Genomic DNA, 56,705 nt, shown 5'->3' with positions numbered 1-56,705 from the left:
GGCGTGGCGCAGCAAGGGGTGAGGGCACGCCCGGGCCGCGGGCGGGTGGCGGGGGCGGCCGGGCCTCGCGTGGGAGGCGTCGTACGGGCCGGGCGGCGCGCGACGCAACGGAGTCGGCGGGGCGGGCGCGTTACGGGCGGCGGGGCGGAAGCGATACGGAGTCGGCGGGGCCGGGAGCGTACGGGGCGGCGGGGCGGGCCGTGGAAGCGCTCGGCCCGTGCCAACGGAGCAGGGCGTGGCGGCGCCGCAGGGCGTGGTGGACGTCGCACGATATTCGGTTGCCCGTGTTCGCCGGGCGGCGGACGATGACCTCTCGTGACGCCCCCCGAACAGCCCGATGTGGCAGCTTCCGACACCCCGCCCATCGCGCCCGCCAGCGGGGACGCCACCGACGTTCCGCCCGGGCCGGGCAAGGCGGCTGCCGGGGCGGCCGGCGAGCCGTCCGACGGTCCGGTCGGCGGGGCTGCCGGGGCGGCGGAGGCCGCGGCCGGGGGCCGGGTGCGGAGGTTGTTGCCCGACCTGTCGCCGTGGCGTTCCTCCCGTGACTTCCGGCTGCTGTGGATGTCCGGCGCCGTGACCGCGTTCGGCAGCTTCCTGACCATGGTGGCGCTGCCGTTGCAGATCAAGGAGCTGACCGGTTCGGCCTTCGCGGTCGGTGCCATCGGCGCGGTCCAGCTCGTACCGCTGATCGTCTTCGGCCTCTACGGCGGCGCGCTCGCCGATGCCATGGACCGGCGCAAACTGATCCTGCTCACCGAGCTCGGGCTCGCCACCCTGACGGCGCTGCTGCTGGTCAACAGCGTTCTGCCGGACCCGATGCTGTGGCCGCTGTATGTGGTGGCGGGGCTGACCAGTGCGCTGGCCGGGCTCCAGCAGCCGGCGATCGACGCGCTGACGGCCCGCATCGTGCCGCACGACCAGCTCACCGCAGCCGCCGCGCTGAACTCGATCCGCTGGCAGCTCTCGGCGATCGTCGGGCCCTCGCTGGCGGGGCTGATCGTGGCGTTCGCCGGGCTGCCCGTCGCCTACGGGCTCGACCTGCTGACGTTCGCCGTCTCCGCCTCGCTGGCGCTGCGGCTGGCCTCCGCGCCGCCCGCGCACGACGCGGAACGCCCCTCGCTGGCCGGCATCGTGGCCGGCGCCCGCTACGCCTGGCGGCGCAAGGAACTCCTCGGCACGTACGCGGTCGACATGGTCGCCATGTTCTTCGCCTTCCCCAACGCGATCTTCCCGTTCCTCGCCGACGACCTGGACGCACCGTGGGCGCTCGGCCTGATGTACGCGGCGGGCTCGGTCGGCTCCGTCCTGGTCAGCCTGACCAGCGGCTGGACCTCGCGGGTGCACCGGCACGGCCGCATGGTGGTGTTCGGGGCCGCGCTGTGGGGGCTCGCGATGGCGGCGGCCGGGGCGCTGCCGAACATCTGGTTGGTGCTGCTGTGCCTGGCGGTGGCCGGCGCCGCGGACATGATCAGTGGCCTGTTCCGGTCCACGCTGTGGAACCAGACCATCCCGGACGGGCTGCGCGGCCGGCTCGCGGGCATCGAGCTGCTGTCGTACATGACCGGCCCGCAACTCGGCCAGGTGCGGGCCGGCACGATGGCCGCGATGACCAGCGTCCGGGCCTCGGTCTGGTCGGGCGGCGTCGCCTGTGTCGTGGGCGTCGGGCTGCTGGCGGCGACGCTGCCCAAGCTGATGGCGTACGACGCGCGGACCAACCCGCACGCCCTGAAGATGCGCGCGGAACGCGCCGCCCGCGAGCCGGGTGCGGAGGCCGTGGCGTCCTGAGCGTGCCCCGGGGCGGGTGGCCGCTGCCGGGGCGGCTCGCGGCGGCGGGGCTTCGGCGCCGCGAGCGCGGTGCTCCCCCGCCCGGGCGCCCGCGCGTACGGGCACCTGGGCGTACGGGCACCTGGGCGTACGGGCGGGCACCGGGCGGACGGGGCCCGGGCCCCGGCTACGCCCCCGCGGCCCCGGCCTCCGCTTCCGGCTCCGCCTCGATGACCTGGATGATCGGCTTGCCGGGGGCCGTGCGCGGCGCGGTGTAGGCGTGGGGGGCCTCGTCCAGCGGGTGGACGGTGCTCACCAGCGGGCGGAGCCGGCCTTCGTGGACCCGGTGGGCCAGGTCGGCCAGCCGGTGCCGGTCGGGCTCGACGATGAAGAAGAGCGCACGGCCGCCCTCGGGGCTGACGGTGGGCGGCGCGGCGATCGTGACCAGCGTGCCGCCGGGCCTGACCTGGGCCGCGGAGGCGGCAAGCACCTCGCCGCCGATGACGTCGAGCACCAGGTCCACCTGGCCCGCGGCGGCCAGCTGGTCCGCGTCGAGGTCGAGGAAGGCGTGCGCGCCGAGTTCGGTGGCGATCGCCCGGTCCCGGGCCCGGCCGGTGGCGATGACGTACGCCCCGGCCTGGTGGGCGAGTTGGATGGCGAGTGAGCCGACCCCGCCGCCCGCCCCGTGGATCAGGACCCGCTGTCCCACCGCGAGCCGCCCGTGGTCGAAGAGGCCCTGCCAGGCGGTGAGCCCGGAGATCGGCAGCGCGGCGGCGCTCAGGTGGCTGACCGTCGCCGGCAGCGGGGCGAGGTTGCGCGCCTCCACCGCCACGTACTCGGCGAGCGTGCCGTCCCGGGTCCAGTCGGTGAGCCCGAAGACCCGCTGGCCCACGGTGAGCCCGGTGGTGCCGTAGCCGAGTTCGGCCACCACACCGGAGACCTCGTGCCCGAGGGTGCTGGGTGCGCGGTCCCGGCCCGCGCGGTCGGTCCAGGTGCCGGGCCAGTTCAGCTCGCCGGGGGTGAAGCCGGCCGCGTGCACCCGTACGATCACGTCGTTCTCGCCGGCGTGCGGGTAGGGCGCATCGGTCACCACCAGGCCCGCCGCTCCCGCCGCCCGCTCTCCCGTCCTGACTGCCCGCATCGCGCGCTCCCCCTCGGCCGCCGCCTGCCCTGTGCCTGCGTTCATGGCTTCGACGCTATAAGGCGGATTGGCCGGCCCGCTGGTCCAAATCTGCACCGAATTCGTGGGTCAAGAGTGCCCGGCCGCGGCCCGGAGAACCGCCGTCGACCTGCGGGAACTCCGGGATCATCGCGCCTCGGGGCGGGCTGGCCGGCGGCCTGGGCGCCGCCCGTCCGGGCGGCGGGCGGCTCGGCCGTTCCGGGGCACCCATGCGCTGCCGCGGCTCGGCCATGGCGGGGTCCCTGCGCCGCCGCGGGCCGGCCGCGGTCAGCCGGGCCACGACCGGCCGGCACGGCCCAGCCGCGGCCCACGGCCCGGCCCACACCACGGTCCGCGCCCCCTCCCCGGTTCAGTCGTTCCAGCGCGGGTCGCCCTGCCAGTCGCGTTCGCGGTCCGCCGCGTGCTCCATGGCGTGGGACGCCTCCTCACGGGTGGCGTACGGGCCCATCCGGTCGGCCGCCCGGCACTCCGGGCCCTCCTCCACGCGCTGGTGGCGCAGGCAGTAGTACCACTCGCCCGGCTTGCCCGGGGCGGGCTTCTTGAACAGCGCCATCACGGCTCCTCTTTCGCTCAGGTTTCCTCGCGCTCCGGCGCCCAGGCCGCGCACAGCCGGCAGCCGGGCGCAGGTCCGCTTGCGGCCATGGTGCCCGATGGCGCCTGGATACACTCGCTGGCATGTCTGGCCAGTCGCTTCTCGTACCGGGGGAGCTCTCCCCCATCCGTACCGTTCCCGCCGCCATCCCGCGGCCCGAGTACGTCGGCAAGGACGCCCCCACGCCGTACACCGGGCCCGAGGTGCAGGACGCCGAGACCATCGAGCGGATGCGGATCGCCGGGCGGATCGCCGCGCAGGCGCTCGTGGAGACCTCGCGGCACATCGCGCCGGGCGTCACCACCGACGAACTTGACCGCGTCGCGCACGAATTCCTCTGCGACCACCGGGCCTATCCGTCCACGCTCGGCTACCGCAACTATCCCAAGTCGCTGTGCACCTCGGTGAACGAGGTGATCTGTCACGGCATCCCCGACTCGACGGTGCTGCGCGACGGCGACATCGTCAACCTGGACATCACCGCCTTCATCGGCGGCGTGCACGGGGACAACAACGCCACGTACCTGTGCGGCGAGGTGGACGAGGAGTCACGGCTCCTGGTGGAGCGCACCGAGGAGTCGCTGGCGCGGGCCATCAAGGCGGTCAAGCCGGGGCGGCAGATCAACATCATCGGCCGGGTCATCGAGTCGTACGCCAAGCGCTTCGGCTACGGCGTGGTGCGTGACTTCACCGGTCACGGCATCAACACCTCGTTCCACTCGGGCCTGATCGTGCCGCACTACGACAGCCCGCACCACACGACCGAGATCAAGCCCGGCATGACCTTCACCATCGAGCCGATGCTGACGCTCGGCACGCACACGTACGACATGTGGGACGACGGCTGGACCGTGGTCACCAAGGACCGCAAGCGCACCGCGCAGTTCGAGCACACGCTGGTGGTCACCGAGACCGGCGCGGAGATCCTCACGCTGCCCTGACCCCGAACGCGCGCCGCGAGCGCACCGGTCCGTACGGGCCCCGTCCTCGAAGCCTTAGGGCTGGGGGCGGGGCCCGTCCGCATGTTGGGGCCTGGCGGCCGGCCGACCCCGCCCCACACGCCCCGTCTCTGGCTCACATCCCGGCCGCCCCGGGCCGCGCGCCGGCCGGCCCCGGCCGCACGCCGACCACCGTCCGTCACCGTCGCCCCGGCCGTCCGTCACCATCGCGTCCGGCGCCCGGGGCAGGCCGTCCGACCTGGGGATCTTTTACCGACAGTTCGTCGGCAACCAATTGACTTAGGCAAGCCTAACTAGACACAATCAGGAGGCGGCGCCACCCACAAACCCGGGTGTCCCGCACTGTTCGGGCTTTGTCATGCCTTTTCTGGCAGGCGTGGTCCGCAGTCCCTGTCGTTCCCGCAGCTCCCGCAGTCCCCGCAGTCACTTCAGTTCCTCTCCCCTCTGCACCCGGAGGTCCGCCTTGGACGCCGCATCCGCACCCGAGCCGTTCTCGACGGTGATCCGTACCGCTTCGCACGCCCAGCACACCGAGGCGGAGGGCTCGACGTTCATGAGCGCCCTGCTCGGCGGTGAGCTCGGGGTGGCCGCCTACCGGCGCTACACGGAACAGCTCTGGTTCGTCTACCGCGCCCTGGAGGAGGCCGCCGACACCCTGGCCGGCGACCCGGTCGCGGGCCCCTTCATACGTCCCGAACTGGCCCGTACCGCCCCGCTCGAACGCGACCTGGCCTTCCTCGGCGGCCCCGACTGGCGCACCGGTCTCCAGCCGCTGCCCGCCACCGCCGCCTACGCCGCGCGCGTCGCCGAGTGCGCCCGCCAGTGGCCCGCCGGCTACGTCGCCCACCACTACACGCGCTACCTCGGCGACCTGTCGGGCGGCCAGATCATCCGCGGCACGGCCGAGAAGACCTGGGGCTTCGCCCGCAAGGGCGACGGGGTCAGGTTCTACGTCTTCGACGGGATCGACAACCCGGCCGCGTTCAAGCGCGAGTACCGCGCGCTCCTGGACGCACTGCCCGTGGACGACCTGGAGAAGCAGCGCGTCATCGACGAGTGCAAGCAGGCGTTCGCCCTGAACACGGCGGTCTTCCGGGAGCTCGGCGAGGTCTTCGGCACCGACGGGCCCGGCCGCCTCAGCGCCTGACCCGGCGTCCGCCCGGGCGCCTGACCCGGCGGCGGACCCCGCGTCCGCCCCGGGGCCGGGCCCGCCCCGGCTCTGCCGCTCCCGCTCCCTTTCTCGCCCCATCCCGCTCCCGCCCCCGCGCGTCCCTCGCGCGGGGGCGTTGGCGTTCCCGGTCGGCCCGCACCGGCGCGTGCGGACGACGGAAGCGGCAGGGGTACGCGCCCTGGTACGCCCAGGCCCACGCCTGCGCGCGCGAGGGCGCCGTACACCGCGCCGCCGGAGCACGCCACGTGCGCCTCGTGTGCCGCGCCGCCCCGCCCGGGCACGCGCGCGTACGCACGGGCGCCCGCCCCGCCGGCCTGCTGGTCGGTGGGGCGGGCGCCGCGTGGGGAGGGGTTGCGCACCCAGGCGCGGGTGGGTCAGCCCTGGGCCGGGGTGGTCATCCGGCGACGGACCGCGTAGGCCGCGGCGCCACCGCCGATGACCAGCACGCCCGCCGCGCCGAGCAGCGCACCGGTGGGCACGTCGGCGCCGGTCGCCGCCAGCGAGCCGGAGCCGCCGGTGCTGCCGCCGCCCGTGCTGTCGCCGCCGGTCACGCCGCCGCTGCCGAACGCGTCGGTGCCGGTGCCACCGACCCCGCCCGTGCCGCCGGAGCCGCCGGTGGTGCCCGACGCGCCGTCAGAACCGCCGGAGCCCGCGGAGCCGCCGGAGCCGCCCGTGCCGCCGGGCACGTCCGGCAGGCTGGCGCCTTCGTCCAGCGAGACGGCGAGGGAGACCGGGTCGAGCTGCTCGCCGGCCTGGTAGTAGCCGCCGAACGCCTTGGCGCCGCCGGCGGTCAGCGTCGCCGGCACGCCCGCGAGGGTGACCACCTCGTCCTTGGCGGTCAGCGACCCGGCGGACAGCTTGAGGTCGGCCAGCACCTGGTCATTGCTCTTGGTGACCTTGCCGCTGACGCGGTCCTTGGACGACACGTCGGCGACCAGGGTGCCCTTGGTGCCCTTCGTACGAACCTTCAGATCACTGAACCGCAGGTCGAGCTTGCCCGCGTGGCCGGTGAAGCGGACCTGGCCGGCGAACTTGGCGTCGATCGCCTTGTCGGTCGCCTGGTAGCTGCCGCTGCCCTTGGGGAAGCGGTAGCCCTGGCCCTGCTTCGTGGCGCCGCCCGAGAGCGAGACCTTGCCGGAGGCGATCGGCCCCGTGACGTACTTGCGGAAGCCCTCCTTGACGCCCCAGTCCAGGTTGCCGGCGACGATCGGGCCGCTCTCCACGGGCTTCCCGGTGGCCCCGTCGGTCGGCTTGGCCGTGGGCTTGTCGCCCGGGCCCTCGGTGGGCTTGCCGCTCGGACCGTCGGTCGGGTTGGTGGTCGGGTTGGTGGTGGGCTTGTCGCTCGGGCCGTCGGTGGGGTTGGTGGTCGGCTTGCCGGTCGGCTGGTCCGTCGGCTTGTCGGTGGGCTTGTCCGTCGGCTTGCCGGTCGGCTCGTCGGTGGGCTTGCCGGTCGGCGGGTCGGTGGGCTCGGGCTTGACCGGGCCGCCCGGGGTGACCGTCAGCGTCGCCGGGTCCAGGTCGTCGCCGGCCGCGTAGAAGCCGCTGAACGCCTTGGAGCCGGCCTCGGTGAGCTTCGCCGGGATGTTGGCGAAGACCATCGCACCGCCCTGGCCCTGCCCCGGCCGGACCGCGGACAGGTCGAGGTCGGCCAGCCGCACGTCGTCGCTCTCGGTGACCTTGCCGGTCTTCATGTCCTTGGCGCGCACGTCGGCGGTGATGGCGCCGGTGGAACGCTGGGTGCTCAGCTTGAAGTCGCTCAACTTGAGGTCGAGCTTGCCCTCGTGGCCGGTGAAGCGGACGCTGCCGTTGAAGGCGGTCGCCACGGCGTGCGTGCCCGTGTCGTAGCTGCCGGACCCGCCGGTGAAGGTGAACGGGCCGTTGCCCGCGGCCTGCTGCGCGCCGTCCGCGGCGGTGATCTCGCCGTGCGCGATGGGCCCGCCGACGTACTTGCGGAAGCTCTCCTTCACGCCCCAGTCCAGCGTGCCGTTCTTGAGCTCAAGCTTCGGCGGCCCGGCCGGCTTGTCGCCGCCGTCGCCCGCGGCGTACGCGAAGGCCGGCAGGCTCAGCGCCGCGGCGCCCAGCGCGCAGACGGTGGCGATGGCGGCGGTACGGGCCGCGGTGGTGCGCCGCGCTCGGGGGGCGGCGGGCGGGGTGGTGGACATCGTGTGGACACTCCTAGCTGTTGGGGTGGAGCCGGGGCCGCGGGGGACACGGCCAGGCCGGTGGGGACGCCCGGCCTGGGGTGGCCGGGCTCAGGTGCCGCGGGGCGCGGCCGGCGGGTGTGCCGTACGCGTGGCCAGCGGCGGCCCCGTCAAGGGGCGTGCAGCAGTGGGGGGAGCGGTGCGGCGCAGGGGGCCGCGGGGTCGGGATGCGGCGCGGGGAGCGGGCGCACCCGACGGGCCGGGTAAGCGGGATGGGCCAGTTGAGTCGGATAAGCCAGCCGGGTCGGATGCGTCGGGCCGGTCGTACGGGGCGTTGGGGCCGTACGGGGCCTGCGCCGCGGTCGCGTGGGGCACGGCGGATCAGTCCTGGCCCGACGCGCCGTCAGCGGCGGCGGGGGTCGCACCGTCAGCGGCGTCGGCCCGGCGCTTGCGCAGGGCGACGACGACCGCAGCCGTGCCGGCGACCAGCAGCGCGCCGGCGCCGGTGGCCAGCAGCGGCGTGGCCAGTCCGGCTGAGCCGTCGCCGTCGCCCGAGCCGTCGGAGCCGTCGGAGCTGTCGGCGGCGGCGACCGCGGGCGCTGTGGCCGAACCCTTCGGCTGTGGGCTTGCGCTCGGTTCGCTGCCCAGGTCGGGCAGCGGCGGCAGGGTGGCGTCGGCGTCGACGGCCACCGCGAGCGAGAGCGGGTCCATGGCGGTGCCGGCGCGGTACATGCCGTCGAACGCGGCGGCGCCCTCCTTGGTGAGCTTGGTCGGCGTCTCCGCCAGGGCGACCAGGCCGTTCTTGGGCTTGCTGGTGCGCAGCGCCGCGGCGTCGAAGGTGACCAGGGGCACCGCGTCGCGGGTGGTGCCGGCGGTCGTCACGTCGGCGAAGAGGGTGCCCCGGCCGTCGGCCGCCTTGACCCGGACACCGCTCAGGGCGAGGTCGAGCTTGGCGCCGGTGAAGTGGGTGCGGCCGGTGAAGGTGGCGTCCAGGGTGCCGGTGCGCGGGTCGTAGCTGCCCTTGCCCGCGGGGAAGCGGAACAGCGCGCCGCCGTCCTCGGCCCCGCGGGTCAGTTGCCAACGGCCCTGTGCGATGGGCCCGGTGACGTACTCGCGGAAGGTGCGGCGCACGCCCCAGTCGACGGCCGCGGTCGCGATGGCGCCGGCCTTGGCCCGGGCGCCAGGGCGGTCGGTGGCCTTGCCCTTGTCCTTCTCCCCGCCCTTGCCCTCGCCCTGCTGCTGCTTCGGGTCGGCCTTCCCGTCCTCCGCGCCCGGGGTCGGTGTCGGGTCCGTGGCGGGTGCCCGCGCGATGTCGGCGGACAGGCTGAGCGGGTCGAGTGGGGTGCCGGCCGGGTAGTAGCCGGCGAACGCCTGGGCGCCGCGCGGGGTGAGCGTGGTGGGGATGGAGTTGAGGACCACGGCGGTGCCGCCGCCGCGCATGTTCACGCCGGACAGGTTGAGCGAGGCGAACGGGATCTGCCGGGCGTGGGTCACCTGGCTGCTGCCCTTGGCCCGGCTCACCACGTCCGCGTACAGGGTGCCGGTGCCGTTGCCCGGGGTGCGGACGGTCAGGCCGCTCAGCCGCAGGTCGAGTTCGTGACTGCCGTTCGGCTTGCGGTGGCCGACGAAGTGCACCCCGCCGGTGAAGGCGGCGCTGAAGGAGCCGCTGGCCGGGTCGTAGGAGCCGCGCGCCGAGTGGAAGCGGAACTGGCTCTCGCCGACCGTCGCGGCCCCGCCCTCCAGGCTCCAACTGCCCTGTGCGATGGGGCCGGTGATGTAGCGCTGGAAGGAGGACTTCAGGCCCCAGTCCAGTCGCCCGCCCGAAACGGAACGGTCCGCCGCGTGGGCGGCTGGGGCGGGTGAGACCGCGCCGATCAGCCCGGCGATGAGCACGAGCAGACAGGCGCGGGTGGGTCTGACTGGCAGCATCAGGTGCCCCTCCCGGAACGTAGCAATGCAGGTAAGGCTAACCTAAGCTACGACATGGTCTGGTCGGAACCCCCGGCAGCAGCAACCGCGTGACCAGCAAAGACGACAGAGAGGCGAGAAAGTGCAGCACCGGAAGTCGGCGAGGCGCCCCGCCCGCGCCCCGCGTCTCGTCGCCGCCGTCGCCGCCGCGCTGGCGCTCGCGGTCGGGCTCGGCGGCTGCGGCGGGTCCGGCGGTGACCAGGGCTCGGGCAAGGGCTCGGACGTACGGACCGCGGCCCAAGCGGAATCCCTGGAGCCACTCAAGGACACACCCGCACCACGCCTTCCGGCCACCGTCACCTCGGCCGACGGGCACCGCAGCACCGTCCGCAGTGCGGCGCGGATCGTGCCGCTCACCGGCTCGCTCTCGGAGATCGTGTTCACCCTCGGCCTCGGCGACCGCGTCGTCGGCCGGGACGTGACCGCCGACTTCGCGCAGGCCAAGAAGTTGCCGGTGGTCACGCGCGCGCACGACGTCTCGGCCGAGAACGTGCTCTCGCTCAAGCCCACCGTGGTCCTCGCCGAAACCACGACCGGCCCGGCCGAGGCCATCGACCAGATCCGGGACGCCGGCGTACCGCTGGTCGTCCTGGCGCCCGCCAAGGAGCTCGCCGACGTCGGCACCCGCATCGACGCGGTCGCCGCCGCGCTCGGCGTGCCGGACGCCGGCAAGGAGTTGCGCCAGCGCACCGAGGACCGGATCGAGGCGGTACGCGCCGGCACGAAGCGGCCGGCCGACGGCAAGGCGCCCCGCGTCGCCTTCCTCTACCTGCGCGGCTCGGCCGCCGTCTACCTGCTCGGCGGGCGCGACTCGGGGGCCGGCTCGCTGCTCGAAGCGGCGGGCGCGATCGACGCGGGCGAGGAGTCCGGCCTGACGAAGGACTTCACACCGATCACCAGCGAGGCGCTGGCCAAGGCCGCCCCGGACGCCATCCTCGTCATGTCCAAGGGCCTGGACTCGGTAGGCGGCGTGGACGGGCTGCTCAAGCTGCCCGGTGTCGCCGAGACTCCGGCCGGCATGGACCGCCGCATCGTCTCCATCGAGGACGGCAAACTGCTCAACTACGGCCCGCGCACCGACCAGGTGCTGCGCTCGCTGGTGGACCAGTTGTACGGGGCCGCCTCGTGACGCTCTCCGCCAACTCCCCGCGGCCGGCCGGGCGGATCGCCGCCGGGGCCGACGCGACGACCGGGCCCACCGCACGCCCCGGGCGACCCGCGCGCCCCGTACCAACCGGTGCAGCGACCCCGGCCGCCGATCCGACCGCCCCCGGAACCACCCCGGCACCCGCGCCCGCCCCCGAGCGGGCCGCGACCACTGAGCAGGTCGCCACCACCGGACAGACCACCCCCACCGGGTCGGCCACCGCGGCCGACCCGCAGCAGCCCGGCCCGCAGCAGCCCGGCCCGCAGCAGCCCGGCCCGCCCCGCGCGGGAGCGGCGGCCAAGCGTGGTGGCCGGCGTGCCCGCACCACCGTGCTGACCTTCGCCCTCGCCGCCGCCTTGTTCGTGCTCTGCCTGGTGGCCGCCGGCACCGGTGCGTACGACATCCCGCTCGGCGACGTGGTCTCCTCCGCGCTGCACCGCACGCACCTGGGCGGCAGCGCGCTCGACCGGGTCGGCGAGAGCGTGCTGTGGAACGTACGGCTGCCGCGCGTGGTGCTCGCGCTGCTGGTCGGGGCCTCGCTGGGGTGTGCGGGAGCGCTGATGCAGGGCGGGTTCGGCAATCCGCTGGCTGAGCCCGGGGTGATCGGCATCTCGGCGGGCGCCGCGGTGGGCGCGGTCGGCTCCATCGCACTCGGCCTGACCTTCCTCGGCGACTGGACGGTGACCGCCTGCGCGTTCGCCTCCGGGCTGCTGACCGTGCTGCTGGTGTACGTGCTCTCGCGCTCGGACGGCAAGACCGAGGTGGTCACGCTGATCCTCACCGGCATCGCCGTCAACGCCTTCGCCGGCGCGCTGATCGGCCTGTTCATCTTCTTCGCCGACAACGCCCAGATCACCCAGATCACCTTCTGGCAGCTCGGCAGCCTCTCCCAGGCGACCTGGCCCAAGGTGCTCGCGGTGCTGCCGTGCGCGCTGGCCGGCCTGTTCTTCGCCCCGTTCTACGCCCGCCAACTCGACCTGCTGGCCCTCGGCGAGCGCCCCGCCCGGCACCTGGGCGTGGACGTGGAGCGGCTGCGGGTGACCGTGGTCGTGCTGGTGGCGCTGCTGACGGCCGCCGCGGTCGCGGTCGCGGGCATCATCACCTTCGTCGGCCTGCTGGTCCCGCACCTGCTGCGGATGGCCGCGGGCCCCGGGCACCGCTTCCTGGTCCCGGGCAGCGCGCTGGGCGGCGCGGTCGTCCTGGTCGCCGCCGACCTCGCGGCCCGCACCGTGGCCCAGCCGGCGGAACTGCCGCTCGGCGTGCTCACCGCGCTCTTCGGCAGCCCGTTCTTCTTCTGGCTGCTGCGCAGGACCCGTCGTAAGCAAGGAGGTTGGGCATGAGCGTACGGACCCTCGCCAGCCGGCTCGGCGGGCGGGCCCGCCAGGTGCCCGGCCGGCCGGCCCCCGGCGAGCTCGCGGCCGAGGTCAGCGACGTGCGGGTGGCGCTCGGCGCCCGGCAGGTGCTGACCGACGTCTCGCTGCGCGTCACGGCGGGCGAGGTGCTGGCCCTGGTCGGGCCGAACGGGGCCGGCAAGTCCACGCTGCTCGCCGTCCTCGCCGCCGACCTGCCGGCCGGCTCTGGCGCCGTCCGCATCGACGGCCGGCAGGTCGCCGACTGGACCGCGGGCGAACTGGCGCTGCGCCGCGCCGTGTTGCCGCAGTCCGCCGCGCTCTCCTTCCCGTTCACGGTGGAGGAGGTGGTACGGATGGGCCGCGCCCCGTGGGCCGGGACGCCGGCCGCCGACGAGGACGACCCGGCGGTGGCGCGGGCGATGGCGACCACGGAGGTGGCCGAGTTCGCCGACCGGCCCTTCAGCGCGCTGTCCGGCGGCGAACGGGCCCGGGTCGCGCTGGCCAGGGTGCTGGCCCAACGCGCGGCCCTGCTGCTGCTCGACGAGCCGACCGCCGCCCTCGACCTGCGCCACCAGGAGTTGGTGCTGCGGGTGTGCCGGGAGCGGGCCGCCGCGGGCGACGCGGTCGTGGTGGTCCTGCACGACCTGGGCCTGGCGGCGGCGTACGCGGACCGCACCGCCGTCCTGCACCGGGGCCGGATCGTCGCCGACGGGCCACCGGCCGAGGTCTTCGACGCGGGGTTGCTCTCCGACGTCTACCGACAGCCGATCGAGGTGCTGCCCCACCCGCGCACCGGGGTGCCGCTGGTGGTGCCGCGCCGCGACGGGGGGCCGGGGCCGGGCTGAGCGGGGGGGGGGGCTCCCCGCGGGCGCGGATGGGCACGGCGGGCGCGAGTGAGCACGGCGGGCGCGGGTGGGCGCGGGGGCCGCGGGGGGGGCGCGCCACTCCCCCGGCCCGGTGCGGCCCGTGCCCCGTATAGGGTTGCGCCGTTCGTGGCGTCCTCGATGGGAAGCGAGGCGCACCCGAAGGAGCAGGAGCCCATGATGGGAAGGTTGCCCCGGCTGAAGTGGGCGGCTGCGACGGCCGCGCTGGCGCTGTCGGTGACCGGGTGCATGACGGTGCACGGCGAGCGGGAAGTGATCCCGGCGGTGGCCAAGGACGAGGCGCCCGAGGTCCTCAAGCAGTTCACCACCACGTACAACAAGGCGTGGCGGACGGCCGATCCGAAGCTGATCGAGCAGGTCGAGACCGGTCCGCTGCTGGCCATCGGCAAGGCGGACCTGACGGCCGAACACGCGGTCAACCCGGCCGGCAACCCGCGGGCCGGGACCCTGGAGCTGACCGACGCCCGCTTCACCATCCCCCAGCAGGCGGGGTGGCCCAAGTTCTTCGTCGCCGACGCCGACAGCAACCGCGGCCCCAACCGCTGGATGCTGCTCTTCACCCGCACCGGCCCTGACGCCCCCTGGCGCGCCGCGTACCTCTCGCTGCTCAGCGACGACGAGGTGCCCGACTTCGCGCTGGACGACGAGGGGTACGCGCAACCGGTGCGCACCGGCGCCGACTCCGGTCTCGCCGTCCGGCCCGACCGGCTCAGCTCGACGTACGCCAGCTATCTGATGACCGGCGAGGGCTCGACGTTCACCGAGGGGCCCGCCACCTCCGGGCTGCGCGCGGAGCGCAAGAAGCACGTGCGCACCCCGAAGTACTGGACCGAGTACATCGACTCGCCCGCCCGCGGCGCGGACTTCGCCCCGGCCGGGCTGCGCACCAAGGACGGCGGGGCGGTGGTGTTCTTCGCCTCGTACCACCGGCAGAAGCAGACCGCGGCCAAGGGCTACCGGCCCACGCCCCCCGAGCGCGTACAGGCCGTGATGACCGGCAAGGCCGACAAGGCCGTCACCCTGACCCGCGTCTTCGAGTCCTCGGTCCGCGTCCCCGCCGCCGGCGCGCCGGACAAGCAGGTGGTCTTCCTCAACCGGCTGGAGGGCGTGACGTCCGCCAAGGGCGAGTAGCGGCGGCGGGCACGACGGGCTCGGCGGACGCGGCGGGCGGCTGGTCGGTGGCGCCGGGCGCGCTCGGCGGACGCTGCCGCGGGTGCGCCGGGCGCGCGGGGTCGGTCGGCCGGGTCAGCGCCCGATGGGCCAGGCGGCGGTCTCGTGCTCGGGGTCCTCGCTGGCGTACAGCGCGCACGCGTCGGTGAGCGTCTCCAGCAGGGTCAGCGGGTCGGGCAGCGGGCGCTCGGGGCCGAGCAGCCAGCCCACGCGGCCGTCACCGGGCAACTGCGCCGGCGGTACGAGCACATAGCTGCCGCGGCAGTGCCAGCGCAGCCCCGGGTGCTCGTCCATGGTCTCCGGGTGGCAGTCCAACTCGCAGGGCCACCACTCGTCCTCGTCGTCCGGGGTGCCGCGGGTCGCGGTGAAGAAGAGCATCCGGTCCGGGCTACAGGTGGCGACCGGGCCGACCTCGACGCCGGCCGCGCCCAGCCGCTCCAGGGCGTGCCGCCCGGCGTCCACCGGCACGTCGAGCACGTCGTGGTTGATGCCGGTCGCGGTGATGAAGTTGGCGTCGGGCTGGGTGCGCAGCCAGCGGGTGACGCGCTCGGGGTCGGTGGTGGCCTGGGTCTGCCAGCCGAAGGAGAGGGGGTGCCGGGCCGGGGTCGGACAGCCGACGCGTTCGCAGGAACATCGGTAGCCGGCCGGGTGGGCGGCCGGGGCGAGGGGGAAACCGGCGCCCGCCGCGGCCAACAGCAGATCCTCACGCGAGCCCCCGGCGCCGGCCGGGTCCGCATCAGCGCCCGATCCGCCCCTCGGTCGGCGCAGCCACTGGGAGAACCTGCCTTTGCGTTCCATCTATCCCCTCGCTTCACCGCTGTCCTGGGATCAATGCTGCCACCATCCTGCGCCCCAGGTGACCGCGGTACGGAGCCGGGGCGGCAGAGCCTATCCAGCCAGCGGGCGGCAAGCTCGGGCATATCCCGATTTTTTGCCCTAGCGTTTTGCTTATGATCACTCGGGGTGCCGAGCTGGCCGTCCACCCACCGACCGTGAACGTTCCGGGGTGGGGTGCGGGAGGCGAGGCGCTGGGGTGCGGGATGGTACGGGGTGGGGTGCGCGTTGTGCGACGGCGGTTCCCCGGGCCGGGCCGGGGCCGTCCCGGCGGGGCCGGCGGCAGGCCGAAACCGGCCGACCGCGAGCGACCCCGGGGCCGGCCGACCGGCGGCGGGCCACCCCGTGGCACCTGGACCGGCCGCAGCCTCCCCGACGGCGGCCTCCCCGCGAGCCGCAGGACCGGCCGCGACCTACCCGGCACCGGTCGACACGGCGGCGGGCGGCTCGGCGGGCGGCTCGACGAACGAACCCCAGGCGACGCGGCGAGCAACCCCGGCGGACGACCCCGCAAGCACCGCGGGACTACCCAGCAGACGGCTCGGCGGGCGACCCCGAGGGCGACACGGCGATGCCGCGCAGCACCTGGTCCACGATCGCGTCCGCGTATCCGTGGCTCAGCGGCAGCGTCCGCAGGGACCAGCGGTGGAAGAGGGAGCCGACGATCATTTCGACGGCGACCCGCAGATCGGCGTCGGCGGCGATGTGGCCGGCCTGCTGGGCGGTGCGCAGCCGCGCGGCCCAGGCGTCGAGCTGTGGTTCGAGGACGCGGGCGTTGAGTTCGGCGCCCAGCTCCGGATCGTTCTGGCTCTCGGCCACCAGCGCCCTGGTGGGCAGCGCGTACTTAGGGTTCTCCATCTCGTCGACGGTGGCGCGCAGCACCGACTTGAGGTCGGCGGCGAGGTCTCCCGTGTCGGGGAGGGTGACCTCAGGGGCCCCGTCGCTCTGGTCCAGGAAGGAGTCGAAGAGCACCGCGGCCTTCGACGGCCACCAGCGGTAGATGGTCTGCTTGCCGACCCCCGCACGGGCGGCGATCGCCTCGATGGTGAGCTTGCCGAAGCCCACCTCGCCGACGAGTTCCAGGGCGGCGTCCAGGATGGCGCGGCGCGAGCGTTCGCTGCGGCGGCTTGAGTCGGGGGCCGTCTTACGGGCCATGTTCTCGGTCATGGCCGGCAATCTACCAATTGCGAGGCGAGACGTATCGTCTTGACAAGCCCTCACCCCACCCCGCAGACTCACGTCATGCGAGACGAAACGTCTCGTACGGGATTGCCGTAGTCGACCGCCGACAACGGCCGCCCCATCGACACAGGCCCCAGAGAAGCGAAGCGAGACGAAGGAGACCCCCATGAGCAAGGGACGTTCCGGAAGCATGCTCGGCGTCGGCGGCACCCGCGCCAACCTCTCCCGGTCCGCGCTGCGCGGCGGGCGCGGCGGACGCGGGGCGCAGGGCGACCTCGACCCGATGGCGCAGAAGCGGGCGCTGCTGCGCAAGCTCCAGGAGAAGCGCGACGCGGCCACGGACGCGTGAGCCCGCCCCCGTCGCGGACCCCGACACCGCGGCGGGCCTCACATCGCGGGTGGCCCCACACCGCGGCGGCGCCCCACCCGCACCACGCGGGGGGTGGCCCGCATCGCGGCGCGGGGCCGCCACACCGCGGCACAACCCCGCCCCCGGCCGCCTCGCGCGTGGAAGCGGGGCGGTCGCCTCGCGTACGGAATCGGCCAGCACCCCCCGTACGCCGAACGACCCCTCCGGGCGGCGCATCCGACGGACCCCGGTGCCCCCCACCGGTCCCACCGCGCCCGGGCCCCCGGCCACGGCGGGACCACGGGCCGCCGCGTCGGCCGCCCGGCCGCACCTCCGTGTGAACGGTCACCTTTCCCAGCCAATCGGTTCATAACGACCGCGTGGCAGGTCATCCTGGGCTAGTCGGAGATGGCCCGTTCGGTCCATGCACTGCGGTTCATGAGGATGGACGATTTTGGTGCGCACGCGATCCGTGCGTAGCCACCGCCACCGGGAGGAGACCTCGTTGCGTACGTCTGCGCGCCGCGCGACCCCGCGCCGCTACCTGATGTGCCCACCCACACACTTCAAGGTCACGTACTCCATCAACCCCTGGATGGACCCGTCCAAGCCCGTGGACCTCGCGCTGGCCCGCACCCAGTGGGAGGAGTTGCGCGACCGCTACCGGGCGCTGGGCCACACCGTCGACGAGCTCACCCCCGACCCGGCGCTGCCCGACATGGTGTTCGCCGCCAATGGTGCGCTGGTCGTGGAGGGGCGGGTGCTCGGCGCCAGGTTCGCCCACCCCGAGCGCACCGCGGAGGCCGTCGCGCACGCCGCCTGGTTCCGCGCCCACGGCTACGCCGACGTGTGGGAGCCGGAGCACATCAACGAGGGCGAGGGCGACTTCGCCGTCACCGCCTCGCTGCTGCTGGCCGGCCGCGGCTTCCGCAGCAGCCCGCTCTCGCACCCCGAGGCGCAGGAGTTCTTCGGCCGCCCGGTGATCGGGCTCGACCTGGTCGACCCGCGCTACTACCACCTGGACACGGCGCTCGCCGTGCTCGACGACACCACCGACGACGACGTCATGTACTACCCGGGCGCGTTCTCGCCCGGCAGCCAGGCCGTGCTGGCCCGGCTCTTCCCCGATGCGCTGATCGCCACCGAGGCGGACGCGGCGGCCTTCGGCCTCAACGCCGTCAGCGACGGCCGCCACGTACTGCTGCCGCAGGAGGCGGTGGGCCTGTTCGAACCGCTGCGGGACCGCGGGTACGAGCCGATCGGGCTCGACCTCGGCGAACTCCTCAAGGGCGGCGGCAGCGTCAAGTGCTGCACCCAGGAGCTGCGCTGACCACCCGCCGGGGCCGTCCCACGCGCCACTGACGCGCGGCCACCGGCCCCACGACGACCCTCTGCCGCTGGACCACCTGCCGCAGGACCACCTTTCGTACGACACCGGTCGGGGATCCGCCCCGCAACCGGCACGAACACCTTCCTGACCAGCGCGTATGTCAGCCCCACCAGCGGTGCGCACGGCGCGAGCCGCCCGGCGGGCCGGGTGCGGCGCCACCGTCCAGGGCCCGTGTCCGACGGCGCCGCCCCGGCCTGCTCCGGCCCACCCCGGCCGCCCTGCCCGCGCCGGCCGCCCTCACTCGTCCGCTCCGCGCGCCCGCGCCCAGCACCACGGGCACACAGGGCGCGCCCAGCACACCAGGGCGGTCTCAGTCCGGTGTAGCCCGGTTCAGTCCGCGACCGGGCCGTCCGCGGGCGGCCACGTGTCGCCCCAGGCCACGTCGCGGGCGCTGCGGTACAGCGCACCGCGCCGCTTGGTGACCACCTCGCGGCGCAGTTCCCCGTCAGCCGTGCACAGGTCGAGCAGCACCTGCCCCTTGCGGATCTGCGGGTGCCGCACCACCCGGTGGGCCGGGCCGCGCCCGGCGGCCGGGGCCACCGACGGCGCCACGGCCACCACGTAGCTGAACTTCTCGTCCTCGTACGACAGCGAGCCGCCCTTGACCTGGCGGTGCAGCGAGGAGCGGCTGACCCGGGCCGCGAAGTGGCACCAGTTGGTGCCGGGGGTGATCGGGCAGTCGAGGTCGTGCGGGCAGGGCGCGATGACGGTCAGGCCGGCGGCGATGAGCTGGGCGCGGGCCCGCAGCACCCGGGCGTAGCCCTCCGGGGTGCCGGGCTCGACGACCACGACGGCCTGCCCGGCGCCGGCCGCAGCCGCCACCACCGCGTCCCGGTCCGCCTCGGTGAGCTCGCCCAGCAGGTAGGAGACGGTGATCAGGTCGGCCGGTTCGGGGAGAGTGAAGCCGGTGCCGATGGGCCGGCGCTGCCAGCGCATGGCGCGCAGCGCGGCCGATTCGGCGTCGGCCGCCAGTTCCCGACCGAGCGCGAGCGCCGGCTCGGCCCAGTCGTAGACGGTGCCGGTCCGCTGCCCGTCGGCCCAGGTCGCGGCCGTCGCCCAGGTCGCGGCCCCGGTCCCGCCACCGATGTCCAGATGGCTGGCCGGCACCCAGCACGGGGCGGCATCGCGCAGCGCCCCGAGCGCGTGCCGTACGGCCTCGAAGGTGGCGGGCATCCGGTAGGCGGCGTACGCGGCGACGTCGGAGCGGTCGCGCAGCACCGGCGCCGACGTGGGGGTGCGCCCCCGGTAGGTGCCGATCAGCCGCTCGACGGCCTGCGCGGCCTGGCTGGGCGGGAGCCCGTCGAGCAGGGCGGCGAGCGCGAGGCGCAGGCTCTCACCGGTGATCGGGGGGTGCTGGCCCGCGTCGTCGGCGGCAGGTCGGGAGGCGTGCATCCGTGGGATTTTACTGGCTGTACGGGACCGGCGGCGCCGCGCCGAGCGCCCGGGCCAGCCAGCTCGCGGCGGCGGCCCGCGGCCGGTTGTCGGCCGGCCTCCGCCGCGGGTGGACGGTGTTGGCGAGCAGCACCAGGTAGCCGCCGCTGGCCCGGTCGAGCACCAGGCTGGTGCCGGTGAACCCGGTGTGCCCGGCCGCGCCGCGCCCGGCCAGCTCGCCCATGAACCACTCCTGGTCCACGGCGAACCCGAGCCCCGGCGGCGCGAGCAGCGCATCGACGGACTCGGCGGCCAGGATGCGGGTGCCGCGGTGGCTGCCGCCGCCCAGCAGCGCCCGGCACAGCACCTCCAGGTCGCCGGCCGGCGCGAACAGCCCGGCGTGCCCGGCGACCCCGCCGAGCGCGTACGCGTTCTCGTCGTGCACCTCGCCGTGCACCGGGCCCCGGTCCAGCTTGCCCCACGGGGCGCGCTGGTCCTCAGTGGCCGCGATGGAGGGCCGCCAGGAGGCGGGCGGGCGGAAGCGGGTGCGGTCCATGCCGAGCGGCCCGGTGATCCGCTCCCGCAGCAGCCGGTCGAGCCCGTGCCCGGTGACCCGCTCCAGAATCCGCCCGAGCAGCAGCAGGTTCAGATCGGAGTAGCGGTACGCGCCGCCGGGCTCGGTCAGTGGCCGCTCCGCGGCGACCGCCGCCCACCGCCCCGCGTGCTCGGCGCCGGGCGGGCCGTCAGGCAGCGCGTACAGCGGCAGCTCGGGCCGCAGCCCGGAGGTGTGGGTGAGCAACTGCCGCACGGTGATGCCGTACGCGGCGGCGCCGGTCAGCTCGGGCGCGTAGCGGGCGGCCTGGCGGTCGAGCGCGAGCGTGCCGCGCTCCACTTCGCCCGCCACCAGCAGGGCGGTGCACAGCTTGGTCAGCGAGGCCAGGTCGAAGACGGTGTCGGTACGCATGGGGACCCGCGCGGATTGCCCGCCGACCGGACTGCGGTCTGCGGGTCCGTTGGCGTGTGGTCCATCGTGGCCCGGGCCGCCGGCTGCGGGTCCTCCGGTGGCCCGGTCGGACCGACCGGGCTCGACTTCGCCCGGCAGCGGCAGTTCCACGCCGCGGTCGGCCACCTCGTCGTACGCCGCGTACCGCACCGCCCAGCCGAACGCCTCGCTGACGAGCGTGCGGTCACCCTGTCCGGCGCGCACCACCACCCCGGCGCACCAGGGCCGCTCCCCCGCCGGCAGCGCGGCCACCTCCCGTACCAGGGCGGCGAGCGCGCCCCGGTCCACCGCGGCGGGCACGGGGCCGGCCGGGGGCGCGGGGGCAGCCGGGGACGCCGGGCCGCTGGTGGGCCCCGTGCCGGTTCGGGTTCGAGTGCCGAGTTCGGGCGCGGTGGCGGGGGGTGTGGGGCCTGGGGTCAGTCCTTGGGCTGGCCGCCGGCCACCGGGGCCTTCTGCTGGGACCACGCGCTCTGCTCCGCCTGACGCTGCCATGGGCGGCACATTCCCACGAAACAGGCGATGGCGGCGAGCGTGGACCCGACCATGACCACCGTCATCGGCACCGCCGTGTCCTCGCCCGCGATGCCGACCAGCGGCGAGGCCACCGCGCCGATCAGGAACGAGGTGGTGCCGAGCAGCGCGGACGCCGAGCCCGCCGCGTGCGGGGTGCGCATCAGGGCCTGGGCGTTGGTGTTGGGCATCACCAGGCCCATCGCGGACATCAGCACGAACAGGCCGGCGGCCACCGGCACCAGGCCGACCTTGCCGAACACCCCGGCCGCCATGACCAGCAGCGCGATCGCGGCCAGCAGGATCACCCCGAGCCCGACCGCGACGGCCTTGTCCAGGCTGACCCGGCCCACCAGCACCTTGCCGTTGAACTGGCCGACCGCGACCAGGCCGATCGAGTTGACGCCGAACAGCAGGCTGAAGGTCTGCGGCGAGGCCCCGTAGATCTCCTGGACCACGAAGGCGGAGCCGGCGACGTACGCGAAGAGCGCGGCGAAGGCGAAGCTGCCGGCGAGCGTGTAGCCGGTGAAGACGCGGTCGCCGAGCAGGCCGCGCATGGTGTGCAGGGCCTGCCCGAGGCCACCGGTGTGCCGGCGCTCGGGCGGCAGCGTCTCGCCCAGCCAGCGCCAGACCACCAGGGTGAGCAGGATGCCGATCACGGTCAGTACGACGAAGACCCCGCGCCAGTCGGTGACCTGCAACACCTGGCCGCCGATCACCGGCGCGATGATCGGCGCCACCCCGGAGATCAGCATCAGTGTGGAGAAGAAGCGGGCCATCTCGACCCCGTCGTACAGGTCGCGCACCACCGCCCGCGCGATCACGATGCCCGCGGCCCCGGCCAGGCCCTGGAGCAGCCGGAAGGCGATGAGCAGTTCCGCGTTGGGCGCGAAGGCGCAGATGGCGGTGGCGAGCACGTAGATCACCATGCCGATGAGCAGCGGCCTGCGCCGTCCCCAACGGTCGCTCATCGGCCCGACGACCAGTTGCCCGAGCGCCATGCCGGCCAGACAGGCGGTCAGCGTGAGCTGCACGGTGGCGGCGGGGCTGTGCAGGGCGTCGGTGACCTCCGGCAGCGCCGGCAGGTACATGTCCATGGACAGCGGCGGCAGCGCCGTGAGCCCGCCGAGGATGAGGGTGACCAACAGGCCGGTACGGCGCTGCGCGGCGAGCCGGGCCGGGACGGGGGCTGCTGCTGCCGCGGTCTCCGGGGTGCTGGCCGCTGCCATGGCGGCCTCCGGGTCGCCGGCTGCCGCGGCAGCGCTCTCCGACGCGGCGGGCGGGGCGCCGGGGGTTGCCTTCGCGCGGCCGGTTGCACCGCGCTGACCAGGTAGGACGGTGCCGGCGGCGGAGGTGGGCCGGCCGGGTATGACGGGGTCTTCGCTGGCGCCCGGGGCGTCGATGGTGGCGCTGGACACGCTGCCCGGTGCGGTGCCCGGGAGGGTGGCGGAGGTGAGGTCGTGGGTGGGCTCGGCCGTACGCGGGCCGGGGTCCGTCATGCGTGACTCCATGGTCGTTTGATGGCCTAACCATGTTGTCATGGCGATGCCGCGGCGCCGGCCCTCTCAGCGCTCTTCCGGACGTGATTCCCGGCTCAACCGGAGCGGTCGCGGCGGGCGTCGGGCGCGGGCCGGTAGTGGGCGTGGGGGCGGGCCCGGGAGTGGGTTCGGGCCGTACGGAACGGCGCCCGGGCCGGCCGTGTCGCGGGGCACGGGGGTGCTCCCCCGCGACACGGTGTCGGCATCGGGGCCGGCGTCCGACCGGCAGCGGGGCCGGGCCGCAGCGGGCCCCGCTGCTCGGACCCGTCAGACCTGGTGCAGGCCCGGGTTGCCCGCCTCGGACGCGTACGAGGCCACGGTCTCGATCGGCGCGCCGGGCTTGGTGATGAAAGGCACCGTCTTGTAGTCGGCGCGGGCCTGCTCGCGGTCGAGCGTGAGGGTCACGTAACCGCGCTTGCCGTTGTAGAACTTCAGGTGCGGGTTGGCCTTCATGTACCGGTCCCAGTTGTCCGGCTTCTCCGTGCCGTCCTTGCCGCTGGAGATGGACGTGGTGACGAACTCGACGCCCACGGTGCGGGAGTCGGGCTTGGCGAAGTCCCGCTTGATGTCGAACGCGTAGTTCACGTGCACGTCACCGGTGAGGACCACCAGGTTGTCCACGCCCGCGGCCTCGGCACCGGCCAGCACCCGGTCGCGGGAGGCCGGGTAGCCGTCCCAGGAGTCCATGCTGAGCTTGTAGTCCGGGTTCGAGGTGCTGCGCCGCTCGGCGAAGGTGACCTGCTGCGGCACGACGTTCCACAGCGCGCGGGAACGGCGCCAGCCGTCGATGAGCCAGCGCTCCTGCGTCGCACCGGTGAGGGTGCGCGACGGGTCGGTCGACTCGGGGCCCGGCACCTGCCAGCCGTCGCCGTACGCCTGGTCGGAGCGGTACTGCCGGGTGTCCAGGACGTCGAACTGCGCGAGCTGCCCGTACGGGAGGCGGCGGTAGAGCCGCATGTCGGCGCCGTTGGGGCGCTGCGGGGTGCGCAGCGGCTGGTTCTCCCAGTACGCGCGGTACGCGGCGGCGCGGCGGAGCAGGAACTCCTCCGGCGGCACGTCGTTCTCGGGCTGCTCGCCCGCGTAGTTGTTCTCCGTCTCGTGGTCGTCCCAGGTGACGATGAACGGGTGCGCGGCGTGCGCGGCCTGGAGGTCCGGGTCGCCCTTGTAGAGGGCGTACCGCAGTCGGTAGTCCTCCAGCGTGATGGTCTCCCGGTTGAAGACGGCCGGCAGCCTGCGGTCGGTGTAGTTGCGGGCGCCGCCGACCGAGTTGACCGCGTACTCGTAGAGGTAGTCGCCGAGGTGGAAGACGGCGTCCAGGTCCTCGTCGGCCAGGTGCTTGTAGGCCGTGAAGTAGCCGTCGTGGTACGCCTGGCAGGAGACCAGGCCGAAGCGCAGCTCGGAGATGCGGGCCCGGGAGGAGGGCGCGGTGCGGGTGCGGCCGACCTCGCTGATCCAGTCGCCGGTGCGGAACCTGAAGTAGTACGTGCGGTCCGCGTCCAGCCCGCTGGGCTCGACGTGCACGGTGTGGTTGAACTCGGCGAACGCGCTGGTGGTGCCGCGCCGCGCGATGCGCCGGAACCGCTCGTCGTGCGCCATCTCCCAGCGCACCTGGACCTTCTTGCGGGGCAGGCCGCCACCGATCTCGAAGGGGCGCGGGGCCAGTCGCGTCCACAGCACGACCGAGTCGGGGCGCGGGTCACCGGAGGCGACGCCGAGCGTGAACGGGTTGTCGGTGATCCGCCGGGCGTCGTACGTGCCGGACGCGGCCTGCGCGGTGCCCGGCATGTTGGTGGCGAACGCGAGCGCCGCCGCGGCGCCGGTGACGGTCACAAACCGACGGCGGCCCAACTGCGCTGCCGCGGCCCGTATCTCCTGCTCGACATGATCGCCATGCGATGAATGAGTCATGTGCCCCTCCTGGGCTGATGTGGACGCAGGCGATTGGAACGGTGAAGGACGGCGTCACGCTGACCCGTGTACGACACACACATGTCGCGTGCGTGAGTTCCACCCCCGTAACGGGCTTTTGCGGCAATCCGTGACGGGCGCCCGCCATGCACCGCATCTCGGGCCGGGCGGACGCCGTACGGGAGACCGGGCGGGTGCCGTACGGGAGGCCGGACAGACGGTGCACGGAGGGCCGGACGCGCGCCGGACGGGCGCCGTACGGGGGCGGCGACATGCCGCCTGCCGACCCCTGTCCCCGCCGCCGCGAAATCCCCGTCCGTTTACCGCCAGCGCACCGGCCGCCCCGCGCCGCAGGATGGCCACATCGGCGGATTCACGCATCGAATTCGCAGCCCGTAAGGGCGGTTAAACACCCCAGAACGGAAAGGCACGACTGCCATGTCAACGCGTTTCGCATCCAAAATCATGATGGTCACCGGGGCGACGTCAGGAATGGGCAGGGCGGTGGCGGAACGCCTGGCGGCCGAAGGCGCGAGCGTCGTCCTTACGGCGCGTCGCAAGGAGTTGGGCGACGAGGTGGCGGCGGGCATCAGGGCCCGCGGCGGCAACGCGCTGTTCGTACCGACCGACGTCACCGTGGAATCGGAGGTGGCCGCCGCGGTGGACACGGCGGTACGCGAATTCGGAAGGCTCGACGGCGCGTTCAACAACGCCGGCGGCGTCAATTCCTTCGACCCGATCCCGGAAATCCCGGCCGACCGCTGGACGACCGAACTGGAACACAACCTGACGAGCGTGTTCTTCAGCCTCAAGCACCAACTCCCGGCCATCACGGCGGCCGGCGGCGGCTCCATCGTCGTCAACGCCTCCAACCTCGGCGTCGTCGGCATGCCGGGCGTGGCCCCCTACGTGGCCGCCAAGCACGGCGTGGTCGGCCTGACCCGGGCGGCGGCCCTGGAACACGCCGCCCAGTCGGTCCGGGTCAACGCCCTGATAACCGGCGGCGTCGACACCCCCCTCTTCCGCGAGACGATGGGCGCGACCCCGGAGTCGGCCGCCCAGATCGCGGCCCTGCACCCGCTGGGCCGCGTCTCCCAGCCGGCGGAGATCGCGGCGTTCGCCACCTTCCTCCTCAGCGACGAGGCCAGCTTCGTGACGGGCGCCGCGTTGGCGGTGGATGGGGGGTTCACGGCGCGGTAGGGGTGATTTGGGTGGGGGTGCGGTGGGGCGTCGCGGGGGCGGTACACGGGGCCGCAGCGGCGCAGCAGCCGCACCCCACTCCGCGCGGCAGCCGCACCTCCTTCGACGGGAGCCGGCAGCAAGGCCGGCCGCAGCGGCCTACCGAACCCACCTGGGCGACGCTCAGCGCGTCGGCTACGATGGAGGTAATCGACCCCCTCCCAAGCCTCTCCACGATGCTCAAATGGGAGGGGCCTCTTTCTTTCCGGGGTGCGCGTGAAACCAAGCCTGTCGGTCGGGGAGCAGGTCGCGCTCCTGGTCAGCCGTGGTCTTGCCGTCAATGACGAGGCCGACTGTGCGGCGTTCCTCGGCTCGCACAACTACTACCGGTTCTCCGGCTACGCCCGCTACTTCCAGCGGGCCCCCCACCAGGGCGACGACGGGTTCATGCCCGGCACCACGTTCGCCGAGATCCGTCGCGTCTACAAAGCCGATGAGGCGCTACGCACCGTGCTCGGCCAGTCGCTCGCCCGGGTCGAGCTCCTGCTGCGTACGCATGTCGCCCGGGTGATCGCCGACACGTACGGCCCGTACGGCAGCTTCCTTGAGACGAGTTTCTACACCGACGTCCGCGACGCGGAGCCAACGGTCGAGTCGTGCCTGCGTGACATCGACCGGAGCAAGGACCGCCACATCCTGCGGTACCGGGGCAGCGGAGGCCGCAGCGTCGACTACCGCGAACTGCCCGTGTGGTCCGCCGTGGAAGCGTGGTCGTTCGGGACGCTGTCCAAGGCCATCGAGCGGGGGGCCGGTGGTGCGCTGGCCGGTGCCGTGGCGAGTAGCGTCGGGGTCGCGAAGGCCGGTTTCGCCTACCGCGTGCGGTCGCTGGTCTACCTGCGCAACCGGTGCGCCCACCACGGCCGGCTGTGGCACCACTCGGTGCTCGACGCCGGCCCCACGCCGAACAACGTACGCAGCAAGGCGAAGCGGCTTGCGGGCCCGTTCGAGCCGCGTTCGGTGCTCGACGTCGTCGCCTCGCTCGACGACGTGGCCGTACGCGGCAAGGTCGCTGGCCCCGTGCTCCCGCAGATCATCAGGGAGCACCCGCGTGACTGCTCGTTCTGGAAGGGTCTGGCCCGGCCCGAGAGCCCGCGCGATCACCGGGCGTGAGCCGGTCCTTGAGTTCCGGGCCCGGCAGCCGTCCGAAAAGGCGAAACCGGCAAGTCGCCTGCGAGGAATTCCCGATCAAGGCGGCACCCTACGACTCCCCCCGCGGGGCCTGAGCGACGGACGAGGCGGCCTGTACGCCGGGTTCTGTCTCCCCGTGGCCTTGCGGCGCCCGGGGGAGGCGGCCATCCATCTAGGGTCGCCGTTGCCGGCGACCTCGTGCGGTCTACCCGCGAACTCGGGCGGGCAGCCCTCAAGCGTTCGCGCAGGGTCGCCAATCGGCGGCCCCTCTTGACCTTGCTCCGGGTGGGGTTTACCTAGCCGTCCGAGTCACCTCGGACGCTGGTGGTCTCTTACACCACCGTTTCACCCTTACCGAACGCCTCGCGGCGCCCGGCGGTCTGTTTTCTGTGGCACTGTCCCGCGGGTCACCCCGGGTGGGCGTTACCCACCACCCTGCCGTGTGGAGCCCGGACGTTCCTCGGCGGGGCCCCCGGATTCCGTGGAATCCAAAAGCGCCCGACGCGACCGCCCAGCCGACTCGTCCGTCGTGCCGACCATGCTACCCGCCGGCCGGGGCGCGTCGGCGCCGGTCGCGCACCCCGTACGCGCCGGGCGCGGGGCGGGCGTGGGCGGGGGGCGGCGCGCCGGGGTGGTGCTCCCGCGCGTCTGAGCGGGCGGTGAACGCCCATGGCGCACCACCGCGCCGACCCGCAGAATCAGCCGCATGCGACCTGAGGCTGGACTCCGCCGGGAACTGGGCACCTTCGACGCCGTCATGACCGGGCTCGCGGCGATGGTCGGCGCCGGGGTCTTCGCCGCCTTCGCGCCGGCCGCCGACGCCGCCGGCTCCGGGCTGCTGCTGGCGCTCGGCATCGCCGCGGTCGTCGCGTACTGCAACGCCGCCTCGTCCGCCCGGCTCGCCGCCCGCTATCCGGCCTCCGGCGGCACCTACGTCTACGGGCGGGAGCGGCTCGGCCCGTTCTGGGGGCATCTGGCCGGGTGGGGGTTCGTGGTCGGCAAGACCGCCTCGTGCGCGGCGATGGCCCTGGTCGTGGGGGCGTACGCGGCGCCGGGGCACGAGCGCGTGGTGGCGGTGGCCGCCGTGCTCGTCCTGACCGTGGTCAACTGCCTGGGGGTGCGCAAGACCGCCTGGGCGACCCGGGCGATCGTCGCCGTGGTGCTGCTGGTGCTGGTCGCCGTGTGCGTCGCCACCTGGAGCGGGGGTTCGCCGCGGGCGCCGTGGGCGGCGGACGCCGCGGCCACCGAGGTCACGTTCGGCGGCGTGCTCCAGGCGGCCGGGCTGCTGTTCTTCGCCTTCGCCGGGTACGCCAGGATCGCCACGCTGGGCGAGGAGGTGCGGGACCCGCAGCGGACCATCCCGCGGGCGATCCCGCTGGCCCTCGGCATCGTGCTGGTGGTGTACGCGGCGGTGGGCGCCGCCGCGCTCGCCGCGCTCGGCCCCGGCGCGCTGGCCGAGGCGGGCGCCCCGCTCGCGGACACGGTGCGCGCGGCGGACGCGCAGTGGCTGGTTCCGGTGGTGCGGGTCGGCGCCGCGCTGGCCGCGCTCGGCTCGCTGCTCACCCTGCTCGTCGGCGTCTCCCGCACCACCTTGGCGATGGCCAGGGACCGGCACCTGCCCGGCGCGCTGGCCGTCGTGCACGCCCGTACGGCCACGCCCTACCGGGCGGAGCTCGCGGTGGGCGCGGTGGCGGCACTGGCCGCGGCCACGGTCGACCTGCGCGGCGCCATCGGCTTCTCCTCCTTCGGCGTCCTCGTCTACTACGCCATCGCGGGCGCCAGCGCGTGGACGCTGAGCCCCGCCGAAGGCCGCCCGCCCCGCCTGGTGCCCGCGCTCGGGATCGTCGGCTGCGCGGCGCTGGCCTGCACGCTGCCCGCAACCTCGGCCGTGGCCGGCGCCGCGGTGCTGGCGGCCGGCGCCCTCGCGTACGGCGTGCGGGCGCGCTGGGCGCGGCGCGGCGGCACGGGCTGACGGTTCGCGCACGCACCGCGACGGCTGGTGTGCTGGTGGGGGTGGCGAGAGTGCGCGGTTTCTCCCCGTCGGGGCCGTCGGCATAGGCTGCGGCGGGGCCGCGCACCGGGTCACCACCCGCACCCGACGCCGGCTGCCGGGCGCCGGGCTGAGTGGCGCGGCGGGCCGCGTACGGGCACGTGCTCGCGTACCGCAAACAGGCGGGGCTGCGCGGCGCCGGGCCGGGCCCGCCGTGCTGGCCGCACCGCGCCTGACCTGCGGTCGGCCCCGTGATCGTCTGCCGTGTCGTCCGGTGAGGAGAACCGCCGTGCTCGTACTGTTGCCGCCCTCCGAGGGGAAGGCCCCCAGCGGGTCGGGAGCCGCCCTGAAGCCGGCCGGGCTCTCGCTGCCCGAGCTCGGGGCCGCGCGGGAGGCGGTGCTCGACGAGCTGGTAACGCTGTGTGCGGGCGATGCGGACAAGGCCGCCGAGGTGCTCGGGCTCAGCGCCGGGCTGCGGGGCGAGCTCGCCAAGAACGCGGAGCTGCGTACCGCCGGCACCCGCCCCGCGGGCCAGATCTACACCGGGGTGCTCTACGACGCGCTGGACCTGGCCACCCTGGACCCGGCCGCCCGGCGCCGCGCGAGCCGCTCGCTGCTGGTCTTCTCCGGGCTGTGGGGCGCGGTCAGGATCGGCGACCGCATCCCCTCCTACCGCTGCTCGATGGGGGTGAAGCTGCCGGGGGTCGGCGCGCTCGGCACGCACTGGCGGCGGGCCATGGCCGACGTCCTGCCCGCCGTCGCCGACCGCGGCCTCGTCCTCGACCTGCGCTCGGCGGCGTACGCGGCGGCCTGGAAGCCGGCCGGCGAGGTCGCCGAGCGCACGGCGACGGTCCGCGTGCTCCAGTCGAAGGTCGTACGGGGCGTGGAGAAGCGGACGGTGGTCAGCCACTTCAACAAGGCGACCAAGGGCCGCATCGTCCGCGACCTGCTGACCGCGGGCGCCGCGCCCCGCGACCCCCGGGAACTCGTCGACGCCCTGCACGCGCTCGGCCACACCGTGGAGGCCACGGCGCCGACCCGCCCGGGCACGCCCTGGGCGCTGGACGTGATCGTGACGGAGCTCTGAGTTCGGGGCGTTCGGCGCGCTGGGCCCAGAGCCCGCCACGTACTGGACCCGGAGCTCGCTGTGCAGTGAGCTCGCGGCGTGCTGAGCCCGGAGCCCTTCGCGCATTGCGCCATGCGCAACACGTATTGCAGATGATGGCGCGGCGGCGGAGGATGGCGGGGTGACTGATGCCGCTTCCTCCGCCCCCGTCCCCGCGTCCTCCCCCACCGCTCCCCAGCGCACCGCCGCCGGCGTGCCCGATTCGGTGCTGGGGCTGGCGCCCGTGATCCCCGTCGTCGTCATCGACGACGCGGCGGACGCGGTGCCGCTGGCCCGGGCGCTGGTGGCCGGCGGGCTGCCGGCGATCGAGGTGACGTTGCGCACCGCGGCGGCGCCCGACGCCATCCGGGCCATCGCCGCCGAGGTGCCCGACGCCGTCGTCGGCGCGGGCACCGTACTGACCCCGCAGGACGTCGACGCCTCGGCCGCGGCCGGCGCGAAGTTCCTGGTCAGCCCCGGCTGGACGGATCGCCTGCTGGCCGCGCTCCAGGCGTCGGGCCTGCCGTTCCTGCCCGGCGTCTCCACCACGTCCGAGGTGGTGGCCCTGCTGGAGCGCGGGGTGCGCGAGATGAAGTTCTTCCCTGCCGAGGCGGCCGGCGGCGCGCCCTATCTGCGCGCCCTCTCGGCCCCGCTGCCACAGGCCAGGTTCTGCCCCACCGGCGGCATCGGCCTCGCCTCCGCCCCGACCTATCTGGCACTGCCCAACGTCGCCTGCGTGGGCGGGAGTTGGATGCTCCCGGCGGACGCGATCCGGGCCCGCGACTGGACCCGCATCGAACACCTCGCCCGCGAGGCCGCGGCCCTGGCCCCGACCGCGTAACGGGCTGCCGGCCACGGGGGCGGGGCCGCGGCCGGTGGGCTGCGTGGCCGGTGGCCCGTACGGCTGGGGGCTGCCACGACTGGTTGCGCGTACGGCCGGCCGCTCGTACGGCTAGTGACCCGCGCGGCCGGTCGGACGTACGCGCCGCCAGCCCGACAGGGCCAGCAGGCCCGGCCGCGCCCGGCCGGGCGCGTACCGCTACCGCGGGGCCGCGGCGGTGCCCCGCGGCGCCTCCGCCGTCCGTCTCAACGCAGGTGCGCCGTGTCGTTCCACAGGCGTAGCGAAGCGTTGCCGTCGCCGAAGTAGGCGATGGTGGAGAGCGCGGCGGCGGAGAGCTCCATGCGGAACAGGGAGTCCGGCGGGGCGCCGATGGCCAGCCGGGCCAGCGTCTTGATCGGGGTGACGTGCGTGACCAGGAGCACGGTGCGGCCCGGGTGTTCCGCGAGGAGCGCGTCGCGGGAGCGGGCCACCCGGCGGGCGACCGCGGTGAACGACTCGCCGCCGCCGGTGGGCGCGACCTTGGTCGAGGCCAGCCAGGCCGTGAGGTCGTCCGGGTACCGCTCGCGCACCTCCCCGAACGTCAGCCCCTCCCAGTCGCCGAAGTCCGTTTCGCGCAGGCCCTGGTCGATCCGTACGTCGAGGCCGAGCCGGGCCGCGACCGCCTGCGCGGTCTCGCGGCAGCGGCGCAGCGGCGAGCTCACGATCGCTTCGACGGTGCCGTGCGCGGCCAGCGCCTGCGCCGCGCGGTCGGCCTGGTCGCGGCCGACCTGCGACAGTTCGGGGTCGGAGCCCGAGCTGCCGGAGAACCGCTTCTGCGGGGTGAGCGCGGTCTCGCCGTGGCGCAGCAGGACGAAGGTGGTCGGCGGTGCGAGGCCCGCGCCGGCCCAGCCGACCGCGGGGGTCGTCGCCGGGCGGGTGCCGGAGGTTTCGGTGGCGCCGGAGGTTTCGGTAGTGCCGGAGGGGTTCGCGGTGCCGGCGGTTCCGGTGCTGTGCATGGGGCCGGTGCTGCGGCGCTGGTCGCCGGGCGCCGGGGCCTCGGGTGCCGGCGTCGGGCGGGTCGGCGCCGGTTCGGCCGGGCGCCACCGCTCACCGCGCGCGCCCGCGTCCATCGCCTCGTTGGCCAGCCGGTCCGCGTGCTTGTTCTGGGCCCGCGGCAGCCAGGCGTAACCGACCTGCTCGGCCGGGAAGACGGCCGCGGCCTCGGCGGCGAGCGGCTTCATGTCGGGGTGCCTGATCTGCCAGCGGCCCGACATCTGCTCGACGACCAGCTTGGAGTCCATCCGGACCTGGACCCGCGCGGCGGGGTCGAGCGCGTGCGCCGCGCGCAGGCCGGCGATCAGCCCCCGGTACTCGGCCACGTTGTTGGTGGCCGTGCCGATGAACTCGGCCGTCTCGACCAGCGTTTCGCCGGTCTCCTGGTCAAGGACGACGGCGCCGTAGCCGGCCGGCCCCGGGTTGCCCCGGGACCCGCCGTCCGCCTCGACCACCAGGTGCAACGGGGGTCGGCTCACAGCCCCGACTCGGGCGTACGGACCAGGATGCGGCGGCAGTTCTCGCACCGCACGACCTCGTCCGGCGCCGCGGCCTTGACCTCGTTGATCTCGGTGATGTTCAGCTCAAGGCGGCAGCCCTCGCAGCGGCGCTGGTAGAGCCGGGCCGCGCCGACGCCGCCCTGCTGGGTGCGCAGCTTCTCGTACAGCTTCAGCAGGTCGGCCGGTACGGAACCGGCGACGACCTCGCGCTCCTTGGTGGCCGTCGCGACCTCGGCGTCGATGGTCTCGGCGGCGGCGTCACGGCGCGCGATCGCGTCGGCGGTCTTCTCCTGCACGGCCGCGACGCGCTCGGTGAGCTCGGCGGCGCGGGCCTGGGCGGACTCCCGGCGCTCCATGATCTCCAGGACCACGTCCTCCAGGGCGCCCTGGCGCTTGGCGAGCGAGGTGATCTCGTGCTGGAGGTTCTCCAGGTCCTTGGGGGAGGTGACGGCGCCGGAGTCCAGGCGCTTCTGGTCCCGGGCGGCGCGCTGGCGCACCTGGTCGACGTCCTGCTCCGCCTTGGTCTGCTCGCGGGCGGTGTCGCTCTCCTCGGTCTGCGCGGCCACCAGCAGGTCGCGCAGTTGCGTCAGGTCGGCGTTGAGCGTCTCGATCTCGGCGTGCTCGGGCAGGCTCGCGCGCTTGTGGGCGAGCTGGGAGAGCCGTACGTCGAGCGCCTGGACGTCGAGGAGGCGGATCTGGTCGGCGGGCGCGGCGTTCAGTTCGGGGCTCCAGAGGGCTGAGGAGTGTGGTCGTGGGATGCGGCGGACGCGTGGGCGGTCCACGGGTCGGTGACCGTATGCGAAATGTGGGTCCGCAGGCCCCACCCGTTCCGGTCGGAAATCTCGTCGAGCTGGGCCGCGGCCTGCTCGATCCAGGGCCACTCGGTGGCCCAGTGCGCGGCGTCGACCAGCGCCAGCGGGCCGTGCTCGCGGGCTTCGGACGCCGGGTGGTGGCGCAGGTCGGCGGTGACGTACGCATCGACTCCGACGGCCCGTACGGCGCCGAAGAGGCTGTCGCCGGATCCGCCGCAGACGGCGACGGTGCGGATGGTGCGCTCCGGATCGCCGGCGACGCGCACGCCCTGGGCGGTACGCGGCAGCCGGGCGGCGACCCGCTCGCCGAAGGCGGCCAGCGTCAGCGGGGCGTCGAGCTCGCAGATCCTGCCGAGGCCGCGGCGGCCCGCGGGGTCGGTCGGGTCGGGCACCAGGGGCCCGGTGACGCGCAGGTCGAGGGCGCCGGCGAGGGCGTCGGAGACACCCGGGTCGGCCCGGTCGGCGTTGGTGTGGGCCACGTGCAGCGCCACGTCGTGCTTGATCAGCGTGTGCACGACCCGGCCCTTGAAGGTGCTGGCCGCGACGGTCGTGGTGCCGCGCAGGTAGAGCGGGTGGTGGGTGACGAGCAGGTCCGCGCCGAGCCGTACGGCCTCGTCGGCGACGGCCTGCACCGGGTCGACGGCGAACAGGACGCGGGTGACGGGCTGGTCCGGATCGCCACAGACCGTGCCGACCGCGTCCCACTCCTCGGCGCGCTCGGCGGGCCAGAGTGCGTCGAGCGCGGTGAGGACTTCAGCAAGTACGGGCACGGGTGAGAGGTTACCTGCCCGCACCAGCCACCCGCCCCTGAGCTGACGGCTCCGCCTGCACGGCGGCGGGTTCGGCCTGGTGGGCGGGGTTGGCCGGGTGGGCTGGCTGGGCGCCGGGGCCGGCTGGTGCGCTCGCCGGTGGGCGGGGCGGGCGTAGGGCCGGCCCGGATGCCGGGAGCGGGCCGGGGGCCTGGGTCGCGCCGGGCGGCGGGAGGGCGGACCGGGCAGCGGACGGGCGGGCCGAGCGGCGAGGGCGCACCGGAGGTCGGAGGCGGGCCGGACGTCAGGATCCGTCGGAGCCCCGCCGGCCCAGGCGCCCGAGCACCCGAGCACCCGAGCACCCGAGCACCCAGCAAGTTCACCGAATTCCATGCATTTCGGCGGGCTCAGCACACCCCTCGCACACATGCCGGAAAACGGGACGATAGCCATCCTTTTGCGTGAAGTACCGCACCGGGCTCCGTTGATACCGGGGTGGGGAAAACTACGTTCAGGCGCCGGAGGTGACCGTTCCATGACGGCCTGTGCCATCGAGACCGCTCCCCAGAACCACCGCGCCACGCGCTCGCCCCAGCCCGACACCGCTCCGCGACCGGCCCCCGACGGGCCCGCGGGCCCCGCCCCCGGTGGCGGGCGGGACAGGGCCGAGCGCGCCGCCGGGGACGCCGCGGCGCAGTGGGGCCCGGCGCCCCTGACGCTCGCCGCCGACGGTTCGTACGCCGCCAGGCTCGCGGTCTGCCGGGCGACCGGCGAGCGGTTCCCGGAGCGTTGGACGCTGGCCGGCCCCGAGCCGTACGCGGTGCCGCTGCCCGCGGAGCAGCCGGAGGAGGCGGACAGCGAGGTGCTGCCGCTGACCGACGGGCGGGTGCTGATCCGCCGGCGGGTCGCCGACCGCCACGTGCTGTCGCTGCTCTACCCGGCGGGCCCCGGCACCGGCGAACTCCCGCTCGGCTTCATCGTCTGCGGCGAGCTGGCCCTACTGCCGCCGGCGCCCTGCGGCACCCTGGCGTACGCGCTGGCGCCGGGTGAGCGCTCCACCCACGTGTGGCTGGTGCACGGCGGGTCGTTCGGGCCCGAGCACGTCGCGGAGGTGCCGGGCCGGTGCACGGCGGGCAACTGGCTGGACCGCACCGGGCGGCTGCTGGCGCTCGATCGGGAGTGGGACGGCCGGGTGAAGACCGTCGTGGTGGACCTCGGGCGCGGCGGCGAGACGACGCCGCTGCTCCAGATCACCGCGGACAGCGACGACCGGCTGGTGCTGGCCGACCCGGACAGCGGGCTGCTGCTCGTACGGTCCAACGCGCCGGGGCGGGAACGGCTCGGCTGGGGCGTGCTGGGCAGTTCGCTGCCGGTGCGCTTCCCCGACTGCCTCGATCCGCGCCCCGCCGATCCGCGCACGGCCGATCTGCGCGGCACCGAGACGCGCGGCAGCGGTCCGGCCCACACCGCGGTGACGCTGACGCCGTTCGCCGCCCAGCCCGGCCAGGTGCTCACGCCGGAGAACTGCGCGGTGGCCTTCCGGCTGACGCCGACGCGGTCGGGCGGCGCGAGTTGGGTGGCCGTGTGGCGCCCCGCGGAACGCCGGCTGCTGCACCTGGCCCCGCCGCCCGGCTGGCTGCCCGGCACCGGCCTGTGGACCCGCGACGGCGAACTCCGCCTGCCCTACGCCACGCCCCAGACCACGTGCGGCCTGGCCCGGGTGCGGACCGCGGACCTCGCCGCCGAGCCGGCATCCAGGCCGCGTCCGCAGGTGGTCGCGCCCGGGCGGGGCGCATCAACCCCGGCGTACGGGGCGGACGCCGCGCACGGGGCGGCAGGCGCCGCGCAGGGGACCGCGGGCCTGACGCCGGACGGGGCCGCGGGCGCTCGGCACGGGGCGACGGGCCCGGCGCCGAACAGGACCGCGGGCGCCGCCCCACAGCCACCCGCCGCCCCGCGCTCACCCGCCGCCCCGTACCCACACCCCGCCCCGCTCCCCGCGCCGGAGCCCGCCGCCCCGCCGCCCGGCCACGGCGCCCCGTCACCCGATCCGGGCGCTTCGCTGGACGCCGCTCCCCCGGCCGCGCTCCCGCCGCGCGCGGTGTCGTTGCCGGTGCCGGTCGCGCACCAGGTCTCCCTGCCGCTGTCCGGCCCGCACTCCGTACCGCTCCCCATGGCGAACGCGGAGCCGGGCGCCGGGCACTGGCCGGCCGGGTACGAGACGACGGTGCCGGCGCACGAACGGTGCACCGACCCGTACGACAGCTACGCCCCCGACGCGTACGGCCCCGACGATCCGCCGTCGGCGGGTGCATCGCACGGCCGGGCGGACGCCGCTGTCGATGCCGCCGCCGACGGGCGGGGCGGTGCCGGCCGGGCGTCGGGGGCCGGGCGCGGAGTGCCGTCGTGGAGCGAGGGGCCCGCGGCGCACCACGCGGGCGAGGCGGAGTGGCAGTTCGGGGTGCGGCCGGGGCCGGCCGCACCCAGACCCGTGCCGCTGCAACAGGCACCGCTGGACGGCGGCCCGGCGAGCCCGGCGGGGAGCGGCCCCGCGGGCCCACAGGACGGCGGCCCCGCGGGCCCGGCCCGCTCGGGGTACCCGCAGCCCTACGGGGTTCGGTCCGACGGGATGGAGCCCGACGGAGCGCTCTGACCGGAGAAGTGACCGGACGACGTGACCGGGCGCGGGCCCCACCGCGACGCCAGCACCGCGCCGCAACCCGGCCGCCCAACTGGCCACCGCCAAGCCACCGTTCACCCACCGCCAAGCCACCGGCTGGACACCATCCGGCCACCACTCGGCCGCCGTCCAGTCACACTCCGGCCACCGGCCCACGTCCCAGCCGCCTCCCGATCCGCGGGGGCGCCCGGGACGTGGGCCGGCCCATCGGGCGGCCCAACCGCGTTACGGCGGGCACTCGGCGGGCACTCGACGTCGCAGCCCCGCAACTCCCCGACCCTTGAACCGAATTCACGTACCACATCAAGCACAGCGGAACCCGACAGAGCGGGAGTGTCTGCCCATCAGGGGGCAGATGGGGGCCGGTCGACAGCCAGTTGGGCGGTGGGGCCGGCGGGCGGCGTGAGACCGCGCATTTCGTGTCCGTCCGCAGGCCGCGCTTGATCCACATGCTGGTTAGACTTTGACCGGGGGCTGCGCAGCCGTACCTCGGGCACCTTTCGTGCGCCGAACGGGCTTGCGCTGATGGCGTGTTGACGCTGGTCATGGCCCGCGTGCACGGGCAGTGATCCCCCGCGCGCACAGCACGTAGCGATCTTTTCACGGAGTGACTTCCCTCATGGTCAATACCCGCACCGAAATGCCCGAGGCGCGCCAGTTGGGCTCGCCGCAGCAGTCGTCCGGTGGCTCCATGGCCGCCGGCGCCGGACGCCACCGGGGTCCGGCCGCAGCCGAGAGCGGCCAGGAACCGCCACACGGCAAGCACCGCCGGCCGGCCGGCGAGTGACCCGCTCCCCGCACCGCGGGCGAGCACGCCACACCAGCAGGGCGGTCCACCGGCCAGACCGGTGACCGAGCACATCGAACGATCGAGCAACACCCAGCAGGACCCCGCGTACGCGCGTGGCGCACCCGAAGCGGCGCGCACGGCGGGCGATGCGCGAGGAGGGCGGCGAGCGCCGCGGCGCACGGAACGGGCGAACGCACCGTGAGCGGCAACTCGCCCCTCCTCCGCCACCCATGACATTTGTCCCAAGCAGCCGTCAACATTCGCCCCTGCCCAGGTCAGCGCGGGTCTCCGTACCGTTTGGGGCATGACGAACCCAGCCCGTACGGGCACCCTCCCAGCGGCTGCGCACGACGCGGGCCCCGGCGCCGGCACCGGCACCGTGCCGCCGGCCCGCGGCGCTGCGGCGCCCGCCGTACGCCTGCGCGGCGTGTCCCACCACTACGGCGCGGTGCGGGCCGTGGCCGGTCTCGACCTGGAGATCGCCCGCGGTCGCACGGTCGCCCTGCTGGGCCGCAACGGCGCCGGCAAGTCCACCTCGCTCGGCATCCTGTTGGGCCTGCTGGAGCCGACGGCGGGCACCGTGGAGCTGTTCGGGGAGCCGCCGCAGCGCGCGGTGCGCAACGGCCGGGTGGGCGCGATGCTCCAGGACGGCCGGCCGATCTCGCGGGTGACGGTGCGGGAGCTGGTGCGGTTCGTGGCCGCCGGCTACCCCTCCCCGCCCCCGGTGGCGCAGACGCTGGAGCTCACCGGGCTCACCGAACTGGCGGACCGGCGCGTGGACCGGCTCTCCGGCGGCCAGGCGCAGCGCGTGCGGTGCGCGGTGGCGCTGGCGGGCAACCCGGAGCTGGTCGTGCTCGACGAGCCGACCACGGCCCTGGACGTGGCCGCCCGGCGGGCGTTCTGGGAGACGCTGCGCCGGTACACCGAGCGGGGCAATACGGTCCTGTTCTCCACGCACTACCTCCAGGAGGCGGACGAGAACGCGGACCGGATCGTCGTCATCGACCGGGGGCACGTCGTCGCCGACGGCACCGGGGACGAGGTCAAGCGGTCCGTCGGCGGCCATCTCGTCGCCTTCGACCTGGGCGTTCTGACGCCCGCGGAGCTCGCCGGGCTGCCCGGTGTGACCGCCGTCGACGTGCAGGGCGGCCGGGCCAGGCTGCGCAGCGTGGATTCCGACGCGACCGTCGTCGCGCTCGCCGCCCGGGGCGCGGTCCGCGGCCTTGAGGTCGCCCCGGCCAGCCTCGACGACGCGTTCCTCGCCCTGACCTCAGAACCCGCCGCGCCCGCGGCTGCCGGCACGACGCGGAACGGGGTGGCCCGATGATCGCGTACATCGCCCTGGAGGTGCGCCGCACGCTGCGCGACACCGGGTTCGTCGTCTTCGGCATCGGCCTGCCGGTCGTGATGTACCTGCTCTTCTCCAACATCGGCCTCGGCGGCGACGAACGGCAGGAGACCGCGCTGTCGCTGATGGTCGGCATGGCCGCGTACGGGGCGCTGGGCGCCGCGCTCAGCGTCGGCACCCAGCTCGCCGAGGACCGGTCGCTCGGCTGGCTGCGGCAGTTGCGGCTGACGCCGCTGCCGCCCACGCACGTGGTGGCCGGCCGGGCGCTCACCGGCTCGGTCATCGTGCTGCCCGCCATCGTGGCGGTGCTGCTCGCCGGCCGGTTCGTCAACCACGTGGCGCTGTCGGGCGGGCAGTGGGCGGCGCTGGTGGGCCTGTTGTGGCTGGGCACCACCCCGTTCACGCTGCTCGGCCTCGGCACCGGCTACTGGCTGAACGCGCAGACCACCAGCGTGGTGAACATGGTGTCCAGCATGGGCCTGGCCATCGTCGGCGGCCTGTGGGTGCCGGCCGACACCTTCCCCGACTGGCTGCGGACGCTCTCCACCTGGACGCCCACGCACCGCTTCGCCGAGCTGGGCTGGAGCGTCACCGATGGGCACGCGCCCGGCCTGGTGACGGTGCTGGTGCTGCTCGGTTGGCTGGTCCTGTTCGGTGGTTACGCGCTGCGCTCGTACCGGGTGTGCGGCCGTACGGCCTGATCCGCCCGGTGCGCCGCCCCTCCGGGTCTGGCCCCGGGGCGCCCGGCGGCGAACCGCACGGCCCGGCGTGCGCGCCCGGCGCGCCGCGTACGGTACGCACTGGCCGAAAATCGCCGCCGCTGCGGGTGGCGCTCGCTACCGGTCGGCCGCCGCCCGACACGGGGGTGCGGGCGGCGGGGCGGATCGATGGCTGGTGGACGTACGGGCGGTCGACACGCGGGCGGTCGACGTAGGTGTGGACGGCACGACGCGGCAGAGCACTGGACGGGACAGCACGGCACGACGCGGGCGCGCGCGTACGCGTGGGTTACGCGTGAGTGTGGGCGGGTGACACGGAGAGGGCGGGTGTGGGTGGGATGGGGTTGCGGGAGCGGGTCGGTGCCCGGTGGGAGCGGCGCGCGGGGCGGGCCGGCGCGGACCCGGACGGGGCGCCGGACGACGGGCCGAGCGAATGGCTGCTGGTCCCCTGGCTGCTGTTGGCGAGCGGGGCGGCGGCGGACGTGTGGGAGGGCGAGGTGTCGCCCCGCTGGCCGGCGGCGGTGGGCCTGGTGTCGTTCGCCGCGTGCTACCTCGCGGTCATCTTCGTCGGGAGCACGTCCGCGCCGGCCAGGCGCCGGACCGCGACGCTCCTGCTGCTGCCGGCCGCGGCGCTGGCCACCGCGCTCGGCGCCGGGTACGGGGGCAACTGGCTGACCCTGTTCTCGCTGCTGTCGCTGGCGACCGGGGTCGCGGTACGGGCGCCGCTGGTGCTGCCCGCGCTGCTGGCCGTGGTGGCCATCGGGGTGCTGAGCGCGGCGCGCAGCGGGCACACCGACCAGATGCTCACCGTCGCGTACTCCGCGCTGCTCTCCGGCGGGGTGGTCGCCGTCATCCGGCGGCTCGTCGCCACGGTGCACGAACTGCACGGCACCCGGGGCGAGTTGGCGCGGTCGGCAGTGGAGCAGGAACGGTTGCGGTTCTCCCGCGATCTGCACGATCTGCTCGGGCACACGATGTCGGTCGTGGTGGTGAAGGCGGAGGCGGTCCGCCGGCTCGCGCCGCGCGACCTCGATGCGGCGCTCGCCCAGGCCGCCGACATCGAGGCGGTCGGCCGGCAGGCGCTGACCGAGATCCGCGAGGCCGTCGCCGGCTACCGCGAGGGCAGCCTCTCCACCGAGCTCGGCCGGGCCCGTTCGCTGCTCGACGCCGCCGGCATCGAGGCGGTCGTCCGGCAGTCGGGCCCGCCGCTGTCGGCGCAGAGCGAGGCGCTGCTCGGCTGGGTGGTGCGGGAGGGCGTGACCAACACGGTGCGGCACAGCGGCGCGACCCGCTGCGAGATCGAACTCCACGCGGGCCCGGGCCTGGTGCGGCTGAGCATCGTGGACGACGGTCAGCGCCCCGCGGCACGGACCGGGACGGAGCCGGCAGGAGCTCCGGAGCGGCCGGGCGGCGGCACGGGCCTCGCCGGCCTGGCGGAGCGGCTCGCGGTGGCCGGCGGCGCGCTGCGCTGCGGCCCCGACGGCCGCCGCGGCTTCCGGCTCACCGCGGAACTTCCCGTGGACGAGGACGAGGCACCGCAGCCGGATAGTGGCGCGGGGACGGCGCCGTGAACTACGGCGGCGCGGAGACGGCCCCGCCGTGTCCGCCCCGGCGGCGTCCGGCCCGCAGCGTCCGTTGCCCGCCGCGTCCGGCCCCCGGCGTCCCGGCCCGTCGGCCGCGCCCGCCCCGGGCCCTGCACACGGCCGCACCCGCCCCGCGCAAGCCGCCCGCCCGGCAGCGGTCAGTAGTAGCCCTTCTGGCCGTCGAGGAGTTCCCTGATGGTGTCCAGGTGGCCCGCGTGCCGGGCGGTCTCCTCGATGAGGTGGAAGAGCATCCAGCGCAGGCTCGCGTCCTTGGCCTTCAGGTGCGGGGCCCGGCCCGTGTCGTCGAGCGCGTGGGCCTCGATGATCTCGTTGGAGATCGCGCACTGCTGCTCGTACGCGGCGACGAGTTCGGCCAGCGGTACGCCGGCCACCCGCATCTCGGCGCTCTCCGGCGCATCGGCCGCGGCCCGCGGGCCGCGTTGCGGGCGGTCGAGGAAGACGTGCTCGAACCAGAGGTGTTCGACCCAGGTCAGGTGCGCGACCAGGCCGGCCACGGTCATCAGCGGCGAGGTGGGGAGCAGCGACCGGTGCGCGTCCTCTTCCGAGAGCCCGGCGGCCTTCCACTGGATGATCGCGCGCTGCATGTCGAGCCAGCCGACCAGTTGGGTCCGCTCGTCCGCGGTGTAAGGGGGGCGCTCGCGTGGAGGTGAGGTCATGACCGCCGACGCTACCCGGGGCGGCGCCCCACCCGCATGACGATTTCCTGCTAGTCCGCTTGGCCCGGATGGCCGGATGGCCGGGGGCACCCAGACAGGGTGTGGAGCGCGGGTGAGGGGTGTGGCCTGTCCTGAGGCCGAGAGGGCCGGGACGCGGTGGGCGACTTCAAGAGTGTCCGAATCACCGGATTAGTATCCCCTTCACAGCATCTCCACGATTTTTGCAGAAGGAACAGAGGGCCGCACGATGCAGGGCACGATCGACGGGTTCAACTACGGCATGGCGACGCCCGTTGCGGGCTATGCGATGGCCTGCCTCGGCAGCGCACTGGGGTTGCGCTGCACCGTGCGGTCGCTCGCGACCGGGCGGACCCGCAAGCCCGGCTGGCTGGCCCTCGGCGCCGCGTCGATCGGATGCGGGATCTGGACCATGCACTTCATCGCGATGCTCGGCTTCCAGGTGAGCGAGACCGCCATCTCGTACGACGGCACGCTGACCTTCCTCAGCCTGCTCGTCGCCGTACTCGTCGTCGGCGCCGGCGTCTTCACCGTCGGCTACCGGGGCACGCGGCCGGCCCCGCTGCTCACCGCCGGTCTCTTCACCGGGCTCGGCGTCGCCGGTATGCACTACCTGGGCATGGCCGCCATGCAGATGGACGGTTCCCTCACGTACACGCCCGGCATCGTCGCGCTCTCCGTGCTCATCGCCATCGTCGCCGCGACCGCCGCCCTCTGGGCCGCCGTCTCCGTCCGCGGCTTCCTGGCCAGCCTCGGCGCGAGCGTCATCATGGGCATCGCCGTGACCGGCATGCACTACACCGGCATGGCCGCCCTCGGCGTCCAGGTCGCCCACGACGCCCACGCCGCCTCCGGCAACAACTCCGGCGCCCTCGACGTGCTGCCGCTGCTCATCGGCCCGCTCGTCTTCCTCATCGTGGCGGCCACCATCGTGATGCTCGACCCGATGCTGATCATGGGTGACGACGAGCCCGCCGCCAGGCGCGCCCGCCGTGTCGACATCGGCTCCCCCCAGGCCGGGCTGGGCTCCGCCAACAACGGGGGCGTCACCAGCAGGAACCCGGGGCGCGAGTTCTCGGCCCAAGGCGATTACCTGGCTGGTCGCGAGGCCCGGTGAGAACCCAGGCCGAGATCCGCACGGGGCCGGGTCGTCGAACTGGGCGCCGTCCTGCTCGACCAGGTCGACCAGGACCAGGGGCGGTGTTGCCCGTTCGGACTGGATGACCTTGCCGCCAGCCGGGTAGCGGGTGCCCCAACCCGGTGCGAACCGGGCGACGCGGAACGGTCCACGGCCGCCCCCGTCGGTGACGGCACGCCGCAGGTGCGGGCAGGCGTCGCTGGCGTCCGCGATGTCGCAGGTCAGACGGGGGCCGTACGGTGACCGGCGGAACTCCGGGGCAGATAGCGTTGACGCCATGGACGATGAGGACGCGCCGGCCACCCGGGTGCTGCTCGCCGAGGACCAGGGCATGTTGCGCGGGGCGCTCGCGCTGCTGCTCGGCCTTGAACCGGACCTGACGGTGGTGGCGCAGGTGGCCGCCGGTGACGCCGTCGTCGCGGAGGCGCTGCGGACGCGGCCCGACGTGGCGCTGCTCGACATCGAACTGCCCGGCCTGAGCGGCCTGGACGCGGCGGCGGAACTGCGCGACCGGCTCCCGCAGTGCCGGGTGCTGATCCTCACCACCTTCGGCCGGCCCGGCTATCTGCGGCGCGCGATGGAGGCGGGTGCGTACGGGTTCCTCGTCAAGGACGGGCCCGTGGAGGAGTTGGCGGCGGCGATCCGCCGGGTGCTCGCCGGCGAGCGGGTCATCGATCCGGCGCTGGCCGCCGCCGCGCTCAGTGCCGGCCCCAACCCGCTCACCCAGCGCGAACGCGACGTACTGTCCGCGGCGGCCGACGGCGCGACCGTCGCCGACGTCGCCGCCCGCGTCCACCTCTCCCCCGCGACCGTCCGCAACTACCTCTCGGCCGCCATCGGCAAGACCGGCACCCGCAACCGCATGGAAGCGGTCCGCGCGGCCCGCCAGAACGGCTGGCTGTAGACGCGCCGCACGCCGCGGCTCAGGTGCGCAGGTACGAGGCGCCGTTGAGGTCGAGTACCGTGCCCGAACTCCACTGGGCCTGCGGGGAGGCGAGCCACAGGACGGCCGCCGCGACCTCCGCCACCTCGGCGACCCGGCCGAACGGGCTCTGCGCGCGGATCGCCGCGCCCTCGTCGCCGGTCAGCCGGTGGGCGACCCGGTCGGTCGCGATGAAGCCGGGCGCCACCGAGGCGACGGCGATCCCGTACGGGGCGAGGGCGACGGCCAGCGACTGGCCGAGCGCGTGCACGGCCGCCTTCGTCGCCCCGTACGCCGGGTGGTCGGGCTCGCCGCGGAACGCGCCGCGCGAACCGATGTTGACGATGCGTCCGCCGCCGCCCTGCTCGATCATGCGCCCGGCGGCGAGGTGGCTCAGGCCCGCCGTGCCGAGCAGGTTGACCGCGACGTGGGCCCGCCAGGCGGCCGTCCACGCGTCGTAGCCGGTGCGGGCCGGCGGGTGGGGCGTGTTCACGGCCGCGTTGTTGACCAGGACGTCGAGCCCACCGAGTGCGCCGACGGCCCCGTCGAACAGCTCCCGCGGCCCGTCGGGCGCGGCGAGGTCGGCGCCGACCAGGGCGTGCCCCGTGCCGGCGAGGGCGGCGAGGGTCTCCTCGGCCTCCGCGCGGCGCGTCCCGTAGTGCACCACCACCCGGTCGCCGTTGGCGGCGAAGGCCGTCGCGAGCGCCCGCCCGAGCCCGCGCGAGGCCCCGGTGACGAGCACCCGCCGCCCGGCCCCGGGGAAGGCGGAGGCGTCCGGGGCGGGCGGGGCGCTGGCAGCGGTCGGGGCGGCCGGTGTGCTGGCGGCGGTCGGCGTGGTCGGGGCGTCGGTCATGGTGGCTCTCCTCGTCGTGGTGCGGCGTTTCGGGCGGCGGTTCATGCGTGCGATGGCACCGCGCCGTGCGGTGCGGCGCAGCGCCGGTCGTGGGGGCTTTCGCGGTGCCGGTCCCGGCCCCGCCCCCGGCGCCCGTGCTGGCGTTCGTCGGGGTGGCCCCGCGGCGCAACCGTACGGTCGGCCGCCCGACGTCCGCCCCTCACCCGCCCGTGGCCGGGCGCCCCGTGCCCGCCCGTGGCCGGGTCACGGCGTTCGCGCGCGGCACATGACGACGGGGCACGGCCACCGTGGCCGTGCCCCGTCGTCGCGAGTGGGTCGTCCCGTTACGGAGCCTCGCCCGCCCGCCCCGCGCCCGGCACCGAGGCCGGCCGGTCCGCGGGGTCGGCCGGGGCCGTGGGAGCGGGAACGGCGGGGGCCGCGGGGGCGGGGGCCGCGGAGTCCTCGTCCGCCGCGCCGCCCGCCGAGCCGTCCGCTGCCGCGTCGTCCACCGCCGCAGTGTCCGCCGCCGGCTTCGCCACCCGGGGCGCGGGCATCAGCCCGACCAGGGCCGTGGCCAGCAACAACACCACCGCGGCGACCAGGAAGGCCCGGCCGTACCCCTCCGTCAGGGCGTCCGCCGAGCCGCCCCCGACGGCCTCGGTGCGGTCGGCCGAGACCGTCACCAGGATGGACAGGCCGAGGGCGCCGCCGATCGTGCGCGAGGTGTTGAGCAGGCCCGAGACCACGCCCGCGTCGGTGACGTCGACGCCCGAGGTGGCCGCGGCCGTCAGCGGGGTCATCATCAGGCCCGCGCCGAAGGACATCAGGACGCCGGGGCCCAGGATCGTGGTGAGGAACGAGCCGTCCACGTCCATCGTGCTCTGCCAGCAGAAGCCGGCCGCCGCCACCAGCCCACCGGCCAGCGTGAGCAGCCGCGGGTCCACACCCCGCGCCATCAGCTTCGGCGCGAGCTGCGCCCCGACGATGATCGAGATGGTGTGCGGCAGCAGCGCAAGACCGGTGCGCACGGCGCTGTAGTCGAGCACGTTCTGCATGTAGAGCGACAGGAAGTACCACATCGCAAAGAAGCCGATGCCGCAGACCAGCAGCACCAGGTTGGCCGACCAGACGGAGCGGATGCGGAACAGCCGCAGTGGCACCAGGGGCTCGGCCGACCTGGACTCCACGGCCAGGAAGGCGCCGAGCGCGAGCAGCCCGCCGAGCAGCGGTACGAGCGCCTCCGGCCCGCTCCAGCCGTACGTCTCGGTCCGCGCGATCCCGTACGCGACGGCGCCCACGCCGAAGGTGACGAGGACGGCGCCCGGCAGGTCGAGCGGGCGGCGGGAGGCCGTCGCGTGCTTGCCGGTCAGCGAGACGGCCGCGGCGACGAACACCAGCACCCCGATCGGCACGTTGATCAGCAGCACCCAGCGCCAGGACAGGTAGTCGGTGAGGACGCCGCCGATGAGCCCGCCGGCCGCGCCGCCGCCGATGCCGACGGCCATCCACAGGCCGATGGCGCGCATCCGCTCGGGGCCCTCGGGGAACGAGGAGGTGATGATCGTCAGCGTGGACGGGGCGAGGGTGGCCGCGCCCACGCCCTGCGCGGCCCGGGCGGCGATGATCTGCCAGGGCTCCTGGGCGATGCCACCCGCGAGGCTGGCCGCGGTGAACAGGGCGAGCCCCACCAGGAACACCTGCTTGCGCCCGAACAGGTCGGCCGCCCGGCCGCCGAGCAGCATGAACCCGGCATAGGTGAGGGTGTACGCGTTCGCCACCCACTGGAGGTCGTCCGCGTCGAGACCGATCCCCTTCCGCATGGAGGGCAGCGCCACGTTGACGACGGAGACGTCGAGCACGACGAGGAATTGACCCGCGCACGCCGCGAGGATCACCGCCCAGGCGAGCGGTGTCGGCCGCGCGGGGGCGGGGGCCGGGACTTCGGCTGCGGCGGGACCGCCGGCATCTGTCTGCGACATGCCAGTCATGCTGGCAGCGGGGCGCCCGCCTGCCCCCGATCGCCCGCCGCGAGCCGGGCCCCACCGGGCCGAGTTAGGGGGCCGGGGACGGCCGGATAGGGGTCACCCCGGGGTACGGCGCACGCCCCTCGGCGCACGCGCTCCCGCCCGCCACGCCGCCCCGCACGCGGAGGTGGCGCAGGCCGCGGGGCGCCCCGCGCAGCCGCGCGTGCGGGAGGCGACGAAGCCGGAGAAGCAGTAGAAGCAGTAGAAACAACAAGAACAGCAACAACAGCAAGAACAACAGCAGCAACAGCGGAAAGCAGAGGAACGAGCCATGTCGCCCACGTCGGAGATAGTCGCCGCATTTTCCGCGGCCAAGGGGTTCATGCCGGTGGACGAGGGGCTGGCCCTGTACGCGGCGGCCGAGGAGGCGGGCGCGCTGCGGCTGCCGCTGCTTGAGGTGGGCACGTACTGCGGGCGCTCCACGCTGCTGCTCGCGGCTGCCGCGCGGGCGGCGGGCACGGTGGCCGTCACCGTCGACCACCACCGCGGCTCGGAGGAGCAGCAGCCGGGCTGGGAGTACCACGATCCGTCGCTGGTCGACCCGGCGGTGGGCCGGATGGACACGCTGCCCACCTTCCGTCGCACGCTGCACGCGGCCGGCCTCGAAGAGCACGTCATCGCGGTCGTGGGGCGCTCCCCGCAGGTCGCCGCGGTGTGGGGCGGCCGGCTCGGGCTGGTCTTCATCGACGGCGGACACACCGACGAGCACGCCGGCGGCGACTACGCGGGCTGGGTCCCGCACCTGGCACCACAGGGGCTGCTGGTGATCCACGACGTCTTCCCCGACCCGGCCGACGGCGGACAGGCCCCGTACCGCATCTACCGCCGGGCCCTGGAGTCGGGCGCGTTCGCCGAGGTGTCGGCCACCGGGTCGCTGCGGGTGCTGCGCCGCACCGGCTCGGGCCTCTGACTCACGCCCGCGCCCGCGCGGGGGGGGCGCGGGCGGGACGGGGGGCTGTGCGACGGGCGACGGGCGACGGGCGACGGGCGACGGCGGCACGGTCCGCCGGTACGGGGCCCTTCCGCCAGCGGCGCTGGCCCGCCCCGTACGACGCCGCCGCCGGCCCCTGCGCCACCGCCGCCCGGCGGGTCCGGCGGCCGTGGGCGACATTCACGGACGCATCGTCCGATGCCGCCCCACCGCGCACCGGGCGGCACCCGGCGGACTACCATCGCCCGCGTGTCGAACGGCAGTTTCCCCCCCACACCACGCCGGCTCGGCGGCACCCTCGTGATCGTGCTGGCCGTGCTCGCGCCCGTCTGCTTCGCAGGCTGGCTCGTCTGGCGCTCGCTGGACGAGGACGATACGGAGGCCGTGGGCGACAAGCCGGCCGCCGCCACGGTCACCCCATCGTCGCCGTCGCCGGCCGGTGGCGCACCGCGGGAGAAGCCCGCCGACTCGAAACCGGGACAGTCACCGGAGCGCACGCCCGACGGCGGGCGCGCGCTGCGGGGCAAGGTCGTGGTGATCGACCCGGGGCACAACCCCCGCAACCGCGACCACACCGCCGCCATCGCCCGCACCGTCGACGTCGGCACCCACCGCAAGGAGTGCGACACCACGGGCACGGAGACCAACGCCGGATACGCCGAGGCCACCTTCACGCTCGACGTGTCGCGCCGGGTGCGGGCGCTGCTGACGGAGCGCGGCGCGACCGTACGGCTCACGCAGGACGACGACCGCCCGTACGGCCCGTGCGTGGACGAGCGGGCCGCGATCGGCAACGAGGCGCGGGCCGACGCCGCTGTCTCCGTCCACGCCGACGGGGCGGGCCCCGGCCAGCGCGGATTCCATGTGATCTTGCCCGCGTCGGTGCGGGACGGCGGGGCGGACACGTCCGCCATCACCGGCCCCTCGCGCCACCTGGGCGAGCGCCTGGTGCACGGCTTCTCGACGGCCACCGGAACCGTGCCCGCCAATTATCTGGGCGGCGGCGAGGGGCTGACGGTCCGCGACGATTTGGGCGGACTCAACCTCTCCACGGTTCCCAAGGTGTTCATCGAGTGTGGCAATATGCGCGACTCAAAGGATGCGGCGCTGTTGACCGACGGACGGTGGAGACAGCGGGCGGCGCGTGGTATCGCCGACGGCATTACGGACTTCTTGCGCGGGACGCGGTAACGGCCCGGTTGAGCAGCCGTAACGGTCGCTCCCGATCGGGAGCACCCGGCCGATTCGGCGGTAGGTTCACCCGTACGATGGGGGGCCACCCCCACGCCCTCGCACTGCGCGTCCGGCGACAGCGACGACATCAGACGAGACCGATAGAGGACCTTACGTGAACATCCGCTCCCTCACTCGAGGCGATGGCGTGGTGATCGGAGCAGCGGTTTTGCTGTTCATCGCCTCCTTCCTTGACTTCCTTGCCGTCGAATGCCCGTCGGGCGCGCCGTCCTCGGCCTGCTCGTCCTGGAACGGCTGGAGCTCCGACTTCGCGCCCACCACGGCTGGCATCTTCATCCTCGGCGTGGTCGGGGCGGCCCTGGTCGTCGTCTCGCACCTGCTGCCGCAGCGCAACCTGTTCGGCCTCACGCTGGAGCAGTGGGGGACGGCGTTCGTGGTCTCCGCGGCGTTCACCTCCACCTGGACGATGCTCTTCAGCCACCCGGACGGCCTGGAGAAGGGCCCCGGGCAGATCATGGGCTTCATCGTGCTGCTGGTCCTGGCCGCGGCCACGGTGGTGGGCTCGCGCCTGCCCGCCCTCAAGGCCCCGCTGATGGGCGCGGCCTCGCCGCAGCCCGCCGCCCCCTACGGCGGTCAGCCGGGCCAGGTCGGGCAGCCGGCCGGTGGCTACGGCTACCCGGGCGCCGCGCAGCAGGGTGCGGCTCCTTCCTCGTACGGTGCGCCGGCCGCCGGCCAGCCCTCCTACGGTGGTCAGCCGGGTGCCGCGGCTCCGGCCGCGGCGGCCGGCGGGGAGTTCGCCCCGTTCTGGTTCGCCGTGCCGGTGGCGCGTCCGCTGTACGCGGAGGACGGCTCGGCCACCCCGATCGCCGAGCTGGCGCCGGGCACCTGGTACCTGGCGGTCGAGCAGCGCGGTCAGGCGCTCGTGGCGCAGACGCAGGACGGCCGGCGCGGCGTCCTCCAGGACACCACGGGCATCCAGCGCGGCTGATCCCCGGTCGTCGCCGAGAGGCATCCGTCGGCCCCCGTCCCACCCGGGCGGGGGCCGTCGCCGTGTCCGGGGCCGGCCCGCGGCCCGGCCCGTCATCCGGCGTCCGGCGGGACCCCGTCCGGGAGGTAGCGCCGGACCTTGCGGCTCGGGTCGGCGGCCAGTCGGGCCGCCTCGCGCGCCACCCCCTGCGGGTCGAGGACGCTCAGGGTGCGCCACGCTTCGGCCCGGACGCGTGCCGTGCGGTGCGTGGTGAAGGCCCGTACTCGGGGCACGTCGCACGCGGCCCCGAGGTCGGCGAGGCCGCCCAGGGCGCCGATGACGACCGCTTCCGGCAGCAGGTCGGCGGCGAGGGCGTCGCGGTAGACCTGCGGCGCGAGGCCGGTGTGGCCGCGGGCGTACAGGGTGGCGCGGGCGTGGTAGCGGACCCGGGCGTCGCGGTCGAGCACGGCGCGGCGCAGCGCCTCTTCGCCGTGCGGCTGGCGGGCCCGGGCGCGGAGGGCGCGCAGCCGGATGCGGGGGCTGTTGCTGTCCTCCAGGCACGGCAACAGCGCGTCCTGCTCGGCCGGCGTGAGCCGGGCCGAGGTGGCCACTCGGGCGGCCCACCGCCACAGCGCCGGGTCCCGCGTCGCGAACGCGGTCCTGACGGCCGCGACCGGATCGACCCGGGCCAGCCACCGGAGGCAGCAGGCGCGCAGCGCGGGGTCCCGGGAGCCTGCCCCCCGCCACAGCGCCTCCGTCCCGACCCGGTCGAGCAGGTCCGCCACGACGGTCAGCAGCGGGCCGGCCCTGCGGCGCCGGCCCAGGCCGTCGAGCAGGGGCAGCGCCTCGACGAGGAACGGCACGTGTTCCGTGGTCAGCCGGGGGGCCAGCGCCCGTTGGGCGCGGTCGCGGACCTCCGCGACCGGGTCGTTGAGCCGCAGCAGCAGGAAGGGGACGGGGAAGGCGCCCGGCGCCTTCGCGAGTTCGGCGACGCCCGCTTCCCTCGCGTACCCGGACCGGTCGAGGGACAGCAGGGCCGCCAGCGCCGCGCGGTGTTCGGCGGGCACGGCCTCGTCCAGCGCCCGCCCGTCGAGCAGGGCGCCCAGCCCGAACGAGGCGATGCCGTAGCGCCGGCTGCGGTAGTCGGCCTCAAGGCGCAGCACTTCCGACGGCGTCGCCCCGCGCAGCAGGGCGTCCACGCGGCGGGTCGCCAGGTCCGGCTCCTCGTCCCATGCGAACAGGGCCCGCACCAGGGAGTCCACCAGCAGCGACCGCTGGAACCGCCCCGCAGAACTGGACACCATCCGCGCCCGCCCCCGTCCCCTGTCGTCGCGCCCGGCCCGCTTGCCGGTGCGCTCGGCCCGCCCAGTGTTGCCGGCGGGACCCGGTTGTTCCATCGGGTTATCCGGGGCGGGGGCACGAGGGCGCGGGCCACCGGTCCTGGAGCACGGCCGGGACCGGAACGAGGTCGGAGGCGGAGCAGCCCAGGGCCCGGGGGCGTCGGGGCGAGGCAGCCCGGGTTCGGGGGCCGCCCCCGCCCCGTACCGTTCAGCAGCAGTCGGGCGCGAGCCCGGTGGGCAGCTCCGTGCCGCCGAAGACGGCCGTCGTGGCGGGGTCGCCGCCGAGGGCCGCCACCGCGAGGAGCAGCGAACCCGCCGTCCAGGTGGTGAGTTCGCGGGGCCAGATCGTGTCGTCGTCGAAGACGTACCCCGTCCAGTACAGGCCGTCGGCTGCGCGCAGGTGCCCGATCGCACGCAGCACCTGCACCGCCCGCTCCACGTCGCCCATCGCCCAGAGGGTCAGGGCGAGTTCGCAGCTCTCGCCGCCGGTGACCCACGGGTTGGGGGACACGCAGCGCACCCCGAGGTCGGGGACGACGAACCGGTCCCAGCCTGCGGCGATGCGCTCGGTGGCGGCGGCTGCGGTGAGGGCGCCACCGAGCACCGGGTAGTACCAGTCCATCGAGTAGCGGCTCTTGTCGAGGAAGCGCTCGGGGTGCTGGCGGATGGCGTGACCGAGCCAACCGAGCGCCAACTCCCAGTCCGGCTGTGGGTCTTCGCGGTGCTCGGCGATGGCGAGCGCGCAGCGCAGCGCCTGGTAGATGGAGGAGCAGCCGGTGAGCAGGGCGGCCGGGCGGACGAAGCCGCCCTTCTCGGGCGCCTCGCGCTTCCAGCCGATCTGCCCGCCGGGCGCCTGGAGGGCCAGCACGAACTCGATCGCCGCGTACACCGTCGGCCACATCCGGTCCAGGAAGGCGTCGTCGCCGGTGGCCAGGTGGTGGTGCCAGGCGCCGACCGCGACGTAGGCGCAGAAGTTGCTCTCCTTGCCGCGGTCGGTCGGCCGGTCGGCGGCGACCCCGTCGGGCGTGTCGGGGTAGGCCGCGTACCAGGAGCCGTCGGCGTTCTGGTGCCTGGCCAGCCAGTCGTAGGCGGCCTCGGCGCGCTCGTGCTCGCCCGCCGCGTCCAGGGCCATGGCGGTCTCGACGTGGTCCCACGGGTCGAGGTGGTGGCCGCGGAACCAGGGGATGGCGCCGTCCGCGCGCTGCACGGCGAGGATGCCGGCGACGGTGGCCGCGGCCTGTTCCGCGGTGAGCACGCCGGGCAGCACGAGCCGCTCGGTGCGCCCGGGGCCACGACCGGCGAGGGTCACGGGCCCTCCTCGGGCGCGACGGGGGCGGCGGCCGGCGCCGCGACGGTCGGCGGCTCAGCGGTCGGGGTGACGCCGCCCGAGGCGTCGGCGATCGGCGCGTCAGTGGCCGACGCATCGGCCGGCAGCACGCCCGCGGGCGCGTGCGGCTTGGTCGCGTACGCCACGAAGCTCTTGCCGATGAGCGGGTTGAGCGCGCTCTCGGCGAGCCGGGTGGCCCGGGGCTTCTTCATGATGTCCCAGACCAGCAGCTTGTGGTACGCGCGGACGGGCAGCGCCTTGTCGTTGTCGACGCCGAAAGCGCACTTGAGCCACCAGTACGGGCTGTGCAGGCCGTGCGCGTGGTGGGTGCCGTACGGGCGCAGTCCGGCCTCCCGCATCTTGTCGAGCAGTTCGTCGGCGCGGTAGATGCGGATGTGCCCGCCCTCGACCTCGTGGTACGCGTCGGACAGCGCCCAGCAGACCTTCTCGGGGCCGTAGCGGGGCACGGTGACCGCTATCCGGCCGCCCGGGCGCAGCACCCGGACCATTTCGGCGAGTACGCCCTTGTCGTTCGGGATGTGCTCCATGACCTCGGAGATGATCACGACGTCGAAGCTGTCGTCGGGGAAGGGCAGCGCGAGCGCGTCGCCCTCCAGGGCCGTTGCGGTGGCGTGGGCCGGTGCCTCGCCCGCCTCCCGCATGGCGCCGAACCAGCGGGCGACCTCGCGGATCTCCTCGCCGTTGCGGTCGAGCGCGACGACGTGCGCGCCGCGCCGGTAGCACTCGAAGGCGTGCCGCCCCGCGCCGCAGCCGAGGTCGAGTACCCGGTCACCTGCGGCGAGCGGGAAGCGGGAGAAGTCGACGGTCAGCACGGGGCGGCCCTCTCTTTCCTTCAGGGGTGGTGCGCGGTGGGGGGTGGCTCCCCGGGTCGGTGGTCGGGCCGGGCGGCGCGGCCTACGCGGCGGGCCGGCCGGGGCGATCGGGGGTGGGCTGAGGTCTCGGCCCGGGACCCGGCCGGCGGCCCGGTCAGCGGCGGCGGGCCGCGGCTGCCTGGACGCGGATCGCCTCGCGGTAGTGCTCGACGGTGCCGCGGGCCGCCCGCTCCCAGGTGAAGTGGCGCAGCACGCGCTCGCGGCCCGCCGCGCCGAGCCGGGTGCGGAGCGCGGGATCGGCGAGCAGCCGGCCGAGTGCCTGCGCGAGCGCGCCCGCGTCTCCGGGCGGCACCGCCAGACAGGTCTCCCCGTCCGGCCCTGCGACCTCGGGGATGGCGCCGCCGGTGGTGGCGACCAGCGGGGTGCCGGTGGCCATGGCCTCCGCCGCGGGCAGCGAGAACCCCTCGTACAGCGAGGGCACGCACGCCACCTGCGCGCCGCGCACCAGGTCGACCAGTTCCGCGTCGCTGATGCCCTTGACGAACCTGACCGCATCGGCCAGCCCGTACCGCTCGATGGCGGCGGCCACCGGTCCTGCGGTCGGCTGCTTGCCGACGACGACCAGGTGCGCGGCGGGCTGTTCCGTACGGAGCTTGGCGACCGCCTCCACCAGGTAGCTGAGGCCCTTGAGCGGCACGTCGGCGCTTGAGGTGGTGACGATGCGGCCGGGGACCTGCGGGACGGCGGGGTCGGGCGAGAAGAGGGCGGTGTCGGCGCCGATGTGCACCACGTGCACCCGGCGGGGCGCGACGCCGAGGTGGTCGACGATCTCGCGGCGGGACGAGCCGGAGACGGTGAGCACCGACGGCAGCCGCTTGGCGACGCGCTTCTGCATCGTGGTGAAGCCGTACCAGCGGCGCACGGCGGCCCGGCGCTGGCGGTCGGCCGCGGCGTCCAGCTCCAGCTTGCGGTCCACCGTGATGGGGTGGTGGACGGTGGTGACCAGCGGGAATCCGGCGCGGGGCAGGCCGAGGATGCCGTACCCGAGGGTCTGGTTGTCGTGGACGACGTCGAAGGCGCCGGGCCGGGCCGCGAGGTGCCGGCGGGCCCGCAGGCTGAAGGTGAGCGGCTCGGGGAAGCGGCCGGCCCACATGGTGCCGACCTCAAGGACGTCGATCCAGTCGCGGAGTTCGCGCGCCTTCGGCGTGCGGAACGGGTCGGGCTGTCGATACAGGTCGAGGCTGGCCAGCTCGGTGAGGCGGACGCTGCCGCCGGCCGGGAAGGCGGGTCCCGTGGTGTCGTCCAGGACCGGGTAGGGCTGGGCGCCGAGCACCTCGACGTGGTGGCCGAGGCGGGCCAGCTCGCGCGAGAGGTGTCGCACGTACACACCCTGGCCGCCGCAGAACGGGTTGCCCTTGTAGCTGAGCAGCGCGATGCGCAGCGGGGCGTCCTCGGCGGTCGGGGGCGCCGCCCGGAGCGGTTCAGGACCGGTCGCCTGCGCGGCCTCGGCACTCACTCGCGGCCCCCTTCATGCGGTGTGATGCAGTTCAGCGGGAGCGTAACCGCTCACCGATATTTAGAACAAGTTCCACCGGAGGAACGCGTGGCGGCCGGTGAACATTCCCCTCGCGCCGAGCCGCCTGCGGCCGGTCGCCCGCGCGGTGCGCCGCAGGGTGCGGCGGGGTGCGCACGGTCCGAAGGTCGGGGGTCGCACCGGTCGAACCCGCCCCGTACGCAAGGGTTCCGGTTCGCAGCGGCGCGTTAAAGTGAAACAGGTTTCAGCACTCGCACCGCCTTCAGGGCCCTGCCATCGTGCCCGGCGTGCGCCGTCGTTCGACGCGCGCCGGCACCCGCACCGAAGTAGGACAGATGACCGCAGCCTCGAAGCCGACCCCGACGCCGCTCACCGAGCGGCAGGAGGCACGCCGCCGCCGGATTCTGCACGCCAGCGCCCAACTGGCCAGCCGGGGCGGGTTCGAGGCGGTGCAGATGCGGGAGGTGGCCGAGAGTTCGGGCGTGGCGCTCGGCACGCTCTACCGCTACTTCCCCTCCAAGGTGCACCTGCTGGTGGCCACCATGCAGGACCAGTTGCAGCAGTTGCACGAGACGCTGCGCAAGCGCCCGCCGACGGAGGAGGAGCCCTCCGCGCGGGTCGCCCAGACGCTGATGCGGGCGTTCCGCGCCATGCAGCGCGAGCCGCGGCTCGCGGAGGCGATGGCGCGGGCGCTCACCTTCGCCGACCGCTCGGTCAGCCCCGAGGTGGACATGGTCTCCCGGTTGACGACGGCGATCATCGTGGACGCCATGGGTCTTGAGGGGGCGCCGACCCCGGCGCAGTTGTCGGCCGTACGCGTCATCGAGCACACCTGGCATTCGGCATTGATCACTTGGCTGTCCGGGCGGGCATCGATTGCGCAGGTAAAGATCGATATGGAGACCGTTTGCCGACTGATTGACCTCACCAGCCCCACCTGACACATAGGGGGGCGTGCGAGGCGCGTTTTGCATCCGTTGTGCGCCCCCGCGCCCCGTTTTGGCTCGATATCCCCATCCAAGTCCGGCTCGATCGCAGGTATCTATGGACCTCGCTCGGCAAGCGCCGGGGACGGGGGTTGGGGAGGGTTTCAGAACGTGATCCGAGTTCATCTAGTGCACGACACCCGACTGTTACGGTCCGCGCTACGCGCCCTGCTCAGTACGGCCTGCGACATCGAGACGACGGCGAGTTCCTGGCGGAACGCACCGAGCACCACGCGCGCGTTACGCCCGCACGTGTGCGTGGCGGACGTGGACTGTCCCGGCGCCGTCGGCAGTTCGGCCCTGGCCGACGGCACCGGGCTCGCCGGGCTGGCCCCCGGTCGCGGCGACACCGCACACGAACTGCTCGTCCTCGCCAACGCGGACCGCCCCGGCTGTCTGCGCCAGGCGTACGAGGCCAGGGCGCTGGGCTACGTCGACAAGAACGCCCCGCCCGACCGACTCCTCGCCGCCATCCGCCGGGTGGCCAAGGGGGAACGATTCATCGACGAGACGCTGGGCTTCGGCTTCCTCCAGGCGGCCGAGATACCCCTGACCAAGCGCGAGTTGAGCGTCCTGACGCTGGCCGCCGAGGGGGCGACGGTGGGCGACATAGCGCGCCGGCTCCACCTGTCGCACGGCACCGTACGCAACTACATGGCGGCCATCACCCGCAAGACCGGAGCCCGCAACCGGGTGGACGCCATCCGCATCTCGCAGGGGGCCGGCTGGCTGTGAGGGCCGGCCCCGCACGGCGTTGAGGGGCCCGGGGCGGGCCGGAGCCCGGCCCGGAGCCCGGGGCTGGGTCCGGCCCGGGGCACGTTCCCCGTGCGGCGGGGTGGTCCGGAGGTCATCGAAGCGCTACGGGCCCGTGCGGAAGCGTCCCCGCGCGCGGGGCTGGTCCGGAGTGGGGCGCGCTGATCACCCACTTGGTGGGGGGTCCCCGCACGTGCGGGGATGGTCCGGAGTTGCCCGCCTGGACGGGGCCGGTGACGTCATCCCCGCGCGGGGTTTCGGTCTCCGCAGCCAGCGGCGCTACGACGCCTCGCGCGGGCG

The 56,705-nt window shown here is 74.9% G+C and carries 47 protein-coding genes and 1 other RNA gene (1 of these 48 running past the window's edge); 27 read left to right on the top strand and 21 right to left on the bottom strand.

The genetic code is table 11. The features are described from left to right. Both ACMA1D_RS04200 and ACMA1D_RS04195 read left to right on the top strand, forming a co-directional pair. A protein-coding gene (locus tag ACMA1D_RS04200; protein WP_414722479.1) for a DUF5708 family protein crosses the window boundary here: on the top strand, nt 1-22 show its 3' end. It extends 215 nt beyond the left edge of the window; only the last 22 of its 237 coding nucleotides appear in the window; the start codon falls outside the window, past its left edge; it ends in the stop codon at nt 20-22. A gap of 476 nt (nt 23-498) precedes the next feature. Then, entirely contained in the window at nt 499-1,785 is a 1,287-nt protein-coding gene (locus ACMA1D_RS04195; protein ID WP_414722520.1) for an MFS transporter, read from the top strand. Between the two features lie 166 nt (nt 1,786-1,951). Here ACMA1D_RS04195 and ACMA1D_RS04190 read toward each other — a convergent pair whose 3' ends face one another. Both ACMA1D_RS04190 and ACMA1D_RS04185 read right to left on the bottom strand, forming a co-directional pair. Then, entirely contained in the window at nt 1,952-2,905 is a 954-nt protein-coding gene (locus ACMA1D_RS04190) for an NADP-dependent oxidoreductase (protein WP_414722519.1), read from the bottom strand. A gap of 388 nt (nt 2,906-3,293) precedes the next feature. Further along, entirely contained in the window at nt 3,294-3,497 is a 204-nt protein-coding gene (locus ACMA1D_RS04185) for a hypothetical protein (RefSeq protein WP_414722478.1), read from the bottom strand. Between the two features lie 122 nt (nt 3,498-3,619). Here ACMA1D_RS04185 and map point away from each other — a divergent pair, with 122 nt between their 5' ends. Both map and ACMA1D_RS04175 read left to right on the top strand, forming a co-directional pair. Next, nucleotides 3,620-4,477, top strand: a complete 858-nt coding sequence (gene map, locus ACMA1D_RS04180) for a type I methionyl aminopeptidase (RefSeq protein WP_349997249.1) — start codon at nt 3,620-3,622, stop codon at nt 4,475-4,477. 481 nt (nt 4,478-4,958) lie between these two features. After that, a complete protein-coding gene (locus tag ACMA1D_RS04175) occupies nt 4,959-5,642 on the top strand; it encodes a heme oxygenase (biliverdin-producing) (protein ID WP_414722477.1) in 684 nt (227 codons plus the stop codon). Between the two features lie 398 nt (nt 5,643-6,040). Here ACMA1D_RS04175 and ACMA1D_RS04170 read toward each other — a convergent pair whose 3' ends face one another. Together ACMA1D_RS04170 and ACMA1D_RS04165 are read right to left on the bottom strand one after the other, a co-directional pair. Beyond that, on the bottom strand, nt 6,041-7,828 hold the full coding sequence (locus tag ACMA1D_RS04170) for an HtaA domain-containing protein (protein WP_414722476.1): 1,788 nt from the start codon (nt 7,826-7,828) through the stop codon (nt 6,041-6,043). Between the two features lie 360 nt (nt 7,829-8,188). Then, entirely contained in the window at nt 8,189-9,736 is a 1,548-nt protein-coding gene (locus ACMA1D_RS04165; protein WP_414722475.1) for an HtaA domain-containing protein, read from the bottom strand. 121 nt (nt 9,737-9,857) lie between these two features. Between ACMA1D_RS04165 and ACMA1D_RS04160 the strand changes: the two genes are divergently transcribed. From ACMA1D_RS04160 to ACMA1D_RS04145, 4 genes are all read left to right on the top strand, one after another. Then, the gene (locus ACMA1D_RS04160; RefSeq protein WP_414722474.1) at nt 9,858-10,904 is read left to right on the top strand and encodes a heme/hemin ABC transporter substrate-binding protein; all 1,047 of its coding nucleotides are present in this window, start codon (nt 9,858-9,860) and stop codon (nt 10,902-10,904) included. Beyond that, nucleotides 10,901-12,262 carry a FecCD family ABC transporter permease gene (locus tag ACMA1D_RS04155; protein WP_414722473.1) on the top strand — a complete coding sequence of 454 codons (1,362 nt, stop codon included), beginning with the start codon at nt 10,901-10,903 and terminating at the stop codon, nt 12,260-12,262. Before ACMA1D_RS04160 ends, ACMA1D_RS04155 begins: the two co-directional genes overlap by 4 nt. Continuing rightward, the gene (locus ACMA1D_RS04150; RefSeq protein WP_414722472.1) at nt 12,259-13,119 is read left to right on the top strand and encodes a heme ABC transporter ATP-binding protein; all 861 of its coding nucleotides are present in this window, start codon (nt 12,259-12,261) and stop codon (nt 13,117-13,119) included. The genes ACMA1D_RS04155 and ACMA1D_RS04150 overlap by 4 nt, the downstream gene beginning before the upstream one ends. Before the next feature lie 195 nt (nt 13,120-13,314). Continuing rightward, nucleotides 13,315-14,289 carry a hypothetical protein gene (locus tag ACMA1D_RS04145; protein WP_414722471.1) on the top strand — a complete coding sequence of 325 codons (975 nt, stop codon included), beginning with the start codon at nt 13,315-13,317 and terminating at the stop codon, nt 14,287-14,289. Between the two features lie 114 nt (nt 14,290-14,403). On the opposite strand, the gene ACMA1D_RS04140 is transcribed toward ACMA1D_RS04145, so the two are convergent. Both ACMA1D_RS04140 and ACMA1D_RS04135 read right to left on the bottom strand, forming a co-directional pair. Continuing rightward, the gene (locus ACMA1D_RS04140; protein ID WP_414722470.1) at nt 14,404-15,126 is read right to left on the bottom strand and encodes a bifunctional DNA primase/polymerase; all 723 of its coding nucleotides are present in this window, start codon (nt 15,124-15,126) and stop codon (nt 14,404-14,406) included. Nucleotides 15,127-15,687: 561 nt separating this feature from the next. Then, nucleotides 15,688-16,317, bottom strand: a complete 630-nt coding sequence (locus ACMA1D_RS04135; protein ID WP_414722518.1) for a TetR/AcrR family transcriptional regulator — start codon at nt 16,315-16,317, stop codon at nt 15,688-15,690. Nucleotides 16,318-16,510: 193 nt separating this feature from the next. Here ACMA1D_RS04135 and ACMA1D_RS04130 point away from each other — a divergent pair, with 193 nt between their 5' ends. Continuing rightward, entirely contained in the window at nt 16,511-16,693 is a 183-nt protein-coding gene (locus ACMA1D_RS04130; protein WP_414722469.1) for a DUF6243 family protein, read from the top strand. Between the two features lie 472 nt (nt 16,694-17,165). Then, on the top strand, nt 17,166-18,023 hold the full coding sequence (ddaH, locus tag ACMA1D_RS04125) for a dimethylargininase (protein ID WP_414722517.1): 858 nt from the start codon (nt 17,166-17,168) through the stop codon (nt 18,021-18,023). A 390-nt stretch (nt 18,024-18,413) separates the two neighbouring features. Here the strand turns inward: ddaH and ACMA1D_RS04120 are convergent, their stop codons facing one another. The 4 genes from ACMA1D_RS04120 to ACMA1D_RS04105 all read right to left on the bottom strand — a co-directional run bounded on the left by ACMA1D_RS04120 (nt 18,414) and on the right by ACMA1D_RS04105 (nt 24,413). Further along, complete coding sequence (locus ACMA1D_RS04120; protein WP_414722468.1) at nt 18,414-19,475, bottom strand: small ribosomal subunit Rsm22 family protein; 1,062 nt, start codon at nt 19,473-19,475, stop codon at nt 18,414-18,416. 10 nt (nt 19,476-19,485) lie between these two features. Then, the gene (locus ACMA1D_RS04115; RefSeq protein ID WP_414722467.1) at nt 19,486-20,757 is read right to left on the bottom strand and encodes a serine hydrolase domain-containing protein; all 1,272 of its coding nucleotides are present in this window, start codon (nt 20,755-20,757) and stop codon (nt 19,486-19,488) included. Between the two features lie 116 nt (nt 20,758-20,873). Then, nucleotides 20,874-22,196, bottom strand: a complete 1,323-nt coding sequence (locus ACMA1D_RS04110) for a multidrug effflux MFS transporter (RefSeq protein ID WP_414722516.1) — start codon at nt 22,194-22,196, stop codon at nt 20,874-20,876. A 576-nt stretch (nt 22,197-22,772) separates the two neighbouring features. After that, complete coding sequence (locus tag ACMA1D_RS04105; protein WP_414722466.1) at nt 22,773-24,413, bottom strand: alkaline phosphatase D family protein; 1,641 nt, start codon at nt 24,411-24,413, stop codon at nt 22,773-22,775. A gap of 438 nt (nt 24,414-24,851) precedes the next feature. On the opposite strand from ACMA1D_RS04105, the gene ACMA1D_RS04100 reads away from it, so the two are divergent. After that, complete coding sequence (locus ACMA1D_RS04100) at nt 24,852-25,613, top strand: SDR family oxidoreductase (protein WP_414722465.1); 762 nt, start codon at nt 24,852-24,854, stop codon at nt 25,611-25,613. Between the two features lie 249 nt (nt 25,614-25,862). Then, the gene (locus ACMA1D_RS04095; protein WP_414722464.1) at nt 25,863-26,762 is read left to right on the top strand and encodes an Abi family protein; all 900 of its coding nucleotides are present in this window, start codon (nt 25,863-25,865) and stop codon (nt 26,760-26,762) included. A 117-nt stretch (nt 26,763-26,879) separates the two neighbouring features. Here the strand turns inward: ACMA1D_RS04095 and rnpB are convergent. Then, nucleotides 26,880-27,303, bottom strand: an RNA gene (gene rnpB, locus ACMA1D_RS04090) — RNase P RNA component class A. A 183-nt stretch (nt 27,304-27,486) separates the two neighbouring features. Here rnpB and ACMA1D_RS04085 point away from each other — a divergent pair. The 3 genes from ACMA1D_RS04085 (at nt 27,487) to ACMA1D_RS04075 (ending at nt 30,716) form a co-directional block, all read left to right on the top strand. Continuing rightward, nucleotides 27,487-28,752 (top strand): APC family permease, encoded by a 1,266-nt coding sequence (locus ACMA1D_RS04085; protein ID WP_414722463.1) that lies wholly within the window; start codon nt 27,487-27,489, stop codon nt 28,750-28,752. 307 nt (nt 28,753-29,059) lie between these two features. Beyond that, complete coding sequence (gene yaaA, locus ACMA1D_RS04080; protein ID WP_414722462.1) at nt 29,060-29,857, top strand: peroxide stress protein YaaA; 798 nt, start codon at nt 29,060-29,062, stop codon at nt 29,855-29,857. 232 nt (nt 29,858-30,089) lie between these two features. Then, complete coding sequence (locus tag ACMA1D_RS04075) at nt 30,090-30,716, top strand: bifunctional 4-hydroxy-2-oxoglutarate aldolase/2-dehydro-3-deoxy-phosphogluconate aldolase (protein WP_414722515.1); 627 nt, start codon at nt 30,090-30,092, stop codon at nt 30,714-30,716. 245 nt (nt 30,717-30,961) lie between these two features. On the opposite strand, the gene ACMA1D_RS04070 is transcribed toward ACMA1D_RS04075, so the two are convergent. The 3 genes from ACMA1D_RS04070 to ACMA1D_RS04060 are packed head-to-tail and all read right to left on the bottom strand — an operon-like array spanning nt 30,962 to nt 33,830. Further along, nucleotides 30,962-32,227, bottom strand: a complete 1,266-nt coding sequence (locus ACMA1D_RS04070; RefSeq protein ID WP_414722461.1) for a bifunctional RNase H/acid phosphatase — start codon at nt 32,225-32,227, stop codon at nt 30,962-30,964. After that, nucleotides 32,224-32,967, bottom strand: coding sequence for a zinc ribbon domain-containing protein (locus ACMA1D_RS04065; RefSeq protein WP_414722514.1), 744 nt, complete (start codon nt 32,965-32,967; stop codon nt 32,224-32,226). Before ACMA1D_RS04065 ends, ACMA1D_RS04070 begins: the two co-directional genes overlap by 4 nt. Continuing rightward, nucleotides 32,964-33,830, bottom strand: a complete 867-nt coding sequence (locus tag ACMA1D_RS04060) for a Nif3-like dinuclear metal center hexameric protein (protein WP_414722460.1) — start codon at nt 33,828-33,830, stop codon at nt 32,964-32,966. The genes ACMA1D_RS04065 and ACMA1D_RS04060 overlap by 4 nt, the downstream gene beginning before the upstream one ends. 514 nt (nt 33,831-34,344) lie before the next feature. On the opposite strand from ACMA1D_RS04060, the gene ACMA1D_RS04055 reads away from it, so the two are divergent. The 5 genes from ACMA1D_RS04055 (at nt 34,345) to ACMA1D_RS04035 (ending at nt 40,917) form a co-directional block, all read left to right on the top strand. Further along, nucleotides 34,345-36,462 carry a hypothetical protein gene (locus ACMA1D_RS04055; protein WP_414722459.1) on the top strand — a complete coding sequence of 706 codons (2,118 nt, stop codon included), beginning with the start codon at nt 34,345-34,347 and terminating at the stop codon, nt 36,460-36,462. 646 nt (nt 36,463-37,108) lie between these two features. Further along, nucleotides 37,109-37,276: a hypothetical protein gene (locus ACMA1D_RS04050; protein ID WP_414722458.1), complete on the top strand. Its 168-nt coding sequence runs from the start codon at nt 37,109-37,111 to the stop codon at nt 37,274-37,276. A gap of 307 nt (nt 37,277-37,583) precedes the next feature. Next, nucleotides 37,584-38,606: an ABC transporter ATP-binding protein gene (locus tag ACMA1D_RS04045; RefSeq protein ID WP_414722457.1), complete on the top strand. Its 1,023-nt coding sequence runs from the start codon at nt 37,584-37,586 to the stop codon at nt 38,604-38,606. Beyond that, a complete protein-coding gene (locus tag ACMA1D_RS04040) occupies nt 38,603-39,328 on the top strand; it encodes an ABC transporter permease (protein ID WP_414722456.1) in 726 nt (241 codons plus the stop codon). The genes ACMA1D_RS04045 and ACMA1D_RS04040 overlap by 4 nt, the downstream gene beginning before the upstream one ends. A 356-nt stretch (nt 39,329-39,684) precedes the next feature. Next, nucleotides 39,685-40,917, top strand: coding sequence for a sensor histidine kinase (locus ACMA1D_RS04035; protein WP_414722455.1), 1,233 nt, complete (start codon nt 39,685-39,687; stop codon nt 40,915-40,917). A gap of 170 nt (nt 40,918-41,087) precedes the next feature. On the opposite strand, the gene ACMA1D_RS04030 is transcribed toward ACMA1D_RS04035, so the two are convergent. Next, a complete protein-coding gene (locus tag ACMA1D_RS04030; protein ID WP_414722454.1) occupies nt 41,088-41,606 on the bottom strand; it encodes a DinB family protein in 519 nt (172 codons plus the stop codon). 247 nt (nt 41,607-41,853) lie between these two features. On the opposite strand from ACMA1D_RS04030, the gene ACMA1D_RS04025 reads away from it, so the two are divergent. Next, nucleotides 41,854-42,741, top strand: a complete 888-nt coding sequence (locus ACMA1D_RS04025; RefSeq protein WP_414722453.1) for an MHYT domain-containing protein — start codon at nt 41,854-41,856, stop codon at nt 42,739-42,741. Between the two features lie 298 nt (nt 42,742-43,039). Next, the gene (locus ACMA1D_RS04020) at nt 43,040-43,666 is read left to right on the top strand and encodes a response regulator transcription factor (RefSeq protein ID WP_414722452.1); all 627 of its coding nucleotides are present in this window, start codon (nt 43,040-43,042) and stop codon (nt 43,664-43,666) included. Nucleotides 43,667-43,685: 19 nt separating this feature from the next. Here ACMA1D_RS04020 and ACMA1D_RS04015 read toward each other — a convergent pair whose 3' ends face one another. Further along, the gene (locus ACMA1D_RS04015; RefSeq protein ID WP_414722451.1) at nt 43,686-44,537 is read right to left on the bottom strand and encodes an SDR family NAD(P)-dependent oxidoreductase; all 852 of its coding nucleotides are present in this window, start codon (nt 44,535-44,537) and stop codon (nt 43,686-43,688) included. A 323-nt stretch (nt 44,538-44,860) separates the two neighbouring features. Then, the gene (locus ACMA1D_RS04010; protein WP_414722450.1) at nt 44,861-46,504 is read right to left on the bottom strand and encodes an MFS transporter; all 1,644 of its coding nucleotides are present in this window, start codon (nt 46,502-46,504) and stop codon (nt 44,861-44,863) included. Between the two features lie 307 nt (nt 46,505-46,811). Between ACMA1D_RS04010 and ACMA1D_RS04005 the strand changes: the two genes are divergently transcribed. The 3 genes from ACMA1D_RS04005 (at nt 46,812) to ACMA1D_RS03995 (ending at nt 49,653) form a co-directional block, all read left to right on the top strand. Further along, nucleotides 46,812-47,450, top strand: a complete 639-nt coding sequence (locus ACMA1D_RS04005) for a class I SAM-dependent methyltransferase (RefSeq protein ID WP_414722449.1) — start codon at nt 46,812-46,814, stop codon at nt 47,448-47,450. A gap of 270 nt (nt 47,451-47,720) precedes the next feature. Beyond that, a complete protein-coding gene (locus tag ACMA1D_RS04000; RefSeq protein ID WP_414722448.1) occupies nt 47,721-48,662 on the top strand; it encodes an N-acetylmuramoyl-L-alanine amidase in 942 nt (313 codons plus the stop codon). Nucleotides 48,663-48,819: 157 nt separating this feature from the next. Beyond that, on the top strand, nt 48,820-49,653 hold the full coding sequence (locus tag ACMA1D_RS03995) for a hypothetical protein (protein WP_414722447.1): 834 nt from the start codon (nt 48,820-48,822) through the stop codon (nt 49,651-49,653). 92 nt (nt 49,654-49,745) lie between these two features. Here the strand turns inward: ACMA1D_RS03995 and ACMA1D_RS03990 are convergent, their stop codons facing one another. The 4 genes from ACMA1D_RS03990 to ACMA1D_RS03975 all read right to left on the bottom strand — a co-directional run bounded on the left by ACMA1D_RS03990 (nt 49,746) and on the right by ACMA1D_RS03975 (nt 54,648). Further along, a complete protein-coding gene (locus ACMA1D_RS03990) occupies nt 49,746-50,936 on the bottom strand; it encodes a hypothetical protein (protein ID WP_414722446.1) in 1,191 nt (396 codons plus the stop codon). A gap of 244 nt (nt 50,937-51,180) precedes the next feature. Continuing rightward, entirely contained in the window at nt 51,181-52,281 is a 1,101-nt protein-coding gene (locus ACMA1D_RS03985) for a prenyltransferase/squalene oxidase repeat-containing protein (protein ID WP_414722445.1), read from the bottom strand. After that, nucleotides 52,278-53,132 carry a class I SAM-dependent methyltransferase gene (locus ACMA1D_RS03980; RefSeq protein ID WP_414722444.1) on the bottom strand — a complete coding sequence of 285 codons (855 nt, stop codon included), beginning with the start codon at nt 53,130-53,132 and terminating at the stop codon, nt 52,278-52,280. The genes ACMA1D_RS03985 and ACMA1D_RS03980 overlap by 4 nt, the downstream gene beginning before the upstream one ends. Nucleotides 53,133-53,286: 154 nt before the next feature. Next, entirely contained in the window at nt 53,287-54,648 is a 1,362-nt protein-coding gene (locus tag ACMA1D_RS03975; protein WP_414722443.1) for a glycosyltransferase family 4 protein, read from the bottom strand. Between the two features lie 353 nt (nt 54,649-55,001). On the opposite strand from ACMA1D_RS03975, the gene ACMA1D_RS03970 reads away from it, so the two are divergent. Both ACMA1D_RS03970 and ACMA1D_RS03965 read left to right on the top strand, forming a co-directional pair. After that, on the top strand, nt 55,002-55,607 hold the full coding sequence (locus ACMA1D_RS03970) for a TetR family transcriptional regulator (protein ID WP_414722442.1): 606 nt from the start codon (nt 55,002-55,004) through the stop codon (nt 55,605-55,607). Nucleotides 55,608-55,763: 156 nt separating this feature from the next. Continuing rightward, nucleotides 55,764-56,387, top strand: a complete 624-nt coding sequence (locus ACMA1D_RS03965; RefSeq protein ID WP_414722441.1) for a DNA-binding response regulator — start codon at nt 55,764-55,766, stop codon at nt 56,385-56,387. The last annotated feature ends 318 nt before the right edge of the window (nt 56,388-56,705 follow it).

Source organism: Streptomyces sp. 796.1 (genome assembly GCF_047525675.1).
GTDB lineage: Bacteria > Actinomycetota > Actinomycetes > Streptomycetales > Streptomycetaceae > Streptomyces.
Note: the sequence above shows the minus strand (reverse complement) of the source record. Positions and strands in the feature narration are given on the sequence as shown.

Bases quoted from the DNA above. Each gene is read 5' to 3' on its own strand.
- ACMA1D_RS04190 (WP_414722519.1), bottom strand. From the start codon at position 2,905: ATGCGGGCAGTCAGGACGGGAGAGCGGGCGGCGGGAGCGGCGGGCCTG.
- ACMA1D_RS04185 (WP_414722478.1), bottom strand. From the start codon at position 3,497: ATGGCGCTGTTCAAGAAGCCCGCCCCGGGCAAGCCGGGCGAGTGGTAC.
- map (WP_349997249.1), top strand. From the start codon at position 3,620: ATGTCTGGCCAGTCGCTTCTCGTACCGGGGGAGCTCTCCCCCATCCGT.
- ACMA1D_RS04170 (WP_414722476.1), bottom strand. From the start codon at position 7,828: ATGTCCACCACCCCGCCCGCCGCCCCCCGAGCGCGGCGCACCACCGCG.
- ACMA1D_RS04165 (WP_414722475.1), bottom strand. From the start codon at position 9,736: ATGCTGCCAGTCAGACCCACCCGCGCCTGTCTGCTCGTGCTCATCGCC.
- ACMA1D_RS04150 (WP_414722472.1), top strand. From the start codon at position 12,259: ATGAGCGTACGGACCCTCGCCAGCCGGCTCGGCGGGCGGGCCCGCCAG.
- ACMA1D_RS04145 (WP_414722471.1), top strand. From the start codon at position 13,315: ATGATGGGAAGGTTGCCCCGGCTGAAGTGGGCGGCTGCGACGGCCGCG.
- ACMA1D_RS04140 (WP_414722470.1), bottom strand. From the start codon at position 15,126: ATGGAACGCAAAGGCAGGTTCTCCCAGTGGCTGCGCCGACCGAGGGGC.
- ACMA1D_RS04135 (WP_414722518.1), bottom strand. From the start codon at position 16,317: ATGGCCCGTAAGACGGCCCCCGACTCAAGCCGCCGCAGCGAACGCTCG.
- ACMA1D_RS04130 (WP_414722469.1), top strand. From the start codon at position 16,511: ATGAGCAAGGGACGTTCCGGAAGCATGCTCGGCGTCGGCGGCACCCGC.
- ACMA1D_RS04120 (WP_414722468.1), bottom strand. From the start codon at position 19,475: ATGCACGCCTCCCGACCTGCCGCCGACGACGCGGGCCAGCACCCCCCG.
- ACMA1D_RS04110 (WP_414722516.1), bottom strand. From the start codon at position 22,196: ATGGCAGCGGCCAGCACCCCGGAGACCGCGGCAGCAGCAGCCCCCGTC.
- ACMA1D_RS04105 (WP_414722466.1), bottom strand. From the start codon at position 24,413: ATGACTCATTCATCGCATGGCGATCATGTCGAGCAGGAGATACGGGCC.
- ACMA1D_RS04100 (WP_414722465.1), top strand. From the start codon at position 24,852: ATGTCAACGCGTTTCGCATCCAAAATCATGATGGTCACCGGGGCGACG.
- ACMA1D_RS04085 (WP_414722463.1), top strand. From the start codon at position 27,487: ATGCGACCTGAGGCTGGACTCCGCCGGGAACTGGGCACCTTCGACGCC.
- ACMA1D_RS04055 (WP_414722459.1), top strand. From the start codon at position 34,345: ATGACGGCCTGTGCCATCGAGACCGCTCCCCAGAACCACCGCGCCACG.
- ACMA1D_RS04050 (WP_414722458.1), top strand. From the start codon at position 37,109: ATGGTCAATACCCGCACCGAAATGCCCGAGGCGCGCCAGTTGGGCTCG.
- ACMA1D_RS04045 (WP_414722457.1), top strand. From the start codon at position 37,584: ATGACGAACCCAGCCCGTACGGGCACCCTCCCAGCGGCTGCGCACGAC.
- ACMA1D_RS04040 (WP_414722456.1), top strand. From the start codon at position 38,603: ATGATCGCGTACATCGCCCTGGAGGTGCGCCGCACGCTGCGCGACACC.
- ACMA1D_RS04035 (WP_414722455.1), top strand. From the start codon at position 39,685: ATGGGGTTGCGGGAGCGGGTCGGTGCCCGGTGGGAGCGGCGCGCGGGG.
- ACMA1D_RS04030 (WP_414722454.1), bottom strand. From the start codon at position 41,606: ATGACCTCACCTCCACGCGAGCGCCCCCCTTACACCGCGGACGAGCGG.
- ACMA1D_RS04025 (WP_414722453.1), top strand. From the start codon at position 41,854: ATGCAGGGCACGATCGACGGGTTCAACTACGGCATGGCGACGCCCGTT.
- ACMA1D_RS04020 (WP_414722452.1), top strand. From the start codon at position 43,040: ATGGACGATGAGGACGCGCCGGCCACCCGGGTGCTGCTCGCCGAGGAC.
- ACMA1D_RS04015 (WP_414722451.1), bottom strand. From the start codon at position 44,537: ATGACCGACGCCCCGACCACGCCGACCGCCGCCAGCACACCGGCCGCC.
- ACMA1D_RS04010 (WP_414722450.1), bottom strand. From the start codon at position 46,504: ATGACTGGCATGTCGCAGACAGATGCCGGCGGTCCCGCCGCAGCCGAA.
- ACMA1D_RS04005 (WP_414722449.1), top strand. From the start codon at position 46,812: ATGTCGCCCACGTCGGAGATAGTCGCCGCATTTTCCGCGGCCAAGGGG.
- ACMA1D_RS03990 (WP_414722446.1), bottom strand. From the start codon at position 50,936: ATGGTGTCCAGTTCTGCGGGGCGGTTCCAGCGGTCGCTGCTGGTGGAC.
- ACMA1D_RS03970 (WP_414722442.1), top strand. From the start codon at position 55,002: ATGACCGCAGCCTCGAAGCCGACCCCGACGCCGCTCACCGAGCGGCAG.